Origin of the sequence: Flavobacterium chryseum (assembly GCF_004362015.1) — a bacterium.
Taxonomy (GTDB): Bacteria; Bacteroidota; Bacteroidia; order Flavobacteriales; family Flavobacteriaceae; genus Flavobacterium.
Genome location: NZ_SNWW01000007.1, coordinates 115343 through 173013 on the forward strand (window position 1 = coordinate 115343; position 57671 = coordinate 173013).

56 protein-coding genes and 1 pseudogene (2 of these 57 running past the window's edge) are annotated in these 57671 nt (G+C 31.6%); 27 read left to right on the forward strand and 30 right to left on the reverse strand.

Annotated elements, in window-relative coordinates; translation table 11 throughout:
- Both EV143_RS14340 and EV143_RS14345 read left to right on the forward strand, forming a co-directional pair.
- Nucleotides 1–106 carry the 3' end of a glycosyltransferase family 9 protein gene (locus EV143_RS14340; RefSeq protein ID WP_133508630.1) on the forward strand. 959 nt of this gene lie to the left of the window's left edge, so the window shows 106 of its 1065 coding nt (coding positions 960–1065); the start codon falls outside the window, past its left edge; the stop codon is at nt 104–106.
- 16 nt (nt 107–122) lie between these two features.
- Nucleotides 123–896 (forward strand): glycosyltransferase family 2 protein, encoded by a 774-nt coding sequence (locus tag EV143_RS14345; protein WP_133508631.1) that lies wholly within the window; start codon nt 123–125, stop codon nt 894–896.
- On the opposite strand, the gene EV143_RS14350 is transcribed toward EV143_RS14345, so the two are convergent.
- Complete coding sequence (locus EV143_RS14350) at nt 877–1641, reverse strand: lipopolysaccharide kinase InaA family protein (RefSeq protein WP_133508632.1); 765 nt, start codon at nt 1639–1641, stop codon at nt 877–879. The genes EV143_RS14345 and EV143_RS14350 overlap by 20 nt on opposite strands.
- Before the next feature lie 85 nt (nt 1642–1726).
- Here EV143_RS14350 and EV143_RS14355 point away from each other — a divergent pair, with 85 nt between their 5' ends.
- Entirely contained in the window at nt 1727–2803 is a 1077-nt protein-coding gene (locus EV143_RS14355) for a glycosyltransferase family 4 protein (protein WP_133508633.1), read from the forward strand.
- Nucleotides 2804–2947: 144 nt separating this feature from the next.
- Nucleotides 2948–3898 carry a hypothetical protein gene (locus EV143_RS14360; protein WP_133508634.1) on the forward strand — a complete coding sequence of 317 codons (951 nt, stop codon included), beginning with the start codon at nt 2948–2950 and terminating at the stop codon, nt 3896–3898.
- Between the two features lie 186 nt (nt 3899–4084).
- Here EV143_RS14360 and EV143_RS14365 read toward each other — a convergent pair whose 3' ends face one another.
- Nucleotides 4085–4963, reverse strand: a complete 879-nt coding sequence (locus tag EV143_RS14365; RefSeq protein ID WP_133508635.1) for a hypothetical protein — start codon at nt 4961–4963, stop codon at nt 4085–4087.
- A 171-nt stretch (nt 4964–5134) separates the two neighbouring features.
- Between EV143_RS14365 and EV143_RS14370 the strand changes: the two genes are divergently transcribed.
- The gene (locus EV143_RS14370) at nt 5135–6091 is read left to right on the forward strand and encodes a glycosyltransferase family protein (protein WP_133508636.1); all 957 of its coding nucleotides are present in this window, start codon (nt 5135–5137) and stop codon (nt 6089–6091) included.
- A 1-nt stretch (nt 6092) separates the two neighbouring features.
- Here EV143_RS14370 and EV143_RS14375 read toward each other — a convergent pair whose 3' ends face one another.
- Genes EV143_RS14375 through EV143_RS14390 form a run of 4 tightly spaced genes read right to left on the reverse strand, consistent with a single transcriptional unit; the run spans nt 6093 to nt 10773 of the window.
- Complete coding sequence (locus EV143_RS14375; protein ID WP_133508637.1) at nt 6093–7307, reverse strand: glycosyltransferase family 4 protein; 1215 nt, start codon at nt 7305–7307, stop codon at nt 6093–6095.
- Nucleotides 7308–7333: 26 nt separating this feature from the next.
- Entirely contained in the window at nt 7334–8479 is a 1146-nt protein-coding gene (locus EV143_RS14380) for a glycosyltransferase (RefSeq protein ID WP_133508638.1), read from the reverse strand.
- 27 nt (nt 8480–8506) lie between these two features.
- Nucleotides 8507–9751 (reverse strand): glycosyltransferase, encoded by a 1245-nt coding sequence (locus EV143_RS14385; RefSeq protein ID WP_133508639.1) that lies wholly within the window; start codon nt 9749–9751, stop codon nt 8507–8509.
- Nucleotides 9748–10773, reverse strand: coding sequence for a glycosyltransferase family 2 protein (locus EV143_RS14390; protein WP_133508640.1), 1026 nt, complete (start codon nt 10771–10773; stop codon nt 9748–9750). The genes EV143_RS14385 and EV143_RS14390 overlap by 4 nt, the downstream gene beginning before the upstream one ends.
- A 146-nt stretch (nt 10774–10919) precedes the next feature.
- Here EV143_RS14390 and EV143_RS14395 point away from each other — a divergent pair, with 146 nt between their 5' ends.
- A complete protein-coding gene (locus EV143_RS14395) occupies nt 10920–11480 on the forward strand; it encodes an L-threonylcarbamoyladenylate synthase (RefSeq protein WP_243739877.1) in 561 nt (186 codons plus the stop codon).
- 147 nt (nt 11481–11627) lie between these two features.
- On the opposite strand, the gene EV143_RS14400 is transcribed toward EV143_RS14395, so the two are convergent.
- Complete coding sequence (locus EV143_RS14400) at nt 11628–12752, reverse strand: cysteine desulfurase family protein (protein WP_133508641.1); 1125 nt, start codon at nt 12750–12752, stop codon at nt 11628–11630.
- A gap of 83 nt (nt 12753–12835) precedes the next feature.
- Here EV143_RS14400 and EV143_RS14405 point away from each other — a divergent pair, with 83 nt between their 5' ends.
- Nucleotides 12836–13822: a hypothetical protein gene (locus EV143_RS14405; RefSeq protein ID WP_133508642.1), complete on the forward strand. Its 987-nt coding sequence runs from the start codon at nt 12836–12838 to the stop codon at nt 13820–13822.
- A gap of 147 nt (nt 13823–13969) precedes the next feature.
- On the opposite strand, the gene EV143_RS14410 is transcribed toward EV143_RS14405, so the two are convergent.
- Nucleotides 13970–14521 (reverse strand): Smr/MutS family protein, encoded by a 552-nt coding sequence (locus tag EV143_RS14410; protein ID WP_133508643.1) that lies wholly within the window; start codon nt 14519–14521, stop codon nt 13970–13972.
- Nucleotides 14511–14696: a hypothetical protein gene (locus tag EV143_RS14415; RefSeq protein WP_133508644.1), complete on the reverse strand. Its 186-nt coding sequence runs from the start codon at nt 14694–14696 to the stop codon at nt 14511–14513. Before EV143_RS14415 ends, EV143_RS14410 begins: the two co-directional genes overlap by 11 nt.
- 122 nt (nt 14697–14818) lie before the next feature.
- Between EV143_RS14415 and EV143_RS14420 the strand changes: the two genes are divergently transcribed.
- A complete protein-coding gene (locus tag EV143_RS14420; RefSeq protein WP_243739883.1) occupies nt 14819–15085 on the forward strand; it encodes a DUF2752 domain-containing protein in 267 nt (88 codons plus the stop codon).
- 14 nt (nt 15086–15099) lie between these two features.
- Here EV143_RS14420 and EV143_RS14425 read toward each other — a convergent pair.
- Nucleotides 15100–15801: pseudogene (locus EV143_RS14425) on the reverse strand (DUF1003 domain-containing protein).
- A gap of 193 nt (nt 15802–15994) precedes the next feature.
- On the opposite strand from EV143_RS14425, the gene epsC reads away from it, so the two are divergent.
- The 5 genes from epsC to EV143_RS14450 all read left to right on the forward strand — a co-directional run bounded on the left by epsC (nt 15995) and on the right by EV143_RS14450 (nt 20733).
- A complete protein-coding gene (gene epsC, locus EV143_RS14430; RefSeq protein WP_133508646.1) occupies nt 15995–16786 on the forward strand; it encodes a serine O-acetyltransferase EpsC in 792 nt (263 codons plus the stop codon).
- Complete coding sequence (gene cysM / locus EV143_RS14435) at nt 16786–17673, forward strand: cysteine synthase CysM (RefSeq protein WP_133508647.1); 888 nt, start codon at nt 16786–16788, stop codon at nt 17671–17673. The genes epsC and cysM overlap by 1 nt, the downstream gene beginning before the upstream one ends.
- Before the next feature lie 124 nt (nt 17674–17797).
- The gene (locus tag EV143_RS14440; protein ID WP_133508648.1) at nt 17798–18784 is read left to right on the forward strand and encodes an aldo/keto reductase; all 987 of its coding nucleotides are present in this window, start codon (nt 17798–17800) and stop codon (nt 18782–18784) included.
- Between the two features lie 162 nt (nt 18785–18946).
- On the forward strand, nt 18947–20005 hold the full coding sequence (locus tag EV143_RS14445) for a hypothetical protein (RefSeq protein ID WP_133508649.1): 1059 nt from the start codon (nt 18947–18949) through the stop codon (nt 20003–20005).
- Between the two features lie 281 nt (nt 20006–20286).
- Nucleotides 20287–20733 carry a hypothetical protein gene (locus tag EV143_RS14450; protein ID WP_133508650.1) on the forward strand — a complete coding sequence of 149 codons (447 nt, stop codon included), beginning with the start codon at nt 20287–20289 and terminating at the stop codon, nt 20731–20733.
- Here the strand turns inward: EV143_RS14450 and EV143_RS14455 are convergent.
- Nucleotides 20730–21710 (reverse strand): sensor histidine kinase, encoded by a 981-nt coding sequence (locus tag EV143_RS14455; RefSeq protein WP_243739878.1) that lies wholly within the window; start codon nt 21708–21710, stop codon nt 20730–20732. The two genes, EV143_RS14450 and EV143_RS14455, sit on opposite strands and share 4 nt — an antisense overlap.
- A gap of 237 nt (nt 21711–21947) precedes the next feature.
- Between EV143_RS14455 and rlmD the strand changes: the two genes are divergently transcribed.
- From rlmD to EV143_RS14470, 3 genes are read left to right on the forward strand one after another with little or no spacing between them, the layout of a single operon-like run.
- A complete protein-coding gene (rlmD, locus tag EV143_RS14460) occupies nt 21948–23360 on the forward strand; it encodes a 23S rRNA (uracil(1939)-C(5))-methyltransferase RlmD (protein WP_133508652.1) in 1413 nt (470 codons plus the stop codon).
- 11 nt (nt 23361–23371) lie between these two features.
- Nucleotides 23372–23908 (forward strand): DUF6452 family protein, encoded by a 537-nt coding sequence (locus EV143_RS14465; RefSeq protein ID WP_133508653.1) that lies wholly within the window; start codon nt 23372–23374, stop codon nt 23906–23908.
- A complete protein-coding gene (locus tag EV143_RS14470; RefSeq protein ID WP_133508654.1) occupies nt 23880–24692 on the forward strand; it encodes a DUF6048 family protein in 813 nt (270 codons plus the stop codon). The genes EV143_RS14465 and EV143_RS14470 overlap by 29 nt, the downstream gene beginning before the upstream one ends.
- Nucleotides 24693–24759: 67 nt before the next feature.
- Here the strand turns inward: EV143_RS14470 and EV143_RS14475 are convergent, their stop codons facing one another.
- The 3 genes from EV143_RS14475 to EV143_RS14485 form a co-directional block, all read right to left on the reverse strand.
- Nucleotides 24760–25452 (reverse strand): aspartate/glutamate racemase family protein, encoded by a 693-nt coding sequence (locus EV143_RS14475; RefSeq protein ID WP_133508655.1) that lies wholly within the window; start codon nt 25450–25452, stop codon nt 24760–24762.
- A gap of 11 nt (nt 25453–25463) precedes the next feature.
- A complete protein-coding gene (locus tag EV143_RS14480) occupies nt 25464–25700 on the reverse strand; it encodes a hypothetical protein (RefSeq protein ID WP_133508656.1) in 237 nt (78 codons plus the stop codon).
- Nucleotides 25701–25833: 133 nt separating this feature from the next.
- Nucleotides 25834–26997, reverse strand: a complete 1164-nt coding sequence (locus EV143_RS14485; RefSeq protein ID WP_133508657.1) for a THUMP domain-containing class I SAM-dependent RNA methyltransferase — start codon at nt 26995–26997, stop codon at nt 25834–25836.
- 133 nt (nt 26998–27130) lie between these two features.
- On the opposite strand from EV143_RS14485, the gene EV143_RS14490 reads away from it, so the two are divergent.
- Together EV143_RS14490 and EV143_RS14495 are read left to right on the forward strand one after the other, a co-directional pair.
- Nucleotides 27131–27895, forward strand: coding sequence for a class I SAM-dependent methyltransferase (locus tag EV143_RS14490; protein WP_133508658.1), 765 nt, complete (start codon nt 27131–27133; stop codon nt 27893–27895).
- Nucleotides 27896–27985: 90 nt separating this feature from the next.
- On the forward strand, nt 27986–28654 hold the full coding sequence (locus tag EV143_RS14495; RefSeq protein ID WP_133508659.1) for a ZIP family metal transporter: 669 nt from the start codon (nt 27986–27988) through the stop codon (nt 28652–28654).
- 389 nt (nt 28655–29043) lie between these two features.
- Here EV143_RS14495 and EV143_RS14500 read toward each other — a convergent pair whose 3' ends face one another.
- The gene (locus tag EV143_RS14500) at nt 29044–31431 is read right to left on the reverse strand and encodes a TonB-dependent receptor domain-containing protein (protein ID WP_133508660.1); all 2388 of its coding nucleotides are present in this window, start codon (nt 31429–31431) and stop codon (nt 29044–29046) included.
- A gap of 156 nt (nt 31432–31587) precedes the next feature.
- Nucleotides 31588–32730, reverse strand: coding sequence for a helix-turn-helix domain-containing protein (locus EV143_RS14505; RefSeq protein WP_133508661.1), 1143 nt, complete (start codon nt 32728–32730; stop codon nt 31588–31590).
- A gap of 103 nt (nt 32731–32833) precedes the next feature.
- Here EV143_RS14505 and murQ point away from each other — a divergent pair, with 103 nt between their 5' ends.
- The 7 genes from murQ (at nt 32834) to EV143_RS14540 (ending at nt 38614) form a co-directional block, all read left to right on the forward strand.
- Complete coding sequence (gene murQ / locus EV143_RS14510) at nt 32834–33646, forward strand: N-acetylmuramic acid 6-phosphate etherase (RefSeq protein ID WP_133508662.1); 813 nt, start codon at nt 32834–32836, stop codon at nt 33644–33646.
- 112 nt (nt 33647–33758) lie between these two features.
- Nucleotides 33759–33980, forward strand: a complete 222-nt coding sequence (locus EV143_RS14515; RefSeq protein ID WP_133508663.1) for a DUF6095 family protein — start codon at nt 33759–33761, stop codon at nt 33978–33980.
- A 90-nt stretch (nt 33981–34070) separates the two neighbouring features.
- Nucleotides 34071–34643 (forward strand): pentapeptide repeat-containing protein, encoded by a 573-nt coding sequence (locus EV143_RS14520; RefSeq protein ID WP_133508664.1) that lies wholly within the window; start codon nt 34071–34073, stop codon nt 34641–34643.
- Nucleotides 34644–34645: 2 nt separating this feature from the next.
- Nucleotides 34646–35221, forward strand: a complete 576-nt coding sequence (locus tag EV143_RS14525; protein WP_133508665.1) for a DUF1572 family protein — start codon at nt 34646–34648, stop codon at nt 35219–35221.
- 281 nt (nt 35222–35502) lie between these two features.
- A complete protein-coding gene (locus EV143_RS14530) occupies nt 35503–35874 on the forward strand; it encodes a DNA topoisomerase IV (protein ID WP_133508666.1) in 372 nt (123 codons plus the stop codon).
- Between the two features lie 194 nt (nt 35875–36068).
- On the forward strand, nt 36069–37985 hold the full coding sequence (locus tag EV143_RS14535; protein ID WP_133508667.1) for a DUF294 nucleotidyltransferase-like domain-containing protein: 1917 nt from the start codon (nt 36069–36071) through the stop codon (nt 37983–37985).
- 2 nt (nt 37986–37987) lie between these two features.
- A complete protein-coding gene (locus tag EV143_RS14540; protein ID WP_133508668.1) occupies nt 37988–38614 on the forward strand; it encodes a 3'-5' exonuclease in 627 nt (208 codons plus the stop codon).
- Nucleotides 38615–38621: 7 nt separating this feature from the next.
- On the opposite strand, the gene EV143_RS14545 is transcribed toward EV143_RS14540, so the two are convergent.
- The 13 genes from EV143_RS14545 to ychF all read right to left on the reverse strand — a co-directional run bounded on the left by EV143_RS14545 (nt 38622) and on the right by ychF (nt 53706).
- Nucleotides 38622–38963 carry a peptidase associated/transthyretin-like domain-containing protein gene (locus tag EV143_RS14545; RefSeq protein WP_133508669.1) on the reverse strand — a complete coding sequence of 114 codons (342 nt, stop codon included), beginning with the start codon at nt 38961–38963 and terminating at the stop codon, nt 38622–38624.
- A 172-nt stretch (nt 38964–39135) separates the two neighbouring features.
- Nucleotides 39136–41856, reverse strand: coding sequence for a DNA gyrase/topoisomerase IV subunit A (locus EV143_RS14550; protein WP_133508670.1), 2721 nt, complete (start codon nt 41854–41856; stop codon nt 39136–39138).
- Nucleotides 41857–41897: 41 nt separating this feature from the next.
- Nucleotides 41898–42701, reverse strand: coding sequence for a hypothetical protein (locus EV143_RS14555; RefSeq protein WP_133508671.1), 804 nt, complete (start codon nt 42699–42701; stop codon nt 41898–41900).
- 1 nt (nt 42702) lies between these two features.
- Nucleotides 42703–43851 (reverse strand): AAA family ATPase, encoded by a 1149-nt coding sequence (locus tag EV143_RS14560; protein WP_133508672.1) that lies wholly within the window; start codon nt 43849–43851, stop codon nt 42703–42705.
- Entirely contained in the window at nt 43841–44992 is a 1152-nt protein-coding gene (locus EV143_RS14565) for a DUF262 domain-containing protein (protein ID WP_133508673.1), read from the reverse strand. The genes EV143_RS14560 and EV143_RS14565 overlap by 11 nt, the downstream gene beginning before the upstream one ends.
- An 84-nt stretch (nt 44993–45076) precedes the next feature.
- A complete protein-coding gene (locus EV143_RS14570) occupies nt 45077–46948 on the reverse strand; it encodes a DNA topoisomerase IV subunit B (RefSeq protein ID WP_133508674.1) in 1872 nt (623 codons plus the stop codon).
- A 162-nt stretch (nt 46949–47110) separates the two neighbouring features.
- Nucleotides 47111–48286, reverse strand: a complete 1176-nt coding sequence (gene pncB / locus EV143_RS14575; RefSeq protein ID WP_133508675.1) for a nicotinate phosphoribosyltransferase — start codon at nt 48284–48286, stop codon at nt 47111–47113.
- A 98-nt stretch (nt 48287–48384) separates the two neighbouring features.
- Nucleotides 48385–49365, reverse strand: a complete 981-nt coding sequence (locus tag EV143_RS14580) for a transglutaminase domain-containing protein (protein WP_133508676.1) — start codon at nt 49363–49365, stop codon at nt 48385–48387.
- 4 nt (nt 49366–49369) lie between these two features.
- The gene (locus tag EV143_RS14585) at nt 49370–49894 is read right to left on the reverse strand and encodes an NADPH-dependent FMN reductase (RefSeq protein ID WP_133508677.1); all 525 of its coding nucleotides are present in this window, start codon (nt 49892–49894) and stop codon (nt 49370–49372) included.
- Nucleotides 49891–50850: a YihY/virulence factor BrkB family protein gene (locus tag EV143_RS14590; protein ID WP_133508678.1), complete on the reverse strand. Its 960-nt coding sequence runs from the start codon at nt 50848–50850 to the stop codon at nt 49891–49893. The genes EV143_RS14585 and EV143_RS14590 overlap by 4 nt, the downstream gene beginning before the upstream one ends.
- A gap of 110 nt (nt 50851–50960) precedes the next feature.
- Complete coding sequence (locus tag EV143_RS14595; RefSeq protein WP_133508679.1) at nt 50961–51635, reverse strand: hypothetical protein; 675 nt, start codon at nt 51633–51635, stop codon at nt 50961–50963.
- A 7-nt stretch (nt 51636–51642) separates the two neighbouring features.
- Nucleotides 51643–52320, reverse strand: a complete 678-nt coding sequence (locus tag EV143_RS14600) for a TIGR02117 family protein (protein ID WP_133508680.1) — start codon at nt 52318–52320, stop codon at nt 51643–51645.
- 291 nt (nt 52321–52611) lie between these two features.
- Nucleotides 52612–53706 carry a redox-regulated ATPase YchF gene (ychF, locus tag EV143_RS14605; RefSeq protein WP_133508681.1) on the reverse strand — a complete coding sequence of 365 codons (1095 nt, stop codon included), beginning with the start codon at nt 53704–53706 and terminating at the stop codon, nt 52612–52614.
- Nucleotides 53707–54037: 331 nt separating this feature from the next.
- Here ychF and EV143_RS14610 point away from each other — a divergent pair, with 331 nt between their 5' ends.
- Together EV143_RS14610 and EV143_RS14615 are read left to right on the forward strand one after the other, a co-directional pair.
- Entirely contained in the window at nt 54038–56791 is a 2754-nt protein-coding gene (locus EV143_RS14610; protein WP_133508682.1) for a TonB-dependent receptor, read from the forward strand.
- An 81-nt stretch (nt 56792–56872) separates the two neighbouring features.
- The gene (locus tag EV143_RS14615) at nt 56873–57619 is read left to right on the forward strand and encodes a class I SAM-dependent DNA methyltransferase (RefSeq protein ID WP_133508683.1); all 747 of its coding nucleotides are present in this window, start codon (nt 56873–56875) and stop codon (nt 57617–57619) included.
- A 51-nt stretch (nt 57620–57670) separates the two neighbouring features.
- On the opposite strand, the gene EV143_RS14620 is transcribed toward EV143_RS14615, so the two are convergent.
- Nucleotide 57671: a 1-nt sliver of a hypothetical protein gene (locus EV143_RS14620; protein WP_133508684.1), read on the reverse strand. The gene runs 1166 nt beyond the window's last position; a 1-nt sliver of its 1167-nt coding sequence is all that appears in the window; its start codon lies beyond the right edge, outside the window — the gene reads right to left on this strand; its stop codon straddles the right edge of the window (only 1 of its three bases is visible, at nt 57671).

Genomic DNA, 57671 nt, shown 5'->3' on the forward strand with positions numbered 1-57671 from the left:
TACTGAACAATATATAAAAGAGCATACTTTTGAATATTATGCTGAATATCCTTTACCTCTAATGCTCGAAAAGTTAGAGACTTATTTTCAAGAATATAAAAATTGAAAAGTAAAAATATCAGATGAGCCCTAATGAAAAGCAAAAGTTATCCGTTTTAATCATCACGTTAAACGAAGAACGCTACATAAAATCATTGCTTGAAGATATTGATTTTGCCGATGAAATAATCGTAATAGATTCATACAGTACGGATCAGACGGTTGCTATTGTTAACTCATTTCAAAATGCAAAACTAATCCAGAATAAATTTGTTAATTATACATTACAACGCAATTTTGGTCTAGACCAGGCAAAAAATTCATGGATATTATTTATTGATGCTGATGAAAAACTAACTCCCAATTTGAAATCTGAAATTCTTGAAACAATAAATGAAAGTAACGCCGCAAACGCTTATTTGATCTACCGGACTTTTATGTTCAAGAAAAGAAAATTACGTTTTAGCGGTTGGCAAACTGATAAGATCTTCAGGCTTTTTAAAAAATCAAATTGCAGGTATACCGAGGACAGAATGGTTCATGAGAAACTTATCGTAAATGGAAGAGTTGCTACTTTAAAAAACAAAATTATTCATTATTCATATACTTCATATCAGGATTACAAAACGAAAATGTATAATTATGGCATTTTAAAAGCACACGAAAAACATAAAAAAGGACAAAAACCAACCTATTTAAAGCTTGTTTTCCATCCTACCTATACTTTTTTATATCAATATTTAATTAGGCTTGGCATTTTAGATGGTACAAAAGGAATTACAATATGTTATCTAAATGCTTATAGTATTTTTATTCGGTATAAAGAACTCTACCGAATTACTTCTTCCAAAATTTAAGTTTCTTTTTTAAGCGTTTTTTTCTATAAAATTGCTCCTGAAAATCAGCAGTATACTTCCATAAAGTATCAAACGTTTTTTCCTCAGATTCACTGTATAATTTAGCATATTCGTTGCTCATTACTGCAACCATTTCTTTTAAAGGAGTTAAGCGACACAAATTTTTCATTCGCATTTCAAAAGTCATCGATTCATGAAATTCCATTCGGTTTAAGTCAACCAAAAAGAATTCATAATTTCCGTCTTCTTTCTTTTTAATCAAAGTATTTCCTGGAGAATGATCTAAAAATTCAATTCCTTTTTCATGAAGCTCAAAACTAAATCTGGTAAATTGTCTTAATATATTTTCGCCGTCAGGATAGTCCGGAATTTCTACCAGTTCTCTATACGTTAACTCAGTTACTAAATGTTCGCTTACATAGTAACTGTCTCTTAAACCAAACCAATTAAAGTTTTCAAGAAAAGCTATAGGCTGAGGCGTACCAATGCCTCTCTCTAATAAAATTGTTGCATATTCAAAAGATCGTTTTGCCTTAGATTTTCTAAAATATTTATAGGCTACCTTATTTATTAAATTGGGAATTTTAAAGGACTTAATATTAATTGTTTTATCACTTAAATCAAATAATTTTATGATATTACGCTGCCCGTTACCAAAAAGAATACCTGAATTATTAAAATTTTTAATACTGTGAAGAATGGATTCAGCCTCGTTATTAAAAATATGATTTACTTTAAAATTCATTTAGAATATTTTTATGAACAACAAAAATACACATACAATTTAACACTTCAAATTAATATTGTATTTTCGTAAAAAAAATTAGAAAATGTCAAATCAAAAAAGTGTTTTTTTAGAAACACATAATATCAATAACAGAGCAGGAGGTCTAGGAACATTTAATTATGAGTTAATTAAAGGTTTATCTGAGTTGAATTTTGAAGACATGAAACTAACTTTGAATACAGGAGATGTCAAACTTCTTAAAAGTGAATTTGGTAAAAAATTCGATTATAACCAATATACCAGTTTGTCAAGATTGGAAATTTTTAGAATTCGAAAAAAATATGACCTATGGCATTCTGTAAATCAGAATACAAAAGTGGAACCTTTTAATTGTAAAAAATATTTGCTGACTATTCATGATGTAAATTTTACTGAGGAGGTATCAGAAGACATAAATCATAAGCGAAATAAACTCTTTTTAAAAAAACTAAACAAAGCAACCGCAATAACTTACATTTCTGAATTTTCAAAAAAACAAACTCATAAATATTTTACCGTTCCGGATGTTCCTGAATATGTAATTTATAATGGAAATCCTATTACAACGCTACTCGATACTTCTTTTTATGTGCCAAATGTTCCTGTTGACAAACCATTTTTTTATACAATTGGAGATTTTATAGAAAGAAAAAATTACGGCTCTATTATTAATATGATGAAGTTAATAAAAGACTATAATTTAATTATTTCAGGTAATAATGCAAAAGAATACGGTGAGGAAATAAAAAAATTAATTGATGAAAATGGCTTAGGAAATCAGATCTTTTTAACTGGAAAAGTTACTGATGAGGGCAAACAATTTTTCATGAAAAACTGTACCGCTTTTCTTTTTCCTTCTATAAGAGAAGGTTTTGGCTTACCTCCTATTGAGGCAATGAGTTTTGGAAAACCTGTTTTTTTGTCTGATAAAACTTCTTTACCAGAAGTTGGCGGAACCGCTGCAAATTATTGGACTAATTTTGATCCTGAATATATGAAAATAGTGCTTTTTGAAGGATTAAATCATTATGAAAATAATAAACCAGAATGCGAAATACTTTTAAAAGAAAGAGCTTCAAATTTTGATTGGAAAGTGGCAGCAGCTGAGTATCTTAAGGTCTATAATAATATTTTACTTTGATATTATTACAACATGTTTTTTATAAATCATACTATTTATCGAATTAAAAACTTCAATATTTTAATTACAGATAACTTTTGAATCTATAAAGAATCATTACAGCTATAATTTAATAATTTTAATAGATATATAACAATAAAATTTATGCATATAACCCTAATAAGTCTCGATAATTTAGGACTCAACGCCTATATCACATCGACTCTGCAAAAACAAGGACATACGGTACAGCATATTAATTTTAAATATTATAAATATAAATACCCTTCTTTTCTCCATAAAGTCCATAATTTTATTTTAAAAGCATTTTTTAAAAAAAATTTAAAGCACCAACATCATGGAAAAGAAATAATAAAAGAACTACAAAAAAATAAGCAAATTCAAGATGTAATTCTAACAATAAAAGGTGACTTCATCGATCCTAAAAGTATATTAGAATTTAAAAAATACGCTAAAAAAACAATCGGTTTTTTTAATGATAATATTCATCGTTGCCCTAACATTAAACAAGTAATTCCGTATTTTGATGAGGTTTATTCATTCGAGAAAGAAGATTGCAAAAATTTTAAACTTAAATTCGCTCCTAACTGGATCTATACTAGTAATGAAACCATTACAAACATAAGCAATTTTGAATATGATGTTTTTACTATTGGTTCAATTGATAAAAGATTACCAATTTTAGTACGAATAGCTGAAGAATTAAAATCTAAAAAAATAAATTTCAAGTTTATTACTTATTCGAAAAAAACTAAATCTTCTGATGGAAATATTACTTATATTAATAAATTCTTGCCATTATCAGAAGTAGATTATTACGTAAGCCGATCAAAAGTTCTGTTAGATATCAATAGAAAAGGGCAGATTGGATTAACATTTAGAGTTTTTGAAAGTTTAGGTTTACAAAAAAAGCTTATTACAACAAACTCAGATATAATAAATTATGACTTTTACAATCCTAATAATATTCTAATAATTGACGAAAAAAATCCCGTTATACCTGTAGAATTTTTTGAAAATGATTATGAAAAGCTGCCAGAATCAATTTTTGAAAAATACACTTTAGAAGGTTGGGTTGAGAATGTCATTTTCTGAAAGTAACATTTAAAACTTCCAACATGATGCATCAATAAAGATTTCGCTTACCTCTTATTGGAAATTTTTTGATAAACGCATTTTTATATGATAAAATTCCTTACTATAAATTGGCGGAAACGAAAGTTAATTATTACCAATAAATTTGCATTTTTCAAGTAAAAGTTACTAAAATTTATAAATACATTATTCAAGTATCTTTTTTAATAAATACTTAATCAAATGCCCTAAATTTTTTACATAAAGTACAGAGTTCAATACATTCAATTTTTTTTCTTTTTGAATGATATCATTTATTTCAGAAATGTTCTTGGTGGGAAAAAATGCTAATTTTTTCCACCTTTTAGGCTGTAAATAATAAAAGTCTTTATATTTTTTATAATTATTTTCATTAACAGCCAGCCATTTACTTAAAAAGTCTTTATTTACATCTGTATTGTGTCCCCAATTTTCGAATTTAAAACGTAATTCATCCTCTGTTCTTGATAAAGATTCGTGCAAAACAATATTATTTGTATAGATCTGGCGTCCTTTAATTCTTCTACCATTTTTATAATTTGGATAATTTGTAGCAAAAATCGCCTTTAAAGGCTTATCTACATATAAAATTCCATTATCGGTATATTTATATAGCATAACCCAAAAAGCACAAATTTGTATAGGTTTTTTTTCAGGATTAATAAGATAAGAATCGTATTTCCTTAAATTAGATACAAATTTTTTAAAATCAACAAAATATTCATCGCTATCAATTTGAATAATCCAATTTCCAATTCCCATTTTTAGAGCAAGCATTTTTCTTTCTCTAATTTCACATTCCATTGTTGTTAAATTGGGAACATAAAAAACATCTTCATAAATAGTTATTTTCTCTTCAACATCAAACTCTTTAATCCATTTAAAAAAAGAATCATCAATGTAAATAGATTCTCCTTTCCAAGTCTGTCTGTTTTTGTCAATTGCTAAGAAAATTGCATCAGCCTCACTATATATTGTCGGTATGGAATTCTTTAATAATTCATAATCATATGAAACTAAATAGCCTATTTGTATTTTTCCTCTCATTAAGATTGATTATAAAACTTGTTGCAAGTTAGTAATTAATATCTATTTTTGTTAAATGTTAAAAAGAATATATTTTCAAAAATTCTATTATTTTCTTTCTTATTCTACCTAAATCTTGTTTAATGAAAACTAACTTTTTCATTAAAATATTATATTAAAAATCAATTAATTATGAAAATTTGTATCCTCAGCTTTGATTTTTTCAACTTTGATCAAAATATTGTCTTAGAATTAAAAAGGAGAAATGTTCAGGTTGACCATATTGATATCTCACAATTCAAATACAAATACTCCTCAGTTTTTGATAGGATCACAAATTTTTTTAACAAATTAATTTTCAAAAAAAACATAAAAAAAATAGAAATGGAAAAGCATGTTCTTTCTCATTTTATAAAGAAAGAACAATATGATATAATTTTGGTAATACGTCCAGATTGCTTCACAAAGCAAACTCATTTAGAGATCAAAAAACATACCAACAAATATATTTCTTACCTATATGATAGCTGCACACGCTTTCCTATAGATTATTTACTTGATGGCGTATTTGACCAAATCTTTTCATTTGATTTGGATGACTGCCAAAAGTTTGGCTTCAACTTTATTACAAATTACATCTATATTGACAAAAAAGAAATTCAAGCACATCAAACCAATCAAAATGTTTTTATCATTATTTCTGTCGATGAGCGCCTTTCATTTTTAAATAATCTTGCTAATCATTTATCGGAACAAAAAATTCCATTTAAGTTTCTACTTATTGGAAAAAGAAAACCTAAAAACATTAATTCAAATATTATCTATTCTAAAAAACATATTTTCCAAGGAGACTTGCAAAATGATTTAGAAAATTCAAAAGTTTTTCTTGATCTAATCAGACATGGTCATAACGGATTAAGTTTTAGAATATTTGAAGCTTTGGCTATGCAGCGAAAAATCATTACAACAAATAAGTCTATTAGTCAGTACGATTTTTACAACCCAAATAACATTTTAATTCTTGATGAAAATAAACCTATAAATATAAATCCTGATTTTTTCGCAACGCCTTACGAGCCATTAAGTGACGAAATGTATAAAAAATACACGATCGAAAACTGGGTAAAAACAGTATTTAAACTTGAATAAATTATTTAATCAAACTTACTATTTTCTGCTCGATTGTATAATTTGAAAAAGGTTCGATTACCTTTTTTGAATCAGCACTTATTTTTTCCCAAAGTTCTTTATTTTGGTATAATGAGATTATATTATCAACAATTTCCCGGCTGGTATTTCCAACCGTGATATTTCTATTTTCTTCAAAATTAAAACCTTCGGCTCCAATATTCGTTGTAACCAACGGAAGTCCAAATTCTAAACTCTGCCCAATTTTACCTTTAATTCCTGCACCATAAAGAAGCGGTGCGACAAAAATTCGTGAGTTTAAAAAATAAGGAGAAACATCTTCAACATAACCTACAATTCTGAATTTTTCAGAATTCAACTTTTCTATTTCTTCCGGAGGATTACTTCCTATAATAGAAATTGAAATTTCCGGATTTGATTTCCATAATAAAGGCATAATTTCTTCTGCTAAATAGTTTACAGCATTTACATTTGGTTTATGATCAAAGCCGCCAATAAACAATAAATCTTTACGGTTTTCAAAAGAAACTGGATTTTTATTTTCGATAAACTGGTGAATATTTCCAATGCTGATTATTTTAGAATCTTCATTATAAAATTCTTTTAAGCTTTCCTTTTCAAGATCAGAAATTACAATAATTTTATCTGCTTTTCTACAATTGTCAAGTTCAAGTTTCAGGAATTTATCAGCCTTTTTCAAAATATCAGAATTGCCAGTCAGCTCTGATTCTCTTTTAAATCTCAGATAATGAAAATCAACCATATCAAAAAACACTTTCGCAGCAGGTTTCATTTTTTTTACAACCGGATAATATTTTGCAAAAATTTCGGGCCTGTGCAGCCATACAAAATCTGCAAAAGGAAGAACCTGTTTTATAAAATCATTTTTAGAAATTAATTTCCCGTATTTATCTATGCCTGGCTCATAAACTATTGCGCCTAAATCTTTAAAATACTGTACATAATCTGTTGTAAAACGATATTCTTTAAAATCTGCCATTAAAAAAACACCGACGTTATTTTTAATAAGCAATTTTACAATTTCTGTTAATCGTCTGGAACCTGAATCTTTATTATATTCCGGAACTTTAGTATCTATAATAATAACGTTTGTCTTACATTTCAAATCACCTGTAAAATCAACTTCCTTTTTTTGTTTTTTCAGCTTTTTGGCTAATGATTTTAACCTAAAATATAACTTAATTGACTTGAGCATTTTAAAATGGATTATGTTTTATTATTTTAATTTACTGTAAAAATACTATCAAGTACTTTGTATGTTTTTTTGACATCAAAATTATCCTCAAAAAACCTTTTGGCTTCTAAATGATTCTGCTTATAAAATACATCATCTTTTAAAAGGTTAGTAATAAAATCTGAAAACAAAGAAGAATCATTTGTAGTTAAACATCCGTTATTCGTTTTGTTTAATAAGCCATCAACACCTCTTTCTGTACAAACAACAGGTATTCCGTGCGATAATGCTTCTATTACTTTTATTTTTACTCCTGTACCTGATAACATTGGGCAGATCGTGATTTTGGATTTTTTGTAAACTTCATCTAAATCTTTTACAAAAAGTAATTTTTCAACATTTTCAAATTTAGGAATATGACTCCCAATTTTACCAACTACTGTAATTTTTATATTCGGTGATAATAAAGGGTATACTTCTTTAAAAAACCAATTTGCTGATTTTATATTGTGAAAGTTTTCGCTGGCAACATATACAACATCAATAGTTTTCTCTGTTTTTGATGAAGTTTCAATGTTATTAGGCAACCCATGGGTAACTAAACTTACCGAACTTTTGACAAACTGAGAAAAAATATATTTTTCTTCATTTGATATTACCCAGACATCATCAAATTTTTTCATCAAATGGATTTCTCTTTTAAAATACCTGTCTAAAGCAAATTTTTTATGATCCTGAAACTGAGAGGTTAAAAAATCATGTGTATCCACAATCCATTTTGTTTTGCTTCCCTTTGTTAAAGTATCTAAAAGTGGAGACCAATAAACATATGAAATGATTATAATATCATATTCATTATTTCTTACTATTTTTGAAAATTGCTCTTTGTATCCAAATTTTGTTCGGTCAAAATCTTTAAACTTATTATTGAACTTTTTTGGAAAAGAATAATTCAGATAATATTTAACAATATTACTGCTTTTCTTTTCTTTTCTTAAAAGATATCCGTTTTTGATTAAATCATTTCTTTTTAATTCATTTATCGAATCTTCACCAAATTCCTTAGATTCTTCACCAATAAAATCGATATGAATATGGCGACTTTTAAAATATTGTAACAATGAAAATGCTCTTGCATTGTTTCCTTGAGTAAATGATAAAGGATTTTCAGGATAGAAATATAAAATACGCATTCTAATAGTTTTTATTTTTAAAATATCTTAACTGGTCAAAATTTGATTTATCACATCTATCCATTTACCTGACACATTATTTTCATTAAATTTTTTAATCATTTGATGAGCATTCGCTCCAATTTGTTTTCTCAAATCTTTGCTAACTATTAAGTTTTCTAAAGATTCCTGTAGCTCTCTTTCGTTATTTACTAAAAATCCGTTAACATTGTTCTCAATAAGTTCATTTACCCCTGAACAAGTTTGAAAACCAATACTAGGCAATCCAACAGACATCGCTTCAGTCAAAGCTAAAGGAAATCCCTCATACTTACTTGGAAAAATAAAAACATCTGATTCTTTCATTTTATCAATAGGTTTTTTGGTAAACCCATTAAAAAACACTCTGTCTTCAAGTTTTAATTGTTTTACTTGATTTTGCAATGCTTCTAAATCATCACCAATTCCCCAAAAATGCAAATCCCAAGTTGGATATTTATCTACTATTTTAGAAAACACTCTAATAGCGACATCTTGCTGTTTACAACTTGTAACCAGAGAAGCAACATTTAAAATTTTAAACCTTTCTTTTTCTTTATAATGATTAACAATTTCTGAATCATCAATCTGAAATACAGGATTTGGAATAGTGTAAGATTTTCCTTTAAAAGTATTAGGCAAATAGTTTTTATAACTATCGAATAATACTTGTATTGCACTTAAGTTTTTATAAGAATCCCTTAGGAGTTCTATATCTATTTTAGAACGATACCATAATATATCTGAATAATCATAATCTGGTCGTCCGTTTACCGAATTTATTATTGGAATATTATATTCATTCTCAAATGTTATCTCTAACAACGAATTAATTGTCATCGTGATTATTAAATTCGGATTAGATTTTACAATATAATCTTTCCATGCCTGAGAACGCTGGTGTAAATTAAATTTATTAAATTCATCAATACCGTTCATCTTCTTCAAAAAGTTCTTATTATAGACCTTATAATATTTTTTTTGAATTTTATAATAGATCCACAAAAAAGGATTTTTGCCTCTGTAGTTATATAATTCTAATAGTTTTTTTTGAGGAACATTTTTATCAAAAATATTAGTGATTTTTACTTTTTCATCTAACTGAAACATAGGATTTCCACCACTTTCCTGATTAGTCGCAATTTCTACTTCAAAATTATTTTTACTTAAAATATTAGATAGAAAACAGCATATTTTTTCTGTTCCGCCAGTGCCATTTAAAAACCCGGAGTGTTGTATTATAACTATTTTCATCTATAAATGCTTAATCTTAATTCTTTACGTACTTTTTTTCTAATTTTTGAAATTGGCATAAATTTAATTAAAAACAGTTTTATCTTGTATTTAAGTTTTAGTCCTTGATAATATTTGTCAAATTCTGAATAACCCTTAGAATCAATAAAAAATAAAAAATAATTACTCAATTTCTTCTTATCCTCATCTTTCAAAAAAGGCAATACTTTTTTTTGCATAAACTCCTTTATCAATTCATGTAAATGTGCCTTTTGATTTTCATTTAATGACATAGAAAGATATCTCAATTGGAAAGGCTCATGTTCTATAAAAAGTGCTAAATGCAGAGCTTGAGATTCAAACAAATTATAATTTTTATAAAAATTTCCCAGAATTTCAAACCAGCTAGGAATTTGAGCTAATACTTTTTCTACGTTATTATTACTTATTTTGTGATTTTGGTCCTCATGATGCCTATAATTATATATCCCATGAGGATTCTCCCCTATGTTTTTTGTTAAAGCCAATAGCTGATGAGAGAACAATCCATCCTCACAAGGCTGAATATTTTCCGGAAACCTAATATCTGAATGTTTTTTCAAAAAATCATGTCTTAAAAATTGCCCCCAGGTTGGCAATGCAAAAACATTTGGTAAACGCTGACAGCAATATTCTCCAACAACAACAATGTCAAAATTTTGCTTTTTAGCAACATTATAAGAAGAATTTAGAAAATTGGAATCAATGGTATCATCAGAATCCATAAAAAAAACATATTCTCCATTTGCTATCTTTAAACCATTGTTTCTTGCAATTGAAACTCCCGAATTGTTTTGATTTACTAATTTTATCCTTGAATCCTTTTGTAAATATTGCTCACAAATTATTAATGAACTATCTATTGATCCATCATTGACTAAAATAATTTCAATATTACTTAAACTCTGATTTAAAATACTTTCTATAGTTTCAGAAATATATCTCTCTGCATTATAAACTGGAACAATAACTGAAACTAAAATATCAATGGTGGAAATTCTCATTTAAACTATAATTAGCCACCAAATATAGGAAAAAGCAATTAATTCTTTTGAATCAACAAATCTAAGCAGAATTAGAATCTTAAACTTAAATTAAATACTTTTACAGCTTAATTCACATGAATCTTTTTAGATTTAAATTAATACAAATGAACGAAGAAATACACAACGCCTACGAAATCATTAAAGAAGGTGGAATCATTCTGTACCCAACCGACACTGTGTGGGGAATTGGCTGCGACGCTACAAATACCGAAGCTGTTGCTAAAATATACAAACTTAAACAACGTGCGGAAACCCAAAGTATGATTGTTTTGATGAATGGCGAAAAAATGATGTACAATGTATTTAAAAACATTCCTGAAGTTGCGTGGCAAATTTTAGATTTATCTGAAAAACCAACAACATTAATTCTGGATGAACCCAGAAATGTTGCTAAAAACATCATTGCAGCTGATAATTCGCTTGCAGTTCGAATTGTAAAAGAGCCTTTTTGCTTTAAATTATTAGAGCGAATGAAAAAGCCTTTGGTTTCAACATCAGCTAATATTTCCGGACAGCCCACTCCTATTGGTTTCAAAGATATTAATCCTGAAATCATCAAAGGTGTTGATTATGTAGTAAAATTAAATCAGGACAAAATTGCCGGAAAACCATCAACAATCATCAAACTGACAAATGATTCTCAGGTAAAAGTGATACGTAAATAATTGTTAATTATTAATGGTTAATTGTTAATGATTTTAGATTGCTGATTTTAGATTATTTAAAATCAGCAAGAAAAAAATCTTAGTAACTTAGCAACTCAGAGTCTTAGAATCTTTAAAAAAACCTTTGTCACTCTGAACCTTTGAACCTTAAATACTTTTCAAACTCTCAATCAACCAATCAATATCTTCTTTAGTATTGTAATGACTAAATGAAATTCGGAGATTGGGTAATTTTAAATCAGCTTCCGAAAGCATTTCTTTTAAGACATGAGAAGGTTTTATGCTTCCTGACTGGCATGCGCTTCCTCTTGAAACTGCAATACCTTTCATATCCAAACTAAACAGTAACATCGAAGTTTTATCTTCTGAAAAAGGTAAAATAATATTGATAATATTGTAAAAATCTTCTCTTTTTCCGTTGAATCTAAAACCCTGAAAATGAATTTCTAATTGATTAATAAGATATGTTTTTAAGTCATAAATATACTTTCTTTCTTCCTCTAACTTCTCATAGGAAATAGTCAGTGCTTTTGCCATTCCTGCAATTTGGTGTACAGCTTCAGTTCCTGCACGAAGTCCTTTTTCTTGTTCACCTCCAAAAATCAAAGGCTGTAAACCAGAATTTTTGCGAACAAAGGCAAAACCAACACCTTTTGGGCCATGAAATTTGTGTGCACTGGCTACAATAAAATCAACTGGAGTTTTTTGAAGATCAATCTCAGTTTTCCCAACAGACTGAACTGTATCGGAGTGAAATAAGGCACTATATTGTTTACAGATAATACCAACTCTGTCAATATCTAAAATAGTTCCCGTTTCGTTGTTTACATGCATTAAACTCACTATCGTTTTTTTATCTTCCGACAAAAGATTCGATAAATGCGTTAAATCGATACTTCCGTCATGATTTACGGTTACATAATCAACCTGAATACCAAACTCAGCTTCTAATACCAAAACGCTGTGCAAAACGGCATGATGTTCTATTTTAGTTGTAATAATTCGTTCTACTTTTAAGTTTTTAACTGCAGAGCGAAGAATCCAGTTATCAGCTTCGGTGCCTCCGGAAGTAAAAATAATTTCCTGTGCAGAACAGTTTAAATGTTTCGCAATACTTTTTCTGGAAAGTTCTAAAATCGTTTTGCCATTTCGACCAAAACTATGCGTAGAAGACGGGTTACCAAAATCTTCAGTCATTACTTTTGTCATTTCCTGAACAACTTCAGGTCGCATGGCTGTAGTTGAGGCGTTATCGAGGTATACTTTTTTCATCACGACAAAGTTAAGAAATATCAATTGTGAATTCTTAAATATCATTTGCGAAATTTTTCACTATTTTTGACCCAAATAAAATTATGATGAGAAAATATGCAAGCTTACTGTTATTCGCGCTTTTACTAAACGGTTGCGATGACGGAGATATAACTGTTGACCAAATAGATTTTGAAACTGTTGAAGCAAAAAATTGTACTGCTGAAAATCTTTTAGTTTACAAACTTAAAGCCCAGGAATCATTATTATTACAAGTCCCTGAAAATACTTTTACAGAAGATGCAACATTAGATGGCGCGCCTGAGGAATACAATATTGACAATTCGAGTTACCGATTAGTTTACAGAAGTTATGATGGAACAATTGCAGGAACAGATATATGCAGTTTAATTCCGCCCGCATCTCCCAAAGTTATTGATGAATGGTACGCTAAATCAGGAGTAATGCAAATTACAACCACTCCAATTGTTACACAAAATACTACTACTAACAGTACCACAATTACCGGATACAATCATAACATTAACATTATAAATGTTACTTATGCGGTTAAAGGTGTTGATGTAACAGTACCTGAAATAAAATTTGGTGATTTTGCAACAACAATAGCAAATCAGTTAGATTTAGCTTTTGATGATACAGCAGCCCAATGTCCAGCGACAGGACAAATCTATAATTTTATTGTTTCGGGAGCATCCATGACAATTGATGCTGTAGATGCTAATTTAATTCAAAATAGTGTTACACCTCTTAATCAGCCAAGAACAGCTGTCATAAGTTCTACAGCGAATAAACTTTTATACCGCGTTTATAACAGCACTTTAAGTCAGGATTATTTCTGTAAAACTACCACTCCATCTGCACCAACATTAAGAGAAACATGGGCAGGAGTTGATGGTGTTGCTAATGTAAGCGGCTATATAGAAGTGACTACAACAACCGGTGGAACAAACGTATTTAATCATACTGTTGTTCTTAAAAATGTAAGCCTCATAAAAGGAAATAGTAAGTTTAAATTAGGAGATAGTTTTACACTTGGAACATTCTCTACAGTCGCAACTACACCTTAATTAATACATCTAATTTTAAAAAATATTAAAATTTATTTTTCTTACAAAAAACGTCCATTTTTCAAACCTAATTTCACTATAAATTAGAAAGAAAAACGGACGTTTTTTTATGCCTTTTTTTGAGCTTTTATAACCTCAAATAGTTAGTTATTTATTGTTTTGTCTAAAATAAACTTCAGTTGCACCTAAGCCATATTTTTGATAATTGGCATCCTGAAAATCTATTCCGTCATATCGGCCTAATAAAAAATCAAGTTCCGCTTTTAGAATTCCTTCGCCAACTCCGTGAATAAAAACGATTTTCGGAATTCGGTTTCTGATGGCAAATTCAATGTGTCTTTTTGCTGTTTCAGTTTGCAAAGTCAGGATGTCATAGTTAGACATTCCGCGTTTATTCGGAACCAGTTTTTCAATGTGTAAATCAAATTCTGGAGCAGCAATTTCACGCTTATCTTTCTTTTCTTTTACAAAACTTCTTGCTTTTGGCTCCGTTTTTTCTTTTGAAATTTCATCTATATCTATTCTTTTAATAGAATTCATTAAATTACTGGAATCTTGTATTTTAAGTAACTCGTTGACAAAAAATGTCATCACAAAACCATCTTCAGTTTCAATCAAAACTTCATTGTTTTTAACTGAAATTACTGTTCCGTTTATAGCCTCGTCTAAAACCGAAACCTTATCTCCTTTATTCAGCATCCTGTTCTTCTTTTTCCTGATTTTTACTTGGCGTTTTTGCACTCAGCTGCATCATTCCATACATGAAAACTGCAATCGCAATAATCATAATATAGATATTTTTTTCTGCTGAAACCTGCTGATATAATGCAACTGAAATAGCAACAATCATTATTAAAATTTTAAAAGTTTTCATTTTTTAAAGTATAAGAATTCAAAAGTAAGAAACTTTAAAATAGGAGTTCTTACCTCTTGAAATGTTATCGGATATTTTTTCGTAAAATTGTAAAAAATAAAGTGTTGACTTTGGAGAAATATATGCTTCCCTGTTTGTTCAAAACGCTGTTCGGAATTGAGTGTCTGGGCTGTGGTTTTCAACGCGCATTATTCTTACTTTTTCAAGGCGATTTTTTTGCCGCTTTTAAGATGTATCCTGCTCTTTATTCTACCCTTTTATTTTTAGGATTTGGTGCTTTTTATCTTTTAAATAAATCGCAAAATCATCAAAAAACACTTTGGATTTTAGCTGCCATAAATGGATTATTTATGGTTGTTGGATATTACTTCAAACACTTTTATTTTTGATTTTTTTGTCCGAATTATTTCTTAATCTGATTTAGAATATCGTTCATCATTTCGATTTGAACTTTCTGAATTTCTATTAATTCTTGTTGCTGGTGCATAATCAAATGATCAATTTTATCGTGAATCATTCTGATTTCTAATTCTGATTTCAGGTTAATCATATAATCTTTTTTGGCACGCGTTCGGTCTTTTTCTTCCTGACGATTTTGGCTCATCATAATTACCGGAGCCTGCAATGCCGCAATACAGGATAAAATTAAATTCAATAAAATAAATGGGTACGGATCAAATCCCTTATTGACCAAAATGTAAACATTTGAAGCAATCCAAACAACAATAAAAAGTAAAAATGAAATAATAAACGTCCAGCTTCCGCCAAAATCAGCTACTTTATCAGCTATTTTTTAACCAAAACTTCTCGTTTCTTCTTCATCTTCAACAATACTAACAATTGATTTATCTTCCTTTAAAGATTCAAGAACACTTTTTTCAAGATCTGAAAGCGCTCCAATTTCAGTAGATAAATAGTTGGAAACATATTTTTGGCGATATGAATTTAGCTCTTTTACGCCAATAAAATCGTCATCGCAAAAAGAAGGATGATCTTTTATAATAAGTCCGAGAATTGGATCGTGAATAGATTTTCCTGAAACTTTTTCTTTTGCAGGAAAAGACAGGTTAGAAATAGAACTTTTAAAAGTCGGATCATTTTTCATTTTCAATTTGTTTTACAGGCGAATTTACGCATTTAACTTCTTAAGAATCATATAAATTATTGTGCTCATAAATTCTTTTTTTTATCACAAATACAATCTTCAAAACAAAATTTCTTTAACGAATTCGTGCCTTTATTTACAAAAAAGACCTTACTTTTAGCGTTTCAAATTTATCCATTCAATTATTCTAATTGTGTCAAAAAATCTCATCATACAAAATATAAAAGCTTTAAAAAGCCATTCAAATATAAATTACGGGATCAAAACTAAAACAGAAGATTTTACCGAAAAGCTTTTCTATACCCTTTTTGATTCTAATGCAGCTTTGGATGAAAGCATTGCTGAACTCGAAATATGCTTTAAAGAAATTGCTGTTATGGCCTGCAAAAAGCCAGATAATTTATGCGGATCGATGTGGGATCGGTTTCTTGAAAAACTGCCTGGTGTTTTAGAAAAGCTAAATCAGGATGCAGCATATATTCTGGAAAATGATCCGGCATCAAACAGTCTCGATGAAGTTTATTTGGGATACCCGGGATTTTATGCCATTGCCATTTACAGATTAAGCCACGAATTATATCTTCTTGATTTGCTGTTATTTTCGAGATTGATGAGCGAATATGCACACAGAATTACCGGAACCGATATTCATGCCGGAGCTCAAATTGCTTCTCCGTTTTTTATTGATCACGCTACCGGAATTGTTATTGGGGAAACTACCGTGATCGAAAAACATGTGAAAATTTATCAGGGAGTAACGCTTGGTGCTTTGAGTGTGAGCAAAGAAATGAAAAACGCAAAACGTCATCCTACGGTCGAAAAAAATGTTTGTATTTATGCCAATGCCACTATTTTGGGAGGACAAACCATTATTGGCAAAAACAGCATTATTGGCGGAAATGCATGGGTGACCAAATCTATTCCCGAAGGTTCTATTGTTATCAACACCACAACAACTGAAGTTAAAATTAAAGAAATAAAATAATGGGTCCACAGAAATTGCTAAACCTAATTGGAAATACACCATTGATGGAAACAGTCAATCTGGTTAAAAATAAAAACGTAAAACTTTTACTAAAACTGGAAGGAAATAATCCGGGCGGAAGTGTAAAAGACAGAGCGGCTTATAACATGATTGCATCAGCGCTGGAAAGAGGCGATATTAAAAAGGGAGATAAATTAATTGAAGCAACAAGTGGAAACACGGGAATTGCCCTGGCGATGATTGCGCAATTGTTTCAAATTGACATTGAATTAATTTTACCGGAAGATTCTACAAAAGAAAGAACACAAACAATGCGTGCCTATGGCGCTACAGTGATTTTAACACCTGCTAGTGAAGGAATTATTGGTTCACGCGACTATGCCGACAAAAAAGTGGCAAAAGGCGGTTATTTAATGCTAAATCAGTTTGCAAATGATGACAACTGGAAAGCACATTATAAAACCACAGGTCCTGAAATTTGGAATGATACTGAAGGAACTGTAACGCACTTTGTTTCTGCAATGGGAACAACGGGAACTATTATTGGAACTTCGACTTATTTAAAAGAAAAAAATCCGGCAATACAAATCATCGGCGCACAGCCAAGCGACGGGTCTCAAATTCCGGGAATTCGTAAATGGCCAAAGGAATATTTACCTAAAATTTTTGATGCGTCTAAAGTCGATTCGATTATAGACGTAAGCGAAGAAGAAGCCAAAGAAATGACAAAAAGATTAGCGCTTGAAGAAGGCGTTTTCGCCGGAATGAGCAGCGGTGGTTCTGTCGCAGCAGCTCTAAAAATAGCCGAACAATTAGAATCAGGCGTTATTGTAGCCATAATTTGCGACCGTGGCGATCGATATTTGTCTTCGGATTTATTTGATTGAGGAAGGTACAAAGGTTCAGAGATGCAAAGGTTCAAAGTAAAAAACTTAGAATCTTAGTCACTTAGAACCTAAAAACCTTTGCACCTCTGAACCTTTGTATCTTTGAACCTCAAAAAGAAAAAAAATGAACTACAGAAAACTAGGAAAAACAAACTTCAATATATCTGAAATCTCACTTGGCACTTGGCAGGTTGGAGGAAAATGGGGATCTGCTTTTGATGATAAAACAGCAGATGAACTTTTAAATACAGCAATAGACAACGGCGTAAATTTTATTGATACTGCCGATGTTTATGAAAATGGCTTAAGCGAAACCGCAGTTGGAAGAGTCGTTCGCTCACGATCTGAACGTATATATGTGGCTACAAAATGCGGGCGACATATCAATCCGCATGTGAGTGAAGGTTATCAGCCAAAAGTGCTTCAGAAATATGTTGAAGACAGTTTAAAACGAATGAAGTTAGAAACGCTGGATTTGATTCAGCTGCACTGTCCTCCTACTGAAGTTTTTTACCGACCAGAAATTTTCGAAATGTTTGATCGCTTAAAAGATCAGGGCAAAATTCTAAATCTTGGTGTAAGTGTCGAAAAAGTGGAAGAAGCACTTAAAGCAATTGAATATTCGAATGTAACGACAGTTCAGATTATTTTTAATTTGTTTCGTCAGCGTCCGTCACAATTGTTTTTCTCTGAAGCCAGAAAAAAAGATATTGGAATCATTGCGAGAGTTCCTTTAGCCAGCGGACTTTTAACAGGTAAATTTGATGCTAAAACAACTTTTGATGCTCAGGATCATAGAAATTTCAACAGAAACGGAGACGCTTTCGATAAAGGAGAAACTTTTTCCGGAATTGATTATGAGTTAGGATTAAAAGCTGTCGAAGAATTAAAATCATTATTTCCCGATGCACCAAATTTGGCTCCGTACGCTCTACAATGGATTTTGAGTTTTGAAGATATCAGCTGCATTATTCCAGGTGCTTCAAATGAAAGTCATGTGCTTTCGAATTTATCTGTTTATGATTTACCAAAATTAACGCCAGAGAAAATTTCGGCCATGAATAAAATTTACGAGAAGTATATTAAAGCCTCGGTACAGCATCTTTGGTAAGACCTACATAAACAATTCCTAAAAAAAACCTAAAATAAAAACGGCTTCACTTTAGCTTTTTTCCTTACATCAACTATTATTTGTCTCATCTTATTATTAATTTGTCTTTAAGTGGTATTCTCATCATGTTGAAGTTTCTTTCTTTGTAAGAAAATCAAACCAATGAAAAAGATAATCTTAGCAGCTTTTACAATTTGTTTAACGTTTACGGGATGTAGTTCTGATGAACTTATAAAACCTAAAATTCCTGTAGTAACAAAAGATGATCAGTCTTTAAAAAATGAAGAATCCAAAAAATTAGAAAAAATGTATGATGAGATTGTTGCACTTTCAGGCAACACAAAAGCATGCATGGATAATAACGATTGGGATTTTACTTCATTAGGATCAAAATCTTGCGGTGGACCAAACGAGTATATTGTTTACTCCTCAAAAATTAACACTACCGACTTTCTTGCTAAAGTCAAAACTTATACTGCAGAACAAGAAAAATTTAATAGTAAGTGGAAGATTATTTCAACTTGCGATGTCGTTCCTGTACCTGAATCCGTTGACTGTGTTGATGGAAAAGCAACATTAGTCTATGGCCCTGACAGAAATACAGAAAAAGAAAGTTTAAAAAAAATGTATGATGAGATTATCGCACTTTCCGGTATTGCTAACGGATGTGAAGGAAATTGGCATTTTACTGCAATAGGATCAAAATCTTGCGGTGGACCACAAGCATATATCCCTTACTCGTTAAAAATCAATACGACTGCTTTTCTTGCTAAAGTCAACATTTATACTGCAAAACAAGGTGAATTCGATAAGAAATGGAAAATTTTTTCAACTTGTGATGTTGTTCCTGTACCTGAATCAGTTTATTGTGTTAATGGAAAAGCAACTTTAATCTATCAATCTGATAAAATTACAGAAAGACAAGATTTAGAAAAAATGTATGATGAGATTATTACACTTTCAGGCAAGAGTAAACAATGTACAGATAATAAAGATTGGAATTTTACTGAAATAGGATCAAAACCTTGCGGCGGACCACAAGAGTATATCCCATACTCATTAAAAATTAATACAACTGATTTTATTGCTAAAGTCGGAACCTACACTGCAAAACAAAGAGAATTTAATCAAAAGTGGGGAATAAATTCAGATTGTGAGCTTATTGACATGCCAAAATCAGTTGATTGTGTTGATGGAAAAGCGAAATTAATCTATAACTAGAATTTTTAAGTTTTTTTTTAAAGCTTTAGATTCTTCTCGACACATTGGGAGTAGGAACTAAGTTTTCTCCTCTACACAACCATTTGTGAATCAAAGCAAATACAATAAAGCTAACCATGAAAAATTAAGCTTTATTGTATTTGCTTTTTGTTTATTATTTGCTTCATGCATTTTAAGTTGATAAATTTCTAAGTTTTTTATTAAGCCAAATAAAATCAACTGATTTCATACTTACAATCTTAGTACCTTAGCAACTTAAAATCTTAGTTTCTTTCAAAAAAATGTTTACAAAATCAAATTTCAAAGAATGGTTTAATCGTTATAAATATGCAGAATTAGCAAGTACAAGTGCAGCACTTACAACTTCACTTTTCAGCAAAATTTATAGCGGACTAACAACTGCTTATTTGATTACTTGTGCAGAATATTTAGCTTTCTACGGAGTAATTTTATTTTCTTCTTATAAAAAATTAGCCTCAGAAAATAAACTTCTTCATAAAAAAACAACTTTTAGAGAAATCCTTTCGTTAGTAAAAAACTTAGTTTTAGAATTTGGTTATCCAGCAATTTTAGACTTTTTAGTAGTTCGTCCGTTTTGCATGTATTGGATGCCGATTTTGTGCGGAAATTATTTTTTCGGAATTATTCTGGGGAAGATATTGGCTGATTCTTGTTTTTATTTTTTCACAATTATCAACTATGAAATTATAAAAAAGAGGAAAAATTAAACTTCAAATACAATTTTAAATTCAGCTCCTCTGTTTTTTCCTTCGCTTGAAGCGCTCAATTCGCCTTTGTTTCTTTCGATGATTTTTTTACATAAATACAAACCAATTCCCGTTGAAGTTTCCATTGCGGTACCTAATCGGCTCATTTTAGTAAATTTCTTAAATAATTCATCAATCTGATCTTTATGAAAACCAATACCTTTATCAATAACTGTAATTATCAATTTATTGCCTTCAAGAAACATCCTAACCTTGATTTCACTATCAAAATAAGAAAATTTAATAGCGTTGCTTATTAAATTAACCAAAACCTGAACCAGTAAACCTTCATCGATCCAAAGTTTAGCTTCTACCAATTCTAAGTTTATACTTAGTTTTATATTTTTATCTAAAAGGCGTTGTTCAAGCTGTTCAGTAATAAAAGGCAGAATGTTAGGAAAATTAACAACTCTTATTTCCTGATTTATTTTTACAACCTGATCCTGCTCGTTCAATAATTTGATAAAATTTTCAATATATCTAAATTGCAAGTCAGTTGATTCGCAAATTAATGCAGCAAGTTCTTTAACAGATTCTGAAGGATTTTCATCGATTATTAATTTTGCCAAACCTTGAGGATTTCCGGCAAAGTTTTTTAAATCATGCGAAAGCATATAAATCAAGTCCTGTTTTTCGTTTATAAAACTTTCGGCTTCATAAATAGATTCCTGGATATTACACATTAACAAGCCCGCTTCATCCGTATATTCTGTTGGCAAAACAGAAAGTCTTCTTTTATTTCTGTAATCATTTAATGATTTTGATGCAATCGCAATAGGCTTTATCAATTGATCTAAAATTACAAGCGTTATTACAGTAGCCAATAAAGTCATTATTAAAGAAAAAATCAGAATTGAAGTTGGAGAAATATTGGTATTATAGTAAAGTACAAAAAATAAAATTCCGATTAGAGGGATATGAATACCAATAAATGCCACAAATAAAAATTTGAACGCATAGCTTTTCTTTAAAAAGCTAATTTGTGAAAGATTGTGATACAACTTCATAAAAAAAATAACAATACAATAGATTAAAAATGTAGCATTTGGGATTTTGCAAAAACAAAGTTACCTTTTAAACGTGACTAAACGGAATAAATTGATAAAATTGATAAAATTGATAAAATATTTTGAAAATTAAATTTATAAAAGTTTACAAACCCTTATTTTTGCGCTATGGGAAGAAAAAATACAGACAAAGTTGTCTTTCACCAAATTCAGGTTCTTGATGCCGGGGCAAAAGGAGTATCAGTAGCAAAAGCTCCAGACGGAAAAGTAATATTTATTCCGAATGTTGTTCCGGGAGATGTGGTTGACGTTCAAACTTTCAAAAAAAGAAAAGCCTATTATGAAGGCAAAGCAGTAAAATTTCACGAATTATCAGAACATCGCATTGATCCAATTTGCGATCATTTTGGAGTTTGTGGGGGATGCAAATGGCAAAATATGAAATACAGCCAACAGCTGCTTTACAAACAAAATGAAGTAAAAAATCACTTACAGCGTATTGGAAAAGTTGAACTTCCTGAATTCGAAACTATTTTGGGTTCAGATAAACAGTTTTTCTACAGAAATAAAATGGAATTTTCGTTTTCTAACGCTCGTTGGTTAACCGAACAGGAAATTGGAAGTACGGAAGATTTAGGAAACAGAAATGCATTAGGATTTCATATTCCGAAAATGTGGGATAAAATTCTTGATATTCAAAAATGTTATTTACAGGAAGATCCTTCAAATGCGATCAGAAATGAAATCAGAGATTTTGCAAACGAACATAATTTAGCCTTTTTTAATCCGAGAGAACAATCAGGATTATTAAGAACTTTTATGATTCGTACCGCTTCGACCGGAGAAATCATGGTTTTGATTCAGTTTTATGAAAATGACAAGAAAAATCGTGAATTGATTTTAGATCATTTATACGAGAAATTTCCACAAATTACTTCATTACAATATGTTGTAAATTCGAAACAAAACGATACGATTTACGATCAGGATATTAAGCTATATAAAGGCAGGGATTATATTCTGGAAGAAATGGAAGGTTTAAAATTCAGCATTAATGCTAAATCATTTTATCAGACCAATTCTGACCAGGCTTACGAATTATACAAAATAACACGCGATTTTGCTGGACTTACCGGCGACGAAACTGTTTATGACTTATATACAGGAACGGGAACTATCGCACAATTCGTTTCTAAAAAAGCAAAAAAAGTAATTGGTGTAGAAAGTGTTCCTGAAGCTATTTTAGATGCTAAAGCAAATGCAGAACGCAATAATATTACGAATTGCGAGTTTTTTGTTGGAGATATGAAAGTCGTTTTTAACGAAAGTTTTATTGCGCAACACGGAAAACCGGATGTTATTATTACAGATCCGCCAAGAGATGGTATGCACGCTGCCGTTATCGATCAGATCTTAAAAATTGCTCCTAAAAAAGTTGTTTATGTAAGCTGTAACTCGGCTACACAGGCACGTGATTTAGCTTTGATGGACGAAAAATATAAAGTAACACGTGTTCGACCGGTTGATATGTTTCCGCAAACGCATCATGTTGAAAATGTTGTACTTTTAGAACTTCGATAACAAAAATTTAAATGAAAAAAATAATAGCTTTTTTATTAGTCTTTGCTTTTGGTTTATCAGGTTGCGAGAAAGATGATATTTGCGATCCAAATACACCAACTACTCCCCGATTAATAATTTCGTTTTACGATATTAATAATCCGACAGTAAAGAAAAAAGTGACACGATTAAAAGTAATTGGCGAAGGAGCACCTGAAGGAATTGTTTTTAATGAAAGTGCTCTTGACGATGAGAAATACATAACCAGTGCTGACTCCATTGGTATTCCGTTAAAAACAGATGTCGATACAGTAACCTATCAGTTTATTTTAAATTTTGGAAACGATAACGCGTCTCTTGTTAATACTGATGTAATAAAATTTGATTATACACGACAAAATGCTTACGTATCAAGAGCTTGTGGTTTTAAAACCATTTTTAAGCTAAATGATCAGATACCTTTTGTACAAACAGATCCTGCCGCTGACGGATTATGGATGCAGGATATAGACCCTATAAATAAAAATATTGAATTCGAAGATGAAACACACCTTAAAGTATATTTTTAGTACTTGTTTATTGTTTTCAATGTTTTTGGGTCAGGCCCAGGAAACAACGGTAACAAAAGATAGCGTTCAGGTTAAGCCTAAGGCGAAAACTAAACCAGCCGTTCAGGAAGTACAAACTGACAGTATCATTATTCCTCCAAAAACAGATCGTTATGGTCTACGCGTAGGCGTTGATTTATATAAACTTACACGCGGTTTATATGATAAAGATTATAAAGGAATTGAAATTGTCGGAGATTTTCGTTTGACGAAAAAATACTTTATAGCTGCAGAACTTGGTTTTGAAGACAAAACCACTGATGATGTCAGACTAAACTCTAGTGCAACAGGAACTTATGTTAAAGGAGGTTTTGATTATAATTTGTACGATAACTGGCTTGACATGGAAAACGTTATAAGCATTGGCTTACGCGGTGGTTTTAGTACTTTTAGCCAACAATTAAACAGTTATAAAATTTACAATGCAAACCCATATTGGGGAGAACAGCCTGCCATTGTTGCCGGACAAAAATACGACGGACTTACAGCGGGATGGCTTGAAGTTGCCGGCGGTTTAAAAGCAAAAGTTTTTAATAATGTATTTGTAGGTTTTGGTGTTCAGCTAAAACTTTTGGTAGCGAATTCAAAGCCTGATGGTTTTGATAATTTGTATATACCAGGTTTTAACCGTACTTATGATGGTAATTTCGGAATTGGTTTTAATTATACCGTTTCGTACTTTATTCCTATTTACAAGAAAAAAGTAATTGTACCTGAAATTCAAAAAGCAACTCCTAAAAAATAATAGTTTCTTTTATAAAAAAAAATGCCACGAATTAAGCTTCGTGGCATTTTTATTTACATCTAAATTATTACGACAACTGAAAATCTACAGCCGCTTTAGAATGTAGTATAGCGGTATCAAAAATAGGAACGTCTAAATCTTCCGGCAAAATTACCAAAGGAATTTCGGTACAACCTAAAATAATTCCTTCCGCTCCTTTTGCTATTAATTCATTTGCGATTTCTAAATAACGTTTTTTAGTTTCGGGAGTTACAAGTCCTCTCCCTAGTTCTTCAAAAATGGTGGTATGAATAAAATCTTTATCATCTTCATTATCCGGAATAATGGCTTCAATTCCTTTTTCGATTAATTTATTTTTAAAGAAATCAAGTTCCATTGTAAATTTTGTTCCCAGCAAACCCACATTTTTCAATCCTTGTTTTTGAATTTCAACAGCAGTTGCCGTGGCAATATGGATAACCGGTAATTCAATAGCTTCTTCAAGTCGGTCGGCGATAAAGTGCATGGTGTTTGCGCACAAAACAATTGCCGTTGCTCCTCCTTGCTTCAAAAATTGACAGCCTTTTAAAAGCATGTTGAAAGTAGAATCCCAATCGTTATTTTCGTTATTCTTTTTAATATCAGCATAATTGAAAGAGTAAATCAAACATTCTGAAAAATTAAGATCTCCCAGTTTATCGTTTATTCCCTGATTTATAAGCTTGTAATAATCAGCTGTAGAAACCCAGCTAATTCCACCAATAAGTCCAATTATCTTCATAAATAACTAATTTATCCGATTTCTTTTATTCCTTTTATAAAAATCCATTTCATAAAAAGCTTTTCACCATCTTTAGTTTTTACCGCCTGAAACTTAGGCGATATTAAAGTAGCAATAATAAATGCAGTCATCGGAATCCAAAGTCCCGTTAATCCTGTGTATGTTGCCACTAAAAATCTACCTAAAATAAATAGAATCGCGAAACATCCTAGTTGGTATAAAAAAGCTCTTATTTGTAGTTTTGACATTTTTTTCTTTTTTGAGGTTCAAAGTTGTAAAGGTTCAGAGGAACAGAGGTTTTTTTTGAGGTGCAAAGTTACAAAGGTGCAAAGCGGGCAAAGGTTTTTCCTTTGAACCTTTGCACCTCTGAACCTTTGTACCTTACTCAGAAACTTGAAACTTCGTTCTCTTACTTCCTTCGTACATTTCGTATTTTACCAAACGTGCTTCAAGGCTTGCGTTGAAAAGTTTGATTTTTCTTGAAGGTTTCAATCCAACAAATTTAAGGGCTTCAAGATTTGCTGTAATAAACCAGGCATTTGTTCCCGGGTAGCTTTTCTTTAAAGTATCTCCAATATTTTTGTAGAATTCTTCCATGTGAATATCTAAACGTTCATCATACGGCGGATTAAATACCATGTGAAGTTTTCCTTCAACCGCTTTTTCAGAATCAAAAAAGTTGCTTTCTTCGATAGAAACGTAATCTTCCAGATTGGCATTTTTAATATTGTCTTTGGCTTTGTTTACCGCACTTGGCGCTTTATCAAAACCTTTAATCGTATAATGAAATTCTTTCGTTTTTTTCATTAAACTGTTTACAATTTGTTCGAACAAATCATTATCCCAGTCTTTCCATTTTTCGAAAGCAAATTCTTTTCTATTGATGTTTGCCGGAATATTGCAGGCAATCATTGCAGCTTCTGCCAAAAAAGTTCCTGAACCACACATCGGGTCTAAAAAGTGACTTTGCCCTTCCCAACCAGACAATAATAAAATTCCTGCAGCCAAAACTTCATTGATTGGCGCAATATTCGTAGCCGTTCTGTAACCACGCTGATGCAGTGAATTTCCAGATGTATCTAAAGCCACCGAAACCTGATCTTTATCAATATGAACATTGATTCTCAAATCTGGAAAAGCCTTATCAATGCTTGGTCTTTGTCCTGTTCTTTCTCTAAACTGATCTACAATTGCATCTTTACATTTTTGAGAAACAAACTCAGAATGATTAAAATAAGTCGAATGCACTGTAGCATCAATCACAAAAGTTTGGTTGGCATTCAGTAATTTCGACCAGTTAACGCCCGAAATACCTTTATATAAAGCCTGTTCGTTATTTGCTCTGAATGAGTAAATTGGTTTTAAAACTTTAAGCGCTGTACGTAACGATAAATTGGCTTTGTACATAAAACCCTTATCGCCCTTAAAGCTTACCATTCTCACACCTTTTTCGACATCCTGAGCACCAAGATCTCTTAATTCCTTCTCTAATATTTCTTCAAAACCAAAAAAACATTTGGCAATCATTCTAAAATTTTCTTCCATCTTTATTTTTGTATTAAAAAATAACCCCAATCGCAAACGCAAATCTGATTATTCAGGTATCGTCGCGAAATAGTTATTTTTCGGCAAAAATACACTAAATTTGCGGTACTTTGAATTAATTGAAATAGAATAAATGTCTGAAGCACCAAACTCATCAACACCAAATCAGGAGCGTAACACCGAAAACTGGTTTACATCATGGTTTGATACTCCGTATTATCACATTCTTTATAAAGACCGAAATTACCGAGAGGCTCAGATTTTTATGGATAATCTTACGCATTATCTCAATCTTCCTGAAAAAGCAAAAGTACTCGACCTGGCCTGCGGAAAAGGACGTCATTCTATTTACCTGAACCAATTAGGGTTTAATGTTTTAGGTGCCGATTTGTCTGAAAACAGTATTGCCGAAGCGAGCAAAAACAGTAACGAAACCCTTCATTTTAAAGTGCACGACATGCGCGAACCTTTTGAAGAAAAGTTTGATGCTATTTTTAATCTTTTTACCAGTTTTGGTTATTTTGAAAGTGACGATGATAATCTGACGACTCTTAAAGCGATCAAAGAAAGTTTATCTGAATATGGGTTTGCCGTAATCGATTTTATGAACGTAGCTAATGTAATCGAAACGTTGGTTCCCGAAGAAGTAAAAACCGTTGACGGAATCGATTTTAAAATAAAAAGATATGTTGCAGACGGACATATTTTGAAAGAAATAGATTTTGAAGATCAAGGCCGAAAATATCATTTTACCGAAAAAGTAAAAGCCTTAACCTTAAAAGATTTTCAGGATTTAATGGATGAAGCCGGAATTTTTCTCTTAGATATTTTTGGAGACTACAAACTCAAAAAATTCCACAAAACCGAAAGCGAACGATTAATCATGATTTTTAAATAAATTGGTAAATCGTTTAATTGTTTAACCGTTTCATCGCTAAACAAAAAAACAATTAACCGATTAAACAAATCAACGATTAAACATTAAAAAATGAATTATATATTACCCTTACTTTCTGTACTTTTAGGTTATGGCGTGGCTTTGTTTTTAAAACCAAACAACAAAACCAATCTAAAATTATTGCTTGCTTTTAGCGGTTCATTTTTACTATCATTAACCGTAATGCATTTGCTTCCTGAAGTTTACGAATCACACAATCATAAAATTGGTTTGTTTATTATGGTCGGAATTTTATTTCAGATCATATTAGAGTTTTTCTCCAAAGGTGCAGAACACGGACACGTTCACGGGCATGCAAAAATGTCACAGATTCCGTGGCTTTTATTCATCAGTTTGTGTATTCACGCTTTTTTAGAAGGTTTTCCGGTTAGCCATCATCACGATTTAGCACTCGGAATTGCGATTCATCATTTGCCAATTGCCGTGATTTTAACGACATTCTTCATCAATGCCGATTTAAACAAAAAAGCCATTTTTGCTTTCATGCTGACATTTGCAATCATGACACCACTTGGCACAATCGCCTCCGAATATCTTTCATTCCTGAACGATTATTACACCGAAATCACAGCGATTGTAATCGGAATATTATTCCACATTTCATCAACTATTATTTTCGAAAGCAGCGAAGGACATAAATTCAACATCGCCAAAGTTTCTATGATCGTACTCGGAATTTTATTGGCATTCTTTTTATAGATTTCCTAACAAGGTTTCTAAAACCTGTTAGGTATAAAGTTCCTAAAACGTAAATCCAATTAAAAATATAGCTACGGAAAAGATCATTAGGGCGTGACCACATTTACAAAAGGCGCTATTTAACAAAGCGCTTATGTGCGCCTTTCGCAAATCCGGTCGGGCTATCCGCATTACTTCGGTAATTTGCTCCTATCCCTCACGCAAAAAAAAGAACCTTTATCGTAAAAAATACTTGATGGTTCTTTCATTTTTATAAGGTTTAAAATCCGAATTCTCTAAAATTAAAATACCTAACAGGTTTTAAAAACCTGTTAGGATAACCTATTCGAAAATCAAATTTTCTGATTTTCACATTTTACAATTCACAATTAACAATTAACAATTAATAATTAATTCCCCGTTCTCTTTTTCTCCTCCTGATTTCCAAAAGCACGTTCCTTCACATTGATTTTCTTATTTCCAAAATTATAAACCACCGATAAACGTACAAATCGGGTGCTTTCATTTTGGCTGTAGGTTTGTTTTACACCATTGACAACAGAAGTAAAATCTTTTAAATAAGAAGTATTAAAAATATCATTTGCTAAAAATGCAATTTGCATTGTTTTATTGAACAAATCCTGCTTAAAACCAATATCAAAACTCGACGTATATCCAACTTCATATAAACCACTTTTAAAAGGTGTACTGTAAGCAAAATCAACTTGGAGTTTTCTGGTTTTTCCTAAAACAAAAGTATTATTAGTCGAAAAATCGATTTGTAAACTATTTGATGGCGATGCACTTATATCCTTAATAAATTCAGTTTTTGCTCCTAAAAAGTATAATGAATTTTCACTTGACCACCAATCTGCAAAACTTGTTGAATAAGTTTCTCCAATACCATAATTCAAGTTTTTAAAATAATTCTCACGTGTTACAATTTGTGTATTCGTTTCCGGGTTTGAGGTAAATAAAACACCATAGCCGTTTGTAACTGCATTTACAAAAACACTCGTTCTCAAAATTTCTTTATACGAATGTGCAAACTCAAAATTATCACTAAACGAAGGCCTCAAAAACGGATTTCCTTCAGAATAACTATTACTGTTAATATAAATTCTAAACGGATTCAATAAATCAAAACGCGGTCTGTTTATTCTTTTTCCGTAATTCAAACTAAATGTATTGTTCTCATTTTTCTTGTACGAAGCATAAAATGTTGGGAATAATTTCAAATAATCATTAACTGTTTCCTGATTCAAAGTTTCAGAAAAACCGGTTGTCTGGGTATTTTCCAATCGTAATCCCATTTGGAAATTCCATTTTTCTCCCAATTTTTTATCTGCATTAACATAAAACGCCTGATTATTTTCGGTGTATTTAAATCGGTTCGATTGGTTCGGATCTAATTCAGGAGTTCCTGAAATTGTGTTGTAATAAAAAACATCGCTTACACTATTGGTAAAACTCATTTTTGCGCCGTAAGATAAATTCAATGCTTGAAACGGATGTTCCATATCGGCCTTAAAACTCACATTATCAATATCCTGATTCGAAACATTTCTTCCCCACTGATTCACATCAACAAAAGTCATATCCGGCGTGTAATTATTGGCAACGAAATTTCTGTCGAATTTTGAACTGTAATCAAAATAATCCACATCAAAAGATAATTTTCTTTTTAAAGAATCCAGTTTCGTAATCAAATGCGCATTATAAGTCTGATTTCTAGATCCTTTATCGGTAAAACTGTTATTCAAAATAACATTATCCAATTGATTTTGAGTATTATAATTATCAATTCTAATATTCGATTTAAAATCAGGATTATTTCTGTCATTCAAATATTGAAATCCAATTGTAGTACGTTCAGAAATATCATAATCTAAAGCCAGTTTTCCGGAAAGATTTTCGGTTTTTACTTTTGTTGCGCTGTACATATGCGAAAGTCCGTCAGGAAAATACATTTTCAAATCATCGGTTGCATTCAAATAACCTGTTTTTGCATTCACACTGGCCGAAAATCTAAACTTGTTTTTATTGTAGAAAAAGTTATCTCTTAAAGTATAAATTCCGAATTTATTTTGATCGTACGAAACCGTAGTCGTATTTTTCCAGGAATCGCGAACGCCTTTTTTCATAATAATATTAATCAATCCGCCCGTTCCTTCCGCATCATATTTTGCCGGCGGATTGCTGATCACTTCAATGTTTTTAATATCACTTGCCGAAATAGATTTTAAATAGTTATTTAGTTCTTCTCCGGCTAATTCAATCATTCGTCCGTCAATCATCACGCGGGAAGTTCCTTTTCCTAAAATAGTAATAGTATTATTTTGTACCACAACGCCCGGCGCAGTATTTATGGCGCTCAGAGCATCTCCGCCAACCGTTGTTACATTATTTTCAAGATTATAAACCAAACGATCTGTTTTCTGTTCTACGGTTTTCTTTTTAGTCTGAATTACAACTTCTCCTAAATTGGTTGTAGTTTCTTTTAAAATGATGGTTCCTAGATCAGTATCTTTTTCTATTAAAATTTCCTTTTCAAAATCACTAAATCCCAAAAGACTGATTCCGATTTTATAAGTTCCTTTTTTAAGACTGATTTCAAAAGAACCATCTTGTTTAGAGGTTGTTCCGTCGATAATTTTTCCTTCAGGATTTGATAGTGAAATATCTGCCCATTCTAATGGAGTTGTTTCGCTTGCGATTTTTCCTTTTAATTTTAATGATGCTTGTGCTAAACAAAATAAAGGCAATACTAAAAAGATAAGGAGGTTTGCTTTTTTCATGATTTCTAATTTTTAAACTTGTTTCGATTAATTTGAAGCAAAGTTGCCTTAGAAATTTTCCTTATGCGACCGACAAAAAAAAGTCGAACCATTTTCTGCTCAGGAAATTGGTTCGACTTATTTGGGTATGACGTACGACTTTTTACAAACCGTTAATTATGAAGCGTTTCGATAAGCTGTCGGCGTTAAATTCGTATATTTTTTGAAAGAAGTATTAAACGAAGATTTGGAATTAAATCCCACTTCGTATAAAATTTCTAAAACTGTAAGCTGACTTTTAGACTGATCTTTCAAAATATTCATCGCTTTTTGGATACGATATTCGTTCACAAAATCAAAAAAGTGCTGATCCATCTTATGATTTATTAAAACAGACAATTCCCGAACCGGAATATCGATTTGATTTGCAAGTTCCTGGATAGTAAGTGACGGATCAAGAAAAGGTTCTTTCTCTGCCATATATTGTTTTAATGTCGAAATTTGACTGGAAATCAAATCATCTTGAACATTTGTTGAAGTCAATTTATCTTCCACTTCCGGCAAAATATCTTTTGTCAGTTTCAATTTAGAATTAACTCCTCTAAAAAGTTCCGGATGATTAAGTGCTTTCATTATAAACCAGCACGTTATAAACAATGCAATGCTTCCTACAAGTACATTTGCCCAAAGAAATATCTCTCTGAAACCACTGTAACGCAATAAATTTTTTAATGCCACAATTGAATGTGCGATAAGAAAAACACATGTTATCTGGAAAAGCCATTTATAAGTCGCCGCATTCGAATTGGCATAATTTTCCAGATAGATTTCTCTATACTTTTTCAAAATCAAAAATACGCTGACAATGTAAAACAAGTACTGAAATTCAATTAAAATCTGGATAAAATAAATCTCAGGCAATTGATTAAGCGCTGCAACAAAAGTATCTCGATCTGTGTCGAGGTTTAAATAAATTCTCGGAATAAAAACTAAATTGACAACTATAAAAGGCAGTAAATGAACTAAATGTTTCCATTGTAATCTAAAATCAGAATAACAGACCGCCAATACAAAAAGGTAGAACAAAGGCATTCCGAATAAACAAGCCGTAGATCTAAAAATCTCCCAATTCAGTGCGGTTCGGGTGACAGCATCAATAAAAAATCCGCTGAGATCGACAGCAGAAAAAATGAAAAACCAGGCAAATAATCGGTTTGCCAATTTATTTTCGGTTTTAACCGTTAATAAAAAAAACGCAAGCAATAAAGAAACAAAAACTGAGATGCGGCCAATCCCTTGCAATAAATCTAATTTATCCATTTTCTATTAATATGTAACAAATATAATATTTTACTTCTTTCAAAAAGGTTCTAAAAATTGCAATAAAAAAGATTAATTTTGGGCAAGACCAATTATACTAAAAATGACATTTACTAAAACCACAGAACAAGCTTCAAAATACGAACATTTAGAAAAAATGTCGGTTCAGGAACTGCTGACAAATATTAATAACGAAGACAAAACTGTTCCTGACGCTGTAGAAAAAGCCATTCCGCAAATAGAGGCTTTAGTGGCACAAGTTGTAACGAAACTAAAACTGGGCGGTAGAATTTTTTATATCGGAGCCGGAACATCCGGGCGCTTAGGCGTTGTTGATGCTTCTGAATGTCCTCCTACTTTCGGAGTTCCGTTTGATTTGGTGAACGGAATTATCGCTGGGGGCGACACTGCAATTCGTCGTGCGGTAGAAAATGCCGAAGACAATGCCACGCAAGCGTGGATAGATTTGCAAACGAATAATATTGGTGCAAATGATGTGGTGATTGGAATTGCAGCTTCCGGAACGACTCCGTATGTAATTGGCGGTCTGGAAACTTGTAATGAAAATAATATTCTTACGGGCTGTATTACTAACAATGCAGGAAGTCCGTTGGCTTTAACAGCAAAATTTCCTATTGAAGTGGTTGTTGGACCAGAATTCGTTACCGGAAGCTCGAGAATGAAAGCCGGAACAGCTCAGAAATTGGTTTTAAACATGATTTCGACGGCAGCGATGATTCAGCTTGGAAAAGTTAAAGGAAACAAAATGGTTGATATGCAATTGAGTAATGTTAAGCTGGTCGATCGTGGCGTAAAAATGATCATGGGAGAAATTCCGGTTTCGTATGAAGAAGCTTCTGAATTATTACAGAAATATGGCAGCGTAAGAAATGCTGTAGATAATTATAACAAGTAAAACAGGTTTCTGTGAGATTTGAGATGGTGTTTAACCGCAGAGTTCTCAAAGGTTGAAAGCTAAAGCTTAAAAAACTTAAAACCTGAAACAAAAAAGACTTGAAACAAAAATTATGGCAACAAATAAAGAATTATTAGGAAAAGGCGTTAAATATTTATCAGGTTCACTACCTCTTTTGTTTATTGGGCCATCCTTGATTTATAATGCATTTATGAATCAACATACAAACTGGCATTATTTGGTTTTAGGAATTGGAATTATTGCCTGTTTAAGTGCAATGTTTTTAATTTTTTATGGGTTAAAAATTATTATGAAAGGTTTGTTTAATGACTAATTTGTCGCTTAAGCAAACCTAACAGGTTTTTGAAACCTGTTAGGTTTAATCCAACTTGAAATTAAAAACTTTTATTTTATACAATACAACATGGAAAGTCTAATCCACATTCAAAAAACCTTCGAGAAAGTCAATTACATCGACAAAAAAATAAACAATCGTGAGTTTGAAGATTGTGTTTTTAAAAACTGTGATTTTTCTAACAGCAATTTTGCTTACAATACTTTTTTAGATTGCGAATTTATCGATTGTAATTTATCGATGACAAGTCTGTTTAGTACGAGTTTAAAAAATGTGACTTTTAAAAACTGTAAGCTTTTAGGAATTGCTTTTAATGAATGTGACGATTTTTTATTTCAGGTTTATTTTGAGGAAACGGCTTTAGATTATGCCATATTTTCGAACAAAAAAATGCCGAAAACTAAATTTATCAATTGTTCTGTGAGAGAAGTTACTTTTATCGGAACCAATTTAACGAGTGCTGTTTTTGATAATTGCGATCTGGACGGTGCAATCTTTAATGATACACAATTGGCAGCTGTCGATTTTAGAACGGCTTATAATTACAAAATTGATCCCGAATTTAATCCGATGAGAAAAGCACAATTCTCCAATCAGGGAATCGTGGGACTTTTAGACAAATATGACATTAAAATTGTTTAAATATGAGTGCAGATACTTCTTATTTAGAAAGCGTTAAAAAGCAATTTCTCTATTATAAAATGTTGGGAGAAAAAGCAATGGATCAATTAGAACCGGAACAGCTTTTTGTTTCTGTAAATGAAGATACCAATAGTATTGCAACAATTATAAAACACATTTCGGGCAATATGTTATCACGTTGGACAGACTTTTTAACTTCTGATGGTGAGAAAGAATGGCGCAACCGCGATGCCGAATTTGAAAATGATTTACAATCTAAGGAAGAAGTTTTAGCAACCTGGAATAAAGGCTGGGATTGTTTTCTTGATGCTTTGAATAGTTTAAAAGCGGAACAACTTTCGGATATTATTTATATTAGAAATGAAGGTCACACGGTTATTGAAGCCATAAATCGTCAATTAGCACATTACCCCTATCATATTGGTCAGATTGTTTTTTACGCTAAACAATTGAAAAATAGTTCCTGGGACAGTTTATCGATTCCGAAAAATAAATCCGGAAATTACAATGCAGAAAAGTTTGCCAAAGAAAAAGAAATTAAGAACTTTACCGATGATGAATTAAAACGATTAAAGTGATAGAGTTTCATTCTGATTTAGGCGGACTTTGGTTTTGGATTCTAATTAAATTCTGCCAAACAAAATTATCTGATGAACAAGCAGATCAAAACAAAAGGCGAAATTTAATTTTTCTGAGTTTTCTTAATATCATTTTAGCCTCTATTGTAACTGTGCTTCTTATATATCCGATATATTCCTAGCCCTGATTGCAATGGAAATCCTTTTTATTTTTTTCTTTAGAAAATAAAAAGATTGAAATGGAAAGCAGGAAACAGCTCCTAAAAAAACAAATTATTTAAATGAAAAAAATATTATTCTTCCTTCCGTTACTTGCATTAGTATCTTGTTATGATGCACAACACAATTGTAAAGATTTTAAAAACGGAAAATTCAAGTTTGAATTTGAAGTTAACGGCATAAAAAAAACGACTGTTTTTGAACGTAAAGATGATATCGAAATTGAAACTTTTGAAGGAAAAACAGATACTTCAACCGTTCGATGGGTTAGCGATTGCGAATATATCTTGCAGAAAAAACATCCAAAAAACATGGCCGAAGAAAAAGCTATTGGAATGAAAATCTTAACAACTTCTAAGGATTCTTATACTTTTGAGTTCGGAATGGTGGGTTCTGAAGAAAAACAACACGGAACGGTTACCAGAATTGAGTAACGTATTTCACGCTAAATTATAATTGAAAAGCTCCAAATTTGGGGCTTTTTTTATGAATTATACTTAATACAATATCCTCACAGTAAAAACTTTGTCCCTTTGTAACTTTGCTACTCTGCAACTTTATACAATAATTACAGGTGTTTCTTTTACATTTCTATTTTAAATCTTACATTAGAACCTAAATCTAACGCATGAAAAATACCATATCTCACAGGGTTGCCGATTTCTTAAAAGACTATCCGCCTTTTAGTTTTTTGCATCAAAAAGATCTTGAAAAATTATCGGAGCAAATTTCCATTATTTATAAAGATAAAGATGCTATTGTATTTACAGAAAATGAAAAAACGCATGATTCATTTTATGTCGTTCATAAAGGTGCCGTGGCGCTTAGAAAAAGTCAAAAAAACACTGTTCTGGACATGTGTGATGAAGGCGATATTTTTGGATTAAGACCACTTCTCGCTCAGGAAAACTATATTATGGAAGCCGTAGCGCATGAAGAAAGCATTTTATATGCAATTCCGATTGCAGTTTTTAAACCGTATGCACTTGAAAATAGAAATGTTGGTAATTTTTTGATTGAAAGTTATGCTTCTAATACCCGAAATCCGTATTCAGATATTCATAAAGATAAATTATACGGAGATTTAGGGCAGGAAGATTTGCACTCCAGTAAAGATACTTTTGATTTACAACCGATACAATATTCTAAGAAAATTGTCACTTGCAGTCCGTCTACAACCGCAAGAGATGTTGCCAAAATCATGAATAAGAAAAAAGTTGGTGCGATATTAATTGTAGATGAAATGCTGCCAATTGGCATTATTACGGATAAAGATTTGCGTAATAAAATCGTTACCGGAGATTTTTCGATCCTGACTACAGCAGAATCTATAATGACGAAACCGGTTATTACATATCCTAAAAAAATGACGGTAACAGAGGCTCAAATGGCTATGATGAAAAGCAGTATCAGCCATTTATGCCTTACCAAAGATGGCACCGTTAATACCAAAGCTGTTGGGATTTTATCTAAACATGACGTAATGGTGGCATTAGGAAATAATCCTGCCGTTTTAATAAAAGCTTTAAAAAGAGCTAAAAAAGTCAAAGAAATTAAACCTATCCGAGCGAGAATAATGCAATTGCTACAAGGCTATTTAGATCAAAATATTCCGATGACTTTAATTGCTAAAATTATAACGGAATTAAACGAAGCTTGTACAACACGTGTTATTGAAATCTCGATCGAAAAAATGAGCAGTCCACCGCCTGTAAAATTCGCCTGGCTGGCTTTGGGAAGTCAGGGAAGAAGTGAGCAAATGCTGCATACCGATCAGGATAATGCACTTGTTTATGAAAATGTTTCTGATGTTTTTAAGGATGAAACAAAAATATATTTTTTGAAATTTGCAGCACTTGTCAATAAAGGTCTTTTTGAAATTGGTTATGATTATTGCCCTGCCGAAATGATGGCTTCGAACCCTAAATGGTGTATGAGCCTTGATGAATGGAAAAGTCAGGTGCATTACTGGATTACAAACCCCGGAAAAAATGAAGTCTTATTATCATTTATTTTCTTTGATTATAAAGTAACTTACGGAGATTCTGAAATTGTAAATGAACTTTCAGAATCTATTTTTGAAAGCGTGAAAGCAAATCCTATTTTTTATGTGCATTTAGTGAGTGGCGCGTTGCAAAGTCCGTCGCCAACAGGTTTCTTTAGACAATTTTTGGTAGAACAAGATGGTGCAAACAAAGATAATTTTGATATTAAAAGACGTGCTTTGATGCCGTTGACTGATGCTGCGCGGGTTTTAATTCTTTCACATTCTGTTAAATCAATCAGCAGTACTGCAGAAAGATTCGAAAAGCTAGCCGAATTAGAACCCAATAACAGAGAACTGTATTTATCCTGCTCATATTCGTTTAAAGCTTTATTGAAATTCAGAACCAAACAAGGTCTTTTGCATAATGATTCGGGACAATTTATTGCTTTGGAATCTTTATCAAAAATGGAAAAAATAAAATTGAAAAGAACCTTTAAAACCATCAAGGAACTTCAGGAATTGATTAGCGTAAGATTCAATATTTCAAACGTCGTATAAGTATGAGTATATTTAATTTTTGGAAAAAAGAAGAAAATCTGTTCAATGAAAATAGTACTATTGAAGAAACGAGATTTGTAGTTCTTGATACTGAAACTACGGGTTTTGATTACGAAAATGACAGGATATTATGCATTGGCGCACTTGTTTTACAGCATAATGTTATATCAATTCAGGATAGTTTTGAGGTCTATATTAAACAGGATCATTATGATAAATCGACGGCTCAAATTCATGGTATTTTGAAAGATTTTGTTTTAAAACGCCCCAATGAATTAGAAGCTTTACAGCAGTTTTTAACTTTTTTAGGAGATTCGATTATTATTGCGCATCACACTATTTTTGATGTTAGGATGATCAACAAAGCTTTACAAAGAAATGGTCTGCCAGAACTCACAAACAAAACTTTAGATACTGCTCATTTATATAAAAAGACTTTAATAAAATCGCATTTGTTCGAAAGAAAAGATCATTACACCTTAGATGATCTTGCCGATAAATTTGATATCTCTAAAAAAGACCGACACACTGCTTTGGGCGATGCGTACATTACGGCAATTGCCTTTTTAAAAATTGTAAAGAAATTAAAAGAAAAAAAACATACTAATCTAAATCAGCTTTTTCACTAATACAGGATTATTCGCTTTTAATTTGATTAGAAAATTCACTTTCTTTTTTTATTAAATAAATTGAATTATTCCTTAAGCTTTTTTTACTAAATTCTCCAAGAGAGTCTGGTTTTCGGCATATTTTTTTTGAAGCATATCCCGCTTTTTGCAAGAATATGGTACAAGGCAAATTTGATTTTACTTTCATACTAAAATATCCGGTGCTATCTGTTTGAGTTACATCACCACTAATATTTATATTCACATTTTTTATTGGCCGCTCCGTATCAAAATCATATACGCGACCGTAAAACCTGTTATTTGTACAACTACAAAATAGTAATATCACAAAGATGAGTTGACTTTTCATGCTGGTTTTTATAATTATTGACAGACAAATTTAGACTCAGATTTAGCTATCAGAAGGCCTCAATAAAATATAAAAATATAACGATACGGTTTTTAACAATTAAATGCTGTTGTAATTTAAATAGAAGGATCTCTAAAAAAAAGCGCTAAGAATATCTTAGCGCTTTTTTTTATTATTCTAAAACCAAACCTATTTGGCCGTCATCATCTAATTCTGTTTCTACAGATTCATCATCTGTTAATTCCGGTTTTTCAGGAATTTCTTCAGCAGGTTCTTCATAAGGTAACGGATCAAGTAAATTTACTTGTTTCAGTTTATCTGTTGTAAGTTGATTTCCTAAAGCTTTAAAACCTTTTACTGCAATAAAATCCTCAATATCAATATGCAAATCTTCTTTTTGAACTCCTTTTACTTTTGCAAAAATCAATTGTGCAACAGGGCGATAATCTGTTGATACAATTTCTAATTGCGAATTTGGATGGTCTGTAATAAAACTTTCTTCTTTATTTTCGGTTTCAACTAAGAAACGTTTCAGGAAATAACGTTCTTTTTCTCCATCGTAATAAATAGCCGAAATTGGTTTTTTAGGTTTCCATTTTTCCAAAACAATCATGTCTTCATCAAAGTGAGTTGATAATTCCGGAATGATAACTTTAAGTTTACCAGACTGACTGATAATCAAAATTTTATCATTTGGTTTAAATTCTCCTAGCAATTCACCTCTGGCATCAACATTTAAACGTTTCACGGTATCATCAAACCAAACTTTTCTTGGCAATAAAGTCGAAATTCCCTTCTCCTTTAATTCAATCTTTTTGATTGGATATTTGGTAACTAAATTTCCTTTTGAAGCTCTTCCTTTAATCGCTAATTTGGCAAAATCAATATCGAATTTTAGTTTCTTGATCGTTCCAACCTGACGCAATAAGATCGTGATTACTTCGGCTTCCCCATTCGGATTATGTGAAAAATAAACTACTTGAGATCCGGCAGTTTCATTTGTTAAATCATACGGTTTATCACGCGTTACACCCGTAACATTGAAACGTTTAATATAAGAAGGACCCGATTTTCCGTCACGATAAATCATGTTGTAAATCGTACGTTTATCGCTCTTATCAAAAATAGCAACGTGAATAATATCTTTACCAACAAATGTTTTGGCATCGACTTTTGTAATCATCATTTTACCATCGCGTAAAAATACAATTACGTCATCAATATCAGAACAATCGGTTAGATATTCATCTTTTTTAAGGCTTGTTCCAACAAAACCTTCTTCTCGGTTTACGTATAGTTTTGTATTTCTTAAAACTACTTTTGTTGCTTCAACATTATCAAAAACACGAAGTTCTGTCTGGCGTTCACGGCCTTTTCCGTATTTCTCTTTTAATTTGGTAAAGTATGCAATTGCAAAATCAGTTAGATTTTCCAAATTATGCTCTACTTCTTTCATTTCATCTTCTAACTTCGCGATAAAATCATCGGCTTTATCAGAATCAAAACGAGTAATACGAATCATCGGGATTTGAGTCAGTCTTTGTAAGTCATCGTCAGTAATTTCTCTAACGAATGATTTTTTGAAAGGCTCAAAACGGTCGTATAAATATTTATAAAGTGATTCTCTGTCTGAATATAATTTGAAATCAATGTACATTTCTTCACGAATGAAGATTTTTTCTAAAGTAGAAAAATGCCATTTGTTTTTTAATTCTTCTAATTGAATTTCTAATTCCTGCTTCAGCAAATCAACCGTTCTGTGTGTTGAAATTTTCAACATTTCAGAAACACCAATAAACAATGGCTTGTTATCTTCAATAACACAACCTAAAGGCGCTACAGAAGTTTCGCAGGCTGTAAAAGCAAACAAAGCATCAATAGTTTTGTCTGGAGAAACGCCAGGGAAAAGATGTATTAAAATCTCAACATCTGCTGCGGTATTGTCTTCAATTTTCTTGATTTTGATTTTACCTTTATCATTGGCTTTCAAAATACTGTCAATTAAAGTAGTCGTATTGGTCGAAAACGGAATTTGCGTAATCACCAATGTGTTTTTGTCTAACTGCGCAATTTTCGCACGCACACGCACACGTCCGCCACGCAATCCATCATTATAATTTGACACATCGGCAATACCTTGTGTCATGAAATCAGGGTATAATGTAAAGGGTTTTCCTTTTAAAATCTTGATTGAAGCATCAATTAATTCATTGAAGTTATGAGGTAAGACTTTAGTAGAAAGTCCAACTGCAATTCCCTCTGCTCCTTGTGCCAAAAGCAACGGAAACTTTACCGGAAGATTGTTTGGTTCTGCACGACGACCATCGTAAGAAACGCCCCAGTCGGTAATTTTTGGAGAATATAAAACCTCCAAAGCAAATTTAGATAAACGTGCCTCGATGTAACGAGAAGCCGCAGCTCCGTCACCCGTTAAAATATTTCCCCAGTTTCCCTGACAGTCAATCAATAAATCTTTTTGACCAATTTGTACCATGGCATCACCAATACTCGCATCTCCGTGTGGGTGATACTGCATGGTGTGACCAACAACATTGGCAACTTTATTATAACGACCATCATCCAACTCTTTTAAAGAGTGCATAATACGACGCTGAACAGGTTTAAAACCATCTTCGATAGCCGGAACTGCACGTTCCAGAATTACGTACGAAGCATAATCCAGAAACCAGTCTTTGTACATACCCGTTACTTTTGTAATAACGTCCTCGCCTTCTTCTTCCTGATTTTCGTAAAAATGCTGGCCTTCAAAATGCTTGGCATCTACGTTGATAATTTCATCGTCATCTCCATCCTGATTATCATCAAGTTGGTTTTCATCTGAATTATTCTCGTCGTCGTTTGGAATTATGTTATCGTCTTCTTCGTCTTTCATTTACTTATATTCGAAATTATAAATTATTGTAAAACATCTTCTTAATTTTTATTAAAATGTTTTAATATTGATTTGGGAATTTCCTCTCTCCATTTATCCTTATCAATATGGAAAGCATGAAATTTATTCTGTGGATTGTCTCCTTCACAAGGAAAAATAATAAAAGTTTGCTTGTCCTCATCAAAATTATAACACCAATTCCTTTCTCTTAAATCAAAAATTGCAGTCTTCAGCAAAGAATTAGCTTCCTCATCTGTACATAATAATTGTGAAGCATCTTCTGTGTTGGGAGCAATTGCTCTAGTTGTACTATTCCCGTGTTTTGATGAAAAATTATACTCTCTTATTGGTAAATTATTATTTACAAATTTCCAAATTTCATGTACTTCGCAAAAAGAATTAATTTCAATACGTTCAAATTCATCATTTGATTTAACGAATAATACGCTTTGCTTTGGTAAATTTTGGGATAAATTAAAAATAACAATTTTATCTTTATCACTTGGATTTATAAAAGGTATTTCTAAAAATTCTAAACTAGTTTCTCTTCCAGCAAAATGAACTCTAAAAAAATTATTAGCCTCGCTAGTCTTAATACAATTTTTAAGTAGTAATTCTAATTTATTTGCTTGACTTTTAGTAAAATCTTTATTAAAAGATGGCTCATCAAAATATTCAACTAAACTTTTAATATTATAATTTGAATAATAAATTTTTGCCTTTAGTTTCCTTCCAACATTTAATATTGGATTGACAGATTTAATAAAGGCATCTATCTGATAATCCAGAAAATTACTTGAATCTAAAATATCTGAATTAATATAAAAAACAAAATTACTACTCATATTAAAATCCCATTAAAATTTTTCTATCAATTGAAAATTGATCAAAGAAGCCCTTGGGAGGATAACGTATAAGCCCTTCATTTTCTATTACAATCTTTGTAACTTGTGTAAAATGTTCTTTGAAATTTTTTTCAAATTGATATAAGCTAATATTATTCTTATCTATTCCTACTACTCCCTTAGTATCATCGTATGCCTTTGATTGGACAAGAATTCCGTTAATTACATGGTCAGAATGTGTTTCTAATACAATCTGAATTCCCGCTTGGGAAGCTAGGCATATAAGTTCTGTTAATTTAGAAATTCCATTAGGGTGTAAATGAGCTTCAGGGTTTTCTATAAACACTAATGAGCCTTTTGGGGAAGACAAAATAGCAACTAGTATTGGCATTACATAACTAAGCCCAAAACCAACGTTTGTAGCCTCAAAATTTTTCGTTCTTTTCGTACTTGTATCAGTATCAAATGAATATTTCAAAACAAAACCTAATTTCCCTAAATCTTGTATATCTATATTTACTCCTTGACTTATCTCTTTTTCCCATGCAATAACTTGCGAAAATAAATCTGTAAAAGTTGTAGTAGGATTACAAATCTCTTTTAAAACTTCAATATCTCGATAACGATCTAAATAATGAACAAAATATTCTGAATTACCATCTAAAACCGAAATTTGTTTATAGACGTCAATTATTTTGTCATCTTTTGGATATTGTATCTGTGGACCAACTCGATATGCACTAATAAACTGAAAATTTGTATTGAACAAACTTTCTTCGATAAAATTTTGAGGAAAAAATGATTTGTCAACTTTTAATCTTACAAATGATTTCACTTTGTCATCTTCGCTATCTGCTTGGTAAGAAAAATTATAACTACCTATCTCGGTTACCATTGATAAACTAAAACAATCCATTTCAGCAAATTCATATAAGGCATCGTTAAAAATTCCTATTTTTACAGGATTAGATTTTAAATCTAATACTTCAAAAGATTTATCTTTAATGATAGCTTCTCTTAATAAAAGTAACATTTGCATTGCAGATGATTTCCCAACACCATTATTACCACAGAAAACATTTAAATTACTTAGTTCTAAATCAGTCTCTTTGTGAGATTTAAAATTCTTTATGTTTAAATTAGAAATCATTTAAAAAAGTATTTAAGAAATTACTAAATTCTCTATTTCTATTTATTACACTATCTTTTGTTGCTGTTCCAGTTGTTATTGCATTCCAGAATTTAGTATTATCTCTTTGAAATGCTATAAATTTACTAATAAATGTTTCTTTATTATTTAATAAATATTTGGCATTATACTCATCAAGTTTTGAAAATGAAACACTTAATACTTCAAAAATTGGTTTATTTATAGGTTTTCTACTATCATTCTCATTTATCCTTTTCCTAAATGCATCTCTTCCAAAAATATCGTAAGATAAAATCATAGATTTAGAAAAATCAGATTTTATTTTTTTGTGCTTTTCAATTTCTACTGGAATTAGTTTAGTCCCAGTGGTAATAAACCTATCCATGTCAGGTTCATATTTATTATAATCTATAAGATAAAAAGAGATAAATCTTGAAATAAAATCTAAATCCTCTTGTCTTTTGGACTTTACTGAACCATCTGTAACTTTCCTGAAAATTTTACCGGTATCAGTTTCTTCAGATATTAAAGACTCTAAAAAATCTACTCTATATCCTTGAAATAAGGCTGTTCTTATTTCTTGAGCTTTTAAGGGAACATCTCCTTGATTTATTCTACTAAAAATGGTATACTTTACTTCATCGGGAGTGCCTTTTCCTATCAGATTAATAGTTACCTGATTTGAATTAATTCTTCTTTTTATATCTTTAGGAAGTTCTTCCCAAGTTTTACCGTTATAGTCGGTTAGAAATTCTAAGTTTTGTAAAACTAATTTATTCTTATTTTTACCAACATCGCCTTTTCCTATTATAAAGTGTTCTAAAGTACTCATTCTTTGTAGACCATCAACAACATACCATTTTTTATCATCACCTTCATCAAAATAAAATAAAGGAATAGGTAGATCTAACATAAGTGACTCAATGAATCTACTTTTTTTTACTTCACTCCATAAATTAGGCAACCTTTGATATTTTGGAATTAATATTTGATTATCTTCCAACAATTCAACAAGTTGTCCAATGTTTCTTGGAATAATTTTAATATTTATTTCAGACGGATCAAAAGGAATTTCTATTTTAATATCCTCATTCCCTTCTTCTATTTCAATATCATCATTCTCATCAAATTCGTCTGCCATATTTTTTTATATTATTACTGATTCCTAAAATTTATAATTATAAGTAAATTATTTCTTTATTCATTTTTAAATTGTCATATTTTTCTAAACCTCAGCCTCAACAGCATCCAATTCTACCTTCAAATTCTTGATGATAAACTCTTGTCTGTCTGGAGTATTTTTCCCCATATAAAAAGACAATAATTGCTCAATCGAAGTGTTTTTATCCATCATAATTGGGTCAAGGCGAATCGTTTCTCCAATGAAGTTTTTAAACTCATCCGGCGAAATCTCTCCCAAACCTTTAAATCGTGTGATTTCCGGTTTTGGTTTTAGTTTTTCGATGGCATCTCTTCTTTCTTCTTCAGAATAACAATAGATAGTTTCTTTTTTATTTCTAACCCTGAAAAGTGGTGTTTGCAAAATATACAAATGCCCTTCTTTGATTAATTCAGGAAAAAACTGCAGGAAAAAAGTAATCAACAGCAAACGAATGTGCATTCCGTCGACATCGGCATCGGTTGCGATTACGATGTTGTTGTAACGTAATTTTTCCAGTCCGTCTTCGATATCTAAAGCCGCTTGCAGTAAATTGAATTCTTCGTTTTCGTACACAATTTTTTTACTCATTCCGTAGGAGTTCAAAGGCTTACCACGCAAACTAAATACGGCTTGTGTATTTACATCACGCGATTTGGTAATTGATCCGGAAGCCGAATCTCCCTCGGTAATGAAAAGCGTACTTTCTAAGTTTCTTGGGTTTTTTGTATCCGGAAGATGCGCGCGGCAATCTCTTAATTTTTTATTATGAAGATTGGCTTTTTTAGCACGATCTGTTGCCAGTTTACGAATTCCTGATAATTCCTTACGCTCCCGTTCAGCCTGCAAAATTTTACGCAATAAGGCTTCTGCTGTTGGCGGATTTTTATGTAAATAATTATCTAATTTGGTTTTGATAAAGTCGTTTACAAATGTACGAACCGAAACCGGCGGCGTTCCGTCATCAGAACCCATATCCATAGAACCTAATTTGGTTTTGGTCTGAGATTCAAAAACAGGTTCCATAACCTTTATACTAATCGCACTTACAATCGATTTACGAACGTCTGATGCTTCAAAACTTTTATTGTAAAACTCACGAATGGTTTTTACAATCGCTTCTCTGTAAGCTACTAAGTGCGTTCCTCCCTGCGTGGTGTTCTGACCGTTGACAAAAGAGTGATATTCTTCGCTATATTGCGTTTTACTGTGCGTTAAAGCGATTTCAATATCATGATCTTTCAAATGAATGATCGGGTATTCTAAATCTTCTGCGCTAATTGTTTCTTCTAATAAATCTCTAAGACCATTCTCAGAAATATATTTTTCTCCGTTGAATATAATCGTTAAACCATTGTTTAGGTAACAATAGTTTTTAACCATTTTTATAACATATTCTAAACGGAATTTATAGTTTTTGAAGATCGTTTCGTCTGGCGTAAAAGTTACTTTTGTTCCTTTACGTTTTGTTGTATCAATTACATCTTCTTCTAAAACCAGATTTCCACCTGAAAATTCTGCTGCTTTTTGTTTATCATCACGAACAGATTCTACACGAAATGCACTCGAAAGTGCATTCACCGCTTTTGTTCCGACTCCGTTTAGACCAACTGATTTCTGGAAAGCTTTTGAGTCATATTTCCCCCCGGTGTTCATTTTAGAAACAACATCGACTACTTTTCCTAACGGAATTCCACGTCCGTAATCACGAACAGAAACCGTTTTTTCTTTGATCGTTACCTCAATTGTTTTTCCGGCTCCCATCACGAATTCATCGATACAGTTATCTAAAACCTCTTTTAGAAGTATATAAATACCGTCATCCGGCGAAGATCCATCCCCCAATTTTCCGATATACATCCCCGGTCGCATACGAATATGTTCTTTCCAATCGAGTGATCGAATATTATCTTCGTTATATTGATTTTGCTCTAGCATAAAATGAATTAGGATTTTTGGCTAATGTACCATTTCTCTATAAAAAATGAAAGCGTATTTTTTTTTTGTTATGAATAATAACAGCTTTAATTCTATTTAAATTGATTTTAAAAAAATACGGCCGATAAAAATATAAAAAATCAGAGTTTTGACAAAAAAATACTATTTGATTCCGAGAACTTGTTTTGCCAAAGCAATCATTTCGGGCGTTCCTGTATTTTTATTTTTTTCGTCAGAAAGTTTGACAACGCCTTGCCAATGCATATTATCCGGCTTTGTATCGTTCAATTTTATAACCATATTCATTGCCGGAAGACCGACATCATTGGTAAAATTAGTACCAATTCCAAATGACATTTTGATTTTGTCTTTACAGAAATCAGAAATAGCTTTTACCTTTTCAAAATTAAGGGAATCAGAAAAAACAATTGCTTTTGATTTTGGATCAATTCCCATTTTGGTGTAATGCGTAATTACTTTTTGGGCGAACTCTATCGGATCACCGCTATCATGTCGAACACCATCAAAAAGTTTGGAACATTTTTTATCAAATTGATTGAAGAAAATTTCAGTTGTATAGGTGTCTGTTAAAACAATTCCGAGATCGCCTCCGTATACTTTTGTCCAGTTTTCAAGGCTAATTAAGTTCGCCATTTTAAAGCCAAATTGCGCTGCATGAAACATAAACCATTCGTGCGCATGCGTGCCTAAAGGTCGTTTATTATTAACCATTGCAAAATGTACATTGCTCGTTCCGATAAAACTTTGAGATCCAAAAGTATTGAGCGTTTCATTGACCAAAACCTGAACATCGTATGAATGACGGCGTCTTGTGCCGAACTCTAAAATTGAAACTCCTAAGGAATTATAATTATCAATTTTGCTTTTGGTAAGACTTTTAATAGCTTCGTCATTTAAACGAATCAGAAGATTTGTTTTATAAAAAAGTTCTGAAATTAAAGCCATCAAAGGTACTTCCCACAAAATAGTGCGATACCAAAAACCTTCTATAACTACTTTTATTTCTGATCCTTCCTGTGTAATATGAACTTCTGACGGATCGTAACTATAACCTTGAAGAAAATCTAAATAAGTGGGATCCAGATACGAACAATAATGGTATAAATAATGTTTTTCATCTTTTGTTAATCGCAAATTTGCCATTGCATCAACAGATTTTTGAAGCAAACCTGCAAAACCGGGCGGAAAAATATGCTTTCCGCGATTGATAAATGCATAACGAACTTTTGCTCTTGGAAAAAGTTTAATTACGGCATGCTGCATCGTAAATTTATAGAAATCATTATCTAAGATCGATTTCAAAAAAGTTGGTTCCATAAGGCAAATTGCTATATTTTTTCAAATCCGTGAATTGCTAAGATACGCCAATTCGGTGCAATAAGAAAATGATATAAATCAGTATTGCAAAATAATTCTTACTTTGAAACTACTTTAAAAGAAACAATGCTATTTGTATCCAGAAAAAAAGTAATGTAGTTGCCTATATTTTTATCAAAGGTAATTTGAAATTCTAAACCTCCTTTTTTTTCTTTTCCGTTGACAATTTTAACGGGCTGATTCCTTTTATTTAAATAATAAAACTGATCCGATTTTGAAATGTTCGCGATTAAAAATGTGATTTTTTCTCCGTTTCCAGCTTCAATTATACCAGATTCCGGTTCTTTAATTTTATGATTGCCCTCAATTCCTTTATTATAAAGTAAAGGTCCGTTAAGAAAATCTTCCTTACTTAATCTGTTTCCTAAGTAAGAACCCGAATCAGGAAAATGTTTGGTGAAAAAATAATCCGGATCTGTATCAAAATAAACAGGCGAAAAATCATTTACCATTCGTCCTTTGTTATTATCAAAATAACCCTGACCCCATGTAACATCGATCAAACGCCATTTTTTATCAACTAAAACCATATTCCACGCGTGGTTCGAATTTAATTCTTCGCGGCCAATATCGTCTAATCTTGTTTTAGAATCGCCTTTGATTATTTCGCATTTTAAACCCGCTAATGAAGCTAAGTGCTGGTATAAGGCTGTAAAACCTTCGCAAACTGCTTTATGGGATTTAAATGCATTTTGAATCAGTTTATCTTCGAGCTGTTGAATTTTCTTTTGTTTTTCTGCTTCGGTACGATAACTAAATCCCTGCGTTTTTGCCGGTCTTAAAAAAGCAGCATAATCATATTTTATATTAAATGCAATCCAGCTGTAAATTGCTCGTGCTTTATCGTGTTCCGAATTAAAATCTTTTTCAATTCGTTCTGCTAATTCTTCGGTTGTATCAAAGCTTTTTGGATATTTTAAAACAATCTTATCTACTGCACTGTATTTTTGTGCAAACGAAGAAAATAAAAATACAATGTTGATAAAAAGGAATAGAAAAAAGGTCTTTTTTGTTGTCATGAAATTAAAAACTGGCTTTTATAATATCTTTCAATTCTTTATCTAATTCGGGATTGGAAATTTGATTTTTTTCGAGATCAAAATTGGCATTAAAAACAGGTAATGAAAATGTGGCTTTTATTTGTGCACCATATCTTGGTAAGGCATTATTTGCAATTTCTAATACTGAAGCTCCGCCTCTTGCGCCTGGAGAAGTAGCCAATAATAACATTGGTTTTTGCTGAAAAACTTCTTTGGTAATTCTGGAACTCCAGTCGAAAATGTTTTTAAAGGCTGTAGAATAATTAGAATTATTTTCAGCCAAAGAAACAACCAGAATATCAGCGCTTTCTAATTTTGTTAAAAATGCTTTTGCAGTGTCATGCTGACCAATTTCTTTTTCAAGATCAACACTAAATAAGGGCATCGCGAAATCATTCAAGTCTAAAACTTCAACTTCGGCATTTTCGAATAAACTTGCGGCATACGTTGCTAAATGTTTATTGATTGAATGTGCGCTGTTACTTCCTCCAAAGGCTATTATTTTCATGGTTTCTCTTTTTGCAATTTATCTTCTACTGGTCCTTTTTTCGGTTCGTCGATTTCGTAAATCTCTTTTGCTATCTCTACCGAGTATTCATTTGGATAAATTTTACCGCCGTAAGATTTTGCGTATACTTTGGTAAATTCTGCTCCAAAATACAGAATAATTGCCGAATAATAGACCCAAACTAAAATAATAATTACCGAACCAGCAGCGCCATAAATTGAGGCAACTGTAGAGCTGCCTAAATAAAACCCTATTGCAAATTTACCAATCATAAATAATACTGCAGTTACTGTTGATCCTATAAAAGCATCTTTCCATCTTATTTTTCCATCGGGTAATGTTCTAAAAATAATAGCAAAAAGAAATGTAATACTGGCGAGTACAATAATAATATTGACGACGTAAAATAAATAAACTGTACTTTCAGGAAAATATATTTTTAAACGGGCACTCACTAAATCTAATGTCGTACTCACAAAAAGACTGACCAGCATTAGAAAACCAACCGAAGCAATCATTGAAAATGACATTAACCTGTTTTGGATGAATTTTTTAATGCCTTTATCCGGCTTTGCACGTAATCCCCAAATATAATTTATAGAACTTTGTATTTCGGCAAAAACTCCAGAAGCACCAATTAAAAGCATCACGATTCCGAATACAGTTGCAAACATATTATCTCCTGATAATTGGACATTTTTTATCGCTTCCTGAATCTGAATTGCGGCACTATTTCCAACCATTCCGTTTATTTGTCCGTAAAGCTGACCTGTAACAGCATCTTCACCAAAGAAAAATCCACATATAGTAATGATAATAATCAACAAAGGTGGTAATGCAAATATGGTGTAATATGCCAATGCTGCACTTAGTTTTATGGCGTTATCATCATTAAATTCTAAAAAGGTGTTCTTTAATAGAAACCATGATTTGGAGAATATATTTTTTAATTTCACGATAGTTCTGATTTTGGGTGTATATGTTCAAAATTAAGAAAAATTAAAAAAATTTAATTCTCGTATGTTGGGCAAATTTTACATTTTTACCATGTGAGCGTCATTAAAAGTTATTTTGAAAGTATATCGTATTCTCTATCAGTTCCTAAATTTTTAATTTTTAAAATATTTTTAAACTCACGTCGAGTTGGTTTTATTAAATAAGATATAGAATCTATTATTTGAGCTTTTATTGCTGTAACTGAGTCAAGTTTTTTAAGATCGCTTGGCAAATAAATATCTTTAAATTTTAATGTATTATTATTTAATGATAGAAATTGAATATCCCAAAAAATAGAATCCCGAGTACTTAATATTAATTGACCTTGTATTCGTTTTGCTTTTTGATTGTATGAAAATCTAAAAATGGTATCTAGATGAGTTTCTAATAATTCTAATGAATCTCCTATTAACTGCACATAAATGTTTTCTTTAGAATTCTTCCTTATTATTTTATTACTGTATATATAATATTCAGCTCTCATTGAATCTAACTCATTTTTATGAATTTTAGATTTCGTAAAATATTTTACTATTATCCGATCTTCATTAATTGTTAAAAAAGAAGAATCTTTATCTTTATACGTTCCTCTAAATCTATGTGGGAATCTATCTAATTCAGAATCATCTTTTGGTTGCGGACTTTCGAAGTATAAAAAAAGACAATCTGGACATGGCCTCATTCGTGCTTTTTTGCAAGACCCAAATGCAATTAACAAGACTATTATAAAAATTATCTTTTTCATAACCAATTTATTGATAATGAATAAAAATTCCTTTATCATAAACTGTCCATAAACTTGCTTTTTGGTTTGCGGCTTTTAGTGCGCTGTTTGCCCAGGTATTACAGGTATAAAAAAGACTGTAACTTCCTTTGGCCTCATAAAAAGCATCTTTTTTTCCATAATTGTGTCCTTCAATCCATTCCGGATTTGTTGGATTACTGAAACTATCTGAAATGTAAGTAACTAATTTTTGATAGTTTTCTTTGGAAATTAAAATGCGTTTGCAATCTTCACCTTCTTTTAATTGTTTGAAGAATGTAGTGTGCATGGCAGATGAACTTACTCCAAATGCAGCTTTAAGTGCTGTACTTGCTTTTAAATCTGACCATTCAGGAGTATCAAGATAAAAACCTTTATCGCCCCAGCCAAATGCTATAAAATTCATTAAAGAATCCTTTGATTGGGTTTGGCTAAACTGAATTTGGTTTCGCCAGTCTTTTATATCATTTACAATTGGAACTACAATATCCGTATGAACGCCGTTTGAGAGAATGTAAATTGGGACTGCATCTTGTTCTTCAACCTGAGCGATATCAGCATTTACGGTGATTTTAGAAATTAGATAAACAGATAGTACATAAAGAACAAGAAAACCGAAGATTCCGAAAAGAGTCCAGCCGACAAATTTGAGCGTTTTTTTAAGCATTTTTGATTGGTTTTAGATTTTAGTTAATGGTTAATTTTTCTCTATTCAATTTTTGAGCCAAAAAAATAAATTAGATTTTTTTGTTTTTTGAAAATTTAGCAGATTCAAAAATGGCACACGGATGAAACGGATTCGCTAAAGCGAAAACGCGGATTTAAACGGATTTTTTTATGCTTTATTAGTTTCACGCAGATTTTGCAGATTATTTTAAAGCATAAAAAAAACTGCTGAATTTCTCCAGCAGTTTAGTCTTTTATCTTTATTCTTTATTCTATTCTCTTAAAAAAAAAATTATACGTTGAAACGGAAGTGCATCACATCACCATCTTTTACGATATATTCTTTTCCTTCTACTTTGAATTTTCCTGCTTCTTTAGCTTTTGCTTCTGAACCGTATTGAACGTAATCTTCGTATGAAATAACTTCGGCACGAATGAATCCTTTTTCAAAATCAGTGTGAATAACTCCGGCAGCTTGTGGCGCTGTAGAACCAATATTGATTGTCCATGCACGAACTTCTTTTACACCGGCTGTAAAGTAGGTTTGTTGTTTTAATAACTTGTAAGCAGCACGAATTAAAACTGATGCTCCCGGCTCTGTTAATCCCATATCTTCAAGGAAAACCTGACGCTCTTCGTAGCTTTCTAATTCTGTAATATCAGCCTCTGCTCCTACTGAAAGGATGATAACTTCTGCACCTTCATCTTTTACTAATTCACGAATCTGATCTACATATTTGTTTCCGGTTACAGCTGAACCTTCGTCAACATTACAAACGTATAAAACCGGTTTTGAAGTAATTAGTTGGAAACCTTCCATTAAAATTTCTTCATCATTATTTTGAGGAACAATTGTTCTAGCCGATTTTGCCTGTAATAATGCTTCTCTAATTCGGTTTAATAAAGCTTCTTCTGTCTGAGCTTCTTTATTTCCCGTTTTAGCAGCACGCTTTACTTTTTCTAAACGTTTATCAACTGTTTCTAAGTCTTTTAACTGTAATTCGATATCAATTGTTTCTTTGTCACGAATTGGGTTAACGTTTCCGTCTACGTGAACAATATTATCATTATCAAAACAACGTACAACGTGAATAATAGCATTACACTCTCTGATATTTCCTAAAAACTGATTTCCAAGACCCTCACCTTTACTGGCGCCTTTTACAAGACCTGCAATATCTACAATATCAACAGTTGCCATCTGTACGCGCTCTGGTTTTACCAATTCTTCAAGTTTGTTGATTCTTGGATCCGGAACGTTTACAACACCAATATTAGGTTCGATTGTACAAAACGGAAAGTTTGCACTCTGCGCTTTTGCGTTAGATAAACAATTAAATAGAGTCGATTTTCCAACATTTGGTAATCCTACAATTCCTGCTTTCATATGTAGATAATTTTTGTTTTTTATTTATTTCGACCCTTGAAAACACTGGTATTGTTGATTACAAATCAATTCTTTAGCGTTTTAACCGATCGAATTATGATCTTTTTTTTCTTATAATTTTATTTTGCCAAAATGATACATTTTGCCCCTAAAATTTTGCAAATATAAGATTTAATAGCTCTTAAGTGTACAAAAAATGACGATATATACTTTTTTAGTACTTTTCCTAAAAAAAATTCAACTTTATTGTAATCTTTTGTTAAATAATGCTAATTTTATCACAATATTTAACAAACCACATACAAAATTTTTAACCAAAACTAGTTTTAACATGAAAAGAATTGCAATTTTATTTTTTCTATTTAACACCCTCTTTATTTTTGCTCAAAAGCAAGTTTCGGGTGTAGTAAAAGACAATACAGGAAATCCCCTACCTGGTGTCAACATTATTGAAAAGGGAACTAATAACGGTGTTTCTACCGATATAGATGGATCTTACAAAATTACCGTAAAAGAAGGTGCTTCATTAGTTTTTACATATTTAGGTTACAGCAGTGTTACAAGATTAGCAGATTCTTCTCAAATAGACGTTTCTTTATCTGAAGAAGGAGGTCAAAATCTTGATGAAGTAGTCGTAACTGGATCAAGAACTGCCCAAAGAAGTAATACTACTACTCCATTACCTATTGATGTAATATCTTCTAAAGATTTAACTTCTACAGGACAAGCTACATTTGATAAGGCTTTGCAGTACAAGATTCCGTCTTTTAATACGGTACAAACTCCTGTAAATGACGCAACTTCATTACTGGATCCGTACGAAATTAGAAACTTAGGACCAAGCAGAACTTTAATTCTTATTAATGGTAAACGTAAAAACTTAAGTTCTTTACTTTATGTACAAACTTCTCCGGGACGTGGAGAAACGGGTGCAGATATTTCTGCGATTCCAACAGACGCTATCGAAAGAGTTGAGATTCTTCGTGACGGAGCTTCTGCTCAATACGGTTCTGATGCAATTGCCGGAGTTATGAACATCATTTTAAAGAAAAACAACACAGATGGATCTGTAACTTTAAGAAGTGGAATTACTTCTGAAGGAGATGGAGAAATGCTGGGTGTTAGTTTAAATAATGGTACAACAGTTGGCGAAAAAGGCTTTTTGAATTATACTATAGATTTTTCTAAAGTAAATTTAGCAAACAGACCGGGAACTGTTGATGCTGAGGGTGATGCTGGAGATTTTGGTGCTGATATTGCAGATGTTCAGGAATTTCTTGCCAGACATCCTGATGCCAGAAACGTTAATGGTTCACCAGAAACTGCAGCTGCAAAATTCTTAATTAATGGTGGAAATACTATTAGTGATAATACTGACTTATATTATAATGCTGCTTATGTGTACAAAAAGGTAAACTCATTTGCGAATTTCAGAACACCTTATTGGAGACCTTTATCAGGCGATCCTTATCTAAATGATTTGTTTGGAAATGGTGATGCCGCAAATCCTTCATATGATGGATATGGACCTACTTTTGAAGGAGATTTATCTGATTATAATGCAACATTAGGTTTTAAAAGCGTAAAAAACGGATGGAATACTGATGCCAGTGTTACTGTTGGAGGAAACAAACAAACGTATACCGTTAATAATTCTGTAAACAGATCTAGCATTCTTGACGCAGACGGAAATGAAACTTACAGAGAAAATAGCCCGATTTCGTTTAAACCGGGAGGAACTTCTTTTAATCATGTTGTTGGAAATATCGATATTTCTAAGATTGTATCTGATCAAATCAGTATAGGATTTGGTTCTGAGTTTAGATCAGAGTCTTTCTCTGTTATGCAAGGTGATCAGGCATCTTGGGATGGAGCCGGAGCAGATTCTTTTGCTGGAAATTTACCCGAAAACTCAGGAAAATGGAACCGTTATAACGTAGGGGTTTATTTAGATGTTGCTTTTGACATTACAAAAGACTTTTTACTAAACGGAACTGTTCGTCACGAAGAATACAGTGATTTTGGTGGAGCAACAGTTTGGAAAGCAAGTACAAGATATAAATTCCTTGATGATAAAATTACGTTTAGAGGATCTGTTTCAACAGGTTTCAGAGCGCCAACATTACACCAGATTTATACTCAAAAATCACAATATTCTTTTGTTCCAGGAGAAGGAATTCAAGTAAGCGGAATCATCAACAATGTTTCACCTCAGGCACGTAAACTGGGTGTTTCTCAATTACAGCCAGAAAAATCAACAAGTATAACAGTTGGTCTTGGAGCAAAACCTTTTAAAAATTTCAACATAACTGTTGATTATTACAATATTAAAATAGAAGACAGAGTAACATTAGGAGACAGACAATATGAAGTTTTACCTACAACTGGAGAAGTAATTGGTGAAGTTGCCTATTTTTCTAATGCCTTCGATTCAAGAACTTCTGGATTGGATGTTGTTACCGGATACAATAATATTGGTATAGGAGAAGGTAAATTAGGCTTTAATCTATCAGGAAATATCACTTTTGAAAATGAAAGAATTTCTGGAATTAAAAATAATAGTTCATTCAGCGATATCTTAAACTCACTAACATTTACATCAAGACCTAAAACAAAATGGATTTTAGGAATAAACTATGAAATTGGTAAATTTGGTTTTTCTCTTAATAATACTTATTTCGGAGAATCTACTTTTAATCAGGATGGTTTAGTTTCTAATGAAGTAAGAGATGCTGATGGAAAACTGGTAAGAATTCCTGGATCTACTGAAACAGAACGTGATGATTCAGCTAATCTTAAAACAGAATTCCTTGCTAAAATTGTTACTGATTTAGGCGTTAATTTTAATGCTACTGAAAAATTAACAATCGCACTAAATGTGAACAACTTGTTTAACATTTTACCAGAATGGAAATTTGTAGCTGAAAATGAAGCTGGAGCTGCATTATTAGCAGATCCTGCACAAGTTAAAGCACAATCTAACTTAATTACATTTAATCAACGTTATTCCAGAATGACCTATGATGGTTCACATTTTAGCCAATTAGGAACTATGTTTAACTTATCTGTAAATTATAAATTCTAAGTTCAACTTGTTTAAATAAATCAAAAGGGTTGTCTTATGACAGCCCTTTTTTTATAATTTTATAATTAAAAACCGATCATTATGGCAAATTTATATGATGGCAAAATGGCCGCAATTTACGATGCGATGTATCAATCTTTCGTCAATTATGACGAAGAATATGCTTTTTATAATAATCTGATTCAGGAAAATAAGAGTTCTAGTACTTTGGAAATAGGAAGCGGAACAGGAAATCTCGCAAAACGATTCGCAGAAAACAATCAAAATTATCAAGGGCTTGATTACAGCGACGATATGATTGCAATTGCCAAAGAACGCAACAAAAACTGCTCTTTCATTCAAGGCGATATGCGTGATTTTAAACTCGATAAACCTGTAGATTCTATTTTAATCACCGGAAGATCTACAAGTTACCTAATTACCAATGATGACGTAAATAGAACTTTTGAATCTATTTATAAAAATCTAAATGAAAACGGAGTTCTGATTTTTGATTTTATTGATGCTAATCGGTTTATTCCTTTTACAAAAGAAAATCCTTCAATAATTCATGAAGCGGAGTTTCAGAACATCAATTATAAAAGAGAAAGTCATTGGGATACTAACAATTCCTTAGAAAATTTTATGCTCGAATGGACGGCTCAATACTACACAATTATAAATGGAGAAAAGGAAGTAATTGAAAATGATTTCTCGACCGTTCGTGTTTTTACGCTCAATGAAATTCAGCTTTTTTTGTATCTGAATAATTTTGAAATAATCAAAACTATCGACCGTAAAACCTATGCTTATGATACCTACGTTATCGTGGCAAAAAAAATAGCATAAAAAAATCCTGAATATTGATATTCAGGATTTTTTTATATTTTAATCTTTAAAT

Coding starts and splice junctions, on each gene's coding strand:
- EV143_RS14345 (WP_133508631.1), top strand. CDS start 123: ATGAGCCCTAATGAAAAGCAAAAGTTATCCGTTTTAATCATCACGTTA.
- EV143_RS14350 (WP_133508632.1), bottom strand. CDS start 1,641: ATGAATTTTAAAGTAAATCATATTTTTAATAACGAGGCTGAATCCATT.
- EV143_RS14355 (WP_133508633.1), top strand. CDS start 1,727: ATGTCAAATCAAAAAAGTGTTTTTTTAGAAACACATAATATCAATAAC.
- EV143_RS14360 (WP_133508634.1), top strand. CDS start 2,948: ATGCATATAACCCTAATAAGTCTCGATAATTTAGGACTCAACGCCTAT.
- EV143_RS14365 (WP_133508635.1), bottom strand. CDS start 4,963: ATGAGAGGAAAAATACAAATAGGCTATTTAGTTTCATATGATTATGAA.
- EV143_RS14370 (WP_133508636.1), top strand. CDS start 5,135: ATGAAAATTTGTATCCTCAGCTTTGATTTTTTCAACTTTGATCAAAAT.
- EV143_RS14375 (WP_133508637.1), bottom strand. CDS start 7,307: ATGCTCAAGTCAATTAAGTTATATTTTAGGTTAAAATCATTAGCCAAA.
- EV143_RS14380 (WP_133508638.1), bottom strand. CDS start 8,479: ATGCGTATTTTATATTTCTATCCTGAAAATCCTTTATCATTTACTCAA.
- EV143_RS14385 (WP_133508639.1), bottom strand. CDS start 9,751: ATGAAAATAGTTATAATACAACACTCCGGGTTTTTAAATGGCACTGGC.
- EV143_RS14390 (WP_133508640.1), bottom strand. CDS start 10,773: ATGAGAATTTCCACCATTGATATTTTAGTTTCAGTTATTGTTCCAGTT.
- EV143_RS14395 (WP_243739877.1), top strand. CDS start 10,920: ATGAACGAAGAAATACACAACGCCTACGAAATCATTAAAGAAGGTGGA.
- EV143_RS14400 (WP_133508641.1), bottom strand. CDS start 12,752: ATGAAAAAAGTATACCTCGATAACGCCTCAACTACAGCCATGCGACCT.
- EV143_RS14405 (WP_133508642.1), top strand. CDS start 12,836: ATGATGAGAAAATATGCAAGCTTACTGTTATTCGCGCTTTTACTAAAC.
- EV143_RS14410 (WP_133508643.1), bottom strand. CDS start 14,521: ATGCTGAATAAAGGAGATAAGGTTTCGGTTTTAGACGAGGCTATAAAC.
- EV143_RS14415 (WP_133508644.1), bottom strand. CDS start 14,696: ATGAAAACTTTTAAAATTTTAATAATGATTGTTGCTATTTCAGTTGCA.
- EV143_RS14420 (WP_243739883.1), top strand. CDS start 14,819: ATGCTTCCCTGTTTGTTCAAAACGCTGTTCGGAATTGAGTGTCTGGGC.
- cysM (WP_133508647.1), top strand. CDS start 16,786: ATGGGTCCACAGAAATTGCTAAACCTAATTGGAAATACACCATTGATG.
- EV143_RS14440 (WP_133508648.1), top strand. CDS start 17,798: ATGAACTACAGAAAACTAGGAAAAACAAACTTCAATATATCTGAAATC.
- EV143_RS14445 (WP_133508649.1), top strand. CDS start 18,947: ATGAAAAAGATAATCTTAGCAGCTTTTACAATTTGTTTAACGTTTACG.
- EV143_RS14450 (WP_133508650.1), top strand. CDS start 20,287: ATGTTTACAAAATCAAATTTCAAAGAATGGTTTAATCGTTATAAATAT.
- rlmD (WP_133508652.1), top strand. CDS start 21,948: ATGGGAAGAAAAAATACAGACAAAGTTGTCTTTCACCAAATTCAGGTT.
- EV143_RS14465 (WP_133508653.1), top strand. CDS start 23,372: ATGAAAAAAATAATAGCTTTTTTATTAGTCTTTGCTTTTGGTTTATCA.
- EV143_RS14470 (WP_133508654.1), top strand. CDS start 23,880: ATGAAACACACCTTAAAGTATATTTTTAGTACTTGTTTATTGTTTTCA.
- EV143_RS14475 (WP_133508655.1), bottom strand. CDS start 25,452: ATGAAGATAATTGGACTTATTGGTGGAATTAGCTGGGTTTCTACAGCT.
- EV143_RS14480 (WP_133508656.1), bottom strand. CDS start 25,700: ATGTCAAAACTACAAATAAGAGCTTTTTTATACCAACTAGGATGTTTC.
- EV143_RS14485 (WP_133508657.1), bottom strand. CDS start 26,997: ATGGAAGAAAATTTTAGAATGATTGCCAAATGTTTTTTTGGTTTTGAA.
- EV143_RS14490 (WP_133508658.1), top strand. CDS start 27,131: ATGTCTGAAGCACCAAACTCATCAACACCAAATCAGGAGCGTAACACC.
- EV143_RS14495 (WP_133508659.1), top strand. CDS start 27,986: ATGAATTATATATTACCCTTACTTTCTGTACTTTTAGGTTATGGCGTG.
- EV143_RS14500 (WP_133508660.1), bottom strand. CDS start 31,431: ATGAAAAAAGCAAACCTCCTTATCTTTTTAGTATTGCCTTTATTTTGT.
- EV143_RS14505 (WP_133508661.1), bottom strand. CDS start 32,730: ATGGATAAATTAGATTTATTGCAAGGGATTGGCCGCATCTCAGTTTTT.
- murQ (WP_133508662.1), top strand. CDS start 32,834: ATGACATTTACTAAAACCACAGAACAAGCTTCAAAATACGAACATTTA.
- EV143_RS14515 (WP_133508663.1), top strand. CDS start 33,759: ATGGCAACAAATAAAGAATTATTAGGAAAAGGCGTTAAATATTTATCA.
- EV143_RS14520 (WP_133508664.1), top strand. CDS start 34,071: ATGGAAAGTCTAATCCACATTCAAAAAACCTTCGAGAAAGTCAATTAC.
- EV143_RS14525 (WP_133508665.1), top strand. CDS start 34,646: ATGAGTGCAGATACTTCTTATTTAGAAAGCGTTAAAAAGCAATTTCTC.
- EV143_RS14530 (WP_133508666.1), top strand. CDS start 35,503: ATGAAAAAAATATTATTCTTCCTTCCGTTACTTGCATTAGTATCTTGT.
- EV143_RS14535 (WP_133508667.1), top strand. CDS start 36,069: ATGAAAAATACCATATCTCACAGGGTTGCCGATTTCTTAAAAGACTAT.
- EV143_RS14540 (WP_133508668.1), top strand. CDS start 37,988: ATGAGTATATTTAATTTTTGGAAAAAAGAAGAAAATCTGTTCAATGAA.
- EV143_RS14545 (WP_133508669.1), bottom strand. CDS start 38,963: ATGAAAAGTCAACTCATCTTTGTGATATTACTATTTTGTAGTTGTACA.
- EV143_RS14550 (WP_133508670.1), bottom strand. CDS start 41,856: ATGAAAGACGAAGAAGACGATAACATAATTCCAAACGACGACGAGAAT.
- EV143_RS14555 (WP_133508671.1), bottom strand. CDS start 42,701: ATGAGTAGTAATTTTGTTTTTTATATTAATTCAGATATTTTAGATTCA.
- EV143_RS14560 (WP_133508672.1), bottom strand. CDS start 43,851: ATGATTTCTAATTTAAACATAAAGAATTTTAAATCTCACAAAGAGACT.
- EV143_RS14565 (WP_133508673.1), bottom strand. CDS start 44,992: ATGGCAGACGAATTTGATGAGAATGATGATATTGAAATAGAAGAAGGG.
- EV143_RS14570 (WP_133508674.1), bottom strand. CDS start 46,948: ATGCTAGAGCAAAATCAATATAACGAAGATAATATTCGATCACTCGAT.
- pncB (WP_133508675.1), bottom strand. CDS start 48,286: ATGGAACCAACTTTTTTGAAATCGATCTTAGATAATGATTTCTATAAA.
- EV143_RS14580 (WP_133508676.1), bottom strand. CDS start 49,365: ATGACAACAAAAAAGACCTTTTTTCTATTCCTTTTTATCAACATTGTA.
- EV143_RS14585 (WP_133508677.1), bottom strand. CDS start 49,894: ATGAAAATAATAGCCTTTGGAGGAAGTAACAGCGCACATTCAATCAAT.
- EV143_RS14595 (WP_133508679.1), bottom strand. CDS start 51,635: ATGAAAAAGATAATTTTTATAATAGTCTTGTTAATTGCATTTGGGTCT.
- EV143_RS14600 (WP_133508680.1), bottom strand. CDS start 52,320: ATGCTTAAAAAAACGCTCAAATTTGTCGGCTGGACTCTTTTCGGAATC.
- ychF (WP_133508681.1), bottom strand. CDS start 53,706: ATGAAAGCAGGAATTGTAGGATTACCAAATGTTGGAAAATCGACTCTA.
- EV143_RS14610 (WP_133508682.1), top strand. CDS start 54,038: ATGAAAAGAATTGCAATTTTATTTTTTCTATTTAACACCCTCTTTATT.
- EV143_RS14615 (WP_133508683.1), top strand. CDS start 56,873: ATGGCAAATTTATATGATGGCAAAATGGCCGCAATTTACGATGCGATG.